The organism is Corynebacterium sp. HMSC076G08 (assembly GCF_001811515.1).
GTDB classification, from domain to species: Bacteria; Actinomycetota; Actinomycetes; order Mycobacteriales; family Mycobacteriaceae; genus Corynebacterium; species Corynebacterium hiratae.
Genome location: NZ_KV805008.1, coordinates 1 through 55,920, shown reverse-complemented (window position 1 = coordinate 55,920; position 55,920 = coordinate 1). Strand labels below are relative to the sequence as shown.

Below are 55,920 nucleotides of genomic sequence, written 5' to 3'. Positions count from 1 at the left end.
GAACTTTCTGGGCCGGTATTGCAGTGTTGTTTATTGTGACTGCCCTCGCACTGGTGGCTTCCTGCGTGGTCTTCCGGGCTCGCCACCATGGCACCGCCCGAATTGTGGACGAGCACCTCTTCCGCGCTCCGGCGGTGGTCGACGCCTAGTAATCGCGAGACGCGAGCCCACCCGGAAGGTTACGCAGCTCGATGCCCATATCCGCTGCCAGATCGGCGTAGCGTAGGACGAAGCCAGCGCTGCGCCCACCGGAGGGGCAGGCAACGTAGACCAGTTCGGAAGAGCACGAAGCGAGCGCACGGCGCACGGCATCATCATCGGTGACGGTATGCCAGGGCAGTGACACCGTGGCATCAGGAAAGCCGGTGTTCTCGGAGATATCGAGGAGGGCGGCGTGGCCGTCGCGAAGCTCAGGCGGAAAGCTGCGCTCTCCGGGCAAGGTGCTGACCAGCGGGCGCGCAGGATCCGGGCCGACTGTGAGCGTGCGGAAACTACCGGGCAGCGCCTCATAGGACGTAACACGGCCACGCAGCTCCTCATGGTGCGGAAGCTTCCCCAACCAGCCCAGCGTCGCGGTGGCCATGAGCCCCGCGATGACGGACGTCGTAGCACCCAGGACCCCAGCCGTGGAGCACTCGAGCGCCTCGCCCTCCGGCGGGGCGGGGAAGAGATCACGCAAGCCCACCCCGCGCCCGTCAGCGCAGTCCTTACCGGAATGCCACAGCGCGGCCTGCCCGCCGTAGCGCAGCACGGTTCCCCAAGCCAGCGGGGTAGAGGTGAGCTCGCAGGCGTCTGCGACGAGGTACTTCGTGTCGAAGGTATCTGAGCCATCGAGGACGAGGTCGGCCTCGGCGCAGAGGTCAAGAACAGTAGAGGAAGTCAGCCGCGCGTTGAGCGCGGTGATTTGCAGCTCGGGGGCAAGCTCGCGGGCGCGCGCGGCGGCTACCTCGGCCTTGGGCTTGCCGACGTCCCCCGCACCAAACAGCACCTGCCTGTGCAGGTTGCTGATATCGACGGTATCGGAATCGATGAGCGTGATGCGCCCGATGCCTGCCGCCGCGAGCTGCTGGAGAGCCGGGCAGCCCAGCCCGCCGGCGCCCACGACGAGCAGGTGCGCCGCGTGGAGCCGCTCCTGCGCCGCGTCACCGAAGCCTGGTAGAAGGCGCTGGCGCGAGGTGCGGGCGAGTTCATCTTTGCTGAGCATGGATCCAGTCAACTGCGTCACGGGCCTAGAGAACTTGGTCGGCCCAGGAGGCTAGGCCCTCGAAGGTGGAGGATGCCTGGGCATGTTCGCGCTGCGGGATACGACCGGCGCTGCGCGCGAGTCGTCCCGCTTCGACGGCGTGGCGCATGGCGGTGGCCATGGCTTCCGGATCTTGGCAGCGGTTGACTGCGCTGGCGAGCAGCACGCCGGAGCAGCCGAGCTCCATGGCGAGGGTGGCATCGGAGGCGGTGCCGATGCCGGCGTCGACAAGCACGGGCACCGAGGCACGTGAGCAGATGAGCTCGAGGTTGTGCGGGTTGAGGATGCCCAGCCCGGTGCCGATGGGGGCGCCCAGCGGCATGACGGCCGCAGCGCCCGCATCCTCGAGGCGCTGGGCGGCCACGGGATCGTCGCTGGTGTAGGCCAGCACGGTGAAACCTTCGGCGCTGAGCAGTTCGGTGGCGTCGAGGGTCTCCACGACATCGGGCAGGAGCGTGTGCTCGTCGGCGATGACTTCTACCTTGACCCAGGATGTCCCCAGCGCCTCGCGGGCCATGCGGGCGGTGAGCACGGCCTCGCGCGCGGTGCGGCAGCCGGCGGTGTTGGGCAACGGAGCGATGCCCAGCCGGCGCAACAGGTCGAAGATGCTCTCACCGTCACGGGTACCAGCGTGGCGGCGCATGGCCACGGTGGTCAGCTCGGTTCCGGAGGCGACGAGCGCGCGCTCCAAGGCCTCATGGCTCGTGGCCCCACCGGTGCCCATGATGAGGTGGGAAGAAAAGGTGGTATCGGCGATGGTGAGCATGTAGTTTCTAGCCTCCCTGAACAGCGGTGAGGACTTCCACGGTCGCGCCTTCGGTGAGTGGGGTGGACTCCCACTGCGAGCGTGGAACGACCTGCTCGGACAGTGCCACGGCGGTGCCGTCGGCGTCGATGCCTTTTTCTTCCAGCAGTTGGGCGACGGTGTCTGCTGCCGTGTCATAGGGCTGACCGTTAAAGATCAGAATCATTGTTGCTCCTTGAGGTGTCGTAGGGGATCACATGCGGTGAGATCGATGCTGGGTTCGGTGCCTTCGATGAGCTCGCGGGTACAGCGCGCGGCCAGAGCCGTCAGCAGAATGCCGTGGCGGAAATAGCCGGTGGAGATGACGAGCTTGTCGCTGACGCGGCCGAGATACGGCAAGTCATCCGGAGTGCCAGGGCGGGCACCCGCGCTGGCCTCGAGGAATTCGCATTCTTCGATGGCGGGGAGGATGCGGATGGCGTCGCGAAGCAGCGCGTAGACACCGCCGGCCTGGGCCGTGGCAAGCGTGTCCTCGCGGGTTGTAGCGCCGACCGCGAGGGTGCCATCGCCGCGGGGGATGAGGTAGATGGGGCGGTCCTCCACGAAACCGCGGACCACGCGGGTGAGCAGCGGCTGGAGCTCGTCCGGTACGCGCAGTCGCAGGATATCTCCGTATACTGGGCGCAGGTGGAGCGGGGAGCGATGGAGCCCAGCCGAGGCTGCCCAGTCGATGTCGCGTGCTCCCAGGCCTGCTGCGAGCACCACATCGTCGGCGTGGAATTGGCCTGCGGGAGTGCTCACGACGCCAGTGGCGGCGTCAATAGACTGCGCTGCCGTACGGAAGAAACGCACACCGAGTGCTTGGGCAGCGCTGATGAGGGCAGCTGTCCACTGGCGGGGGAAGACCTGCGTGTCACCCGGGATGCTGACGGCCCCGGCCAAGCGTGGTGACAGCAACGGTTCGGCGCGCCGGGCTTCGCGCACGGTGATGCGCTCGACCTCCATGCCGTGGAGGGACTGATAATCCGCCAGCTCGGTGAGGTGCTGAGCATCCGCGCGGTCGGCGGCGATGACAAGGGTGCCCTCGGCGCGGTAGCCAGTGGGGACCTCCGTGTGGGCGGCAACCAGATCGATAAGCTCTGGGTACCACGCGCCGGAGGCACGCATCAGCGGGAAGAGAGGATCCTGCTGGTAGACCACCTCGGCGGCAGGGGCGAGCATGCCGCCGGCGAAGTGGGTAGCTCCGGAGGCTGGCGCCGGATCCAGCACCGTGACCTTAAAGCCCCGCGCGGCCAGTTCCACGGCGGTGGCCAGACCGATGACGCCCGCGCCGACGACGATGACTGAGGATTCAGAGCTAGTAGTCATCGCGCACCTTCATCAAAACCGGCAAGCAGCTCGCGGCAGTAGGCTTCCGGGTCCTCGGCGTGCATGATGCCGCGCACGACGGCTAGGCCGGCCACGCCGGTTGCCGCCAGATCGGCGGCATCGTCAGCAGTGACATCACCGATAGCCACGAGCGGTACGCGGGAGAGCTTCACCAACTCCGGGTAGGCGTGAAGTCCCAGCGGCGAGCGGCCGGAGTCCTTCGTTGGGGTCGCGCGGAACGGGCCGCAGCCGATGTAGTCAATGACATCTGCGACGTCATTGGCAGCCTCGACCAACTCGCGGGTGCCGGTGGTCAGACCGATAATCGCATCCGGCCCCAACAACGCGCGGGCGGCGGCCACGGGCAGATCGTCCTGGCCAACATGCACGCCGTGCACCGGCTCGCCGGCGTGGCGTAGGGCGGCGGCGACGTCCACGCGGTCGTCGATAAGCACGCGCGTTTCTGGGTTGGCCTGTGCCACCGCGCGGGCTACCTCTCGACCCAGATGGTAGAGGTCGCGGGCGGAAATCGGCTTGGAGCGCACCTGTACCACCCCGGCACCGCCCCGGGCCGCTGCGGCAGCGATGCGCACGATCTCCGCAGACGTGCCTGCACCTGTGACGAAGTAGCAGCGAAGATCAGGCATGCGTGGTTTCTTCCTCCTGATAGAGCTGAGATCCCTGAGCCTTAAACTCTTCCGACATCTGCTTCTCACCGGCACGGGCAGCGGCCACAACCTCGGGATCGATGGCGTCCTTACCCGGGAAACTTGGCATACCAAGGGAATCGGAGAAGGTATCTCGGATGTCCTGGCTGATGCGCATAGAGCAGAACTTCGGGCCGCACATGGAACAGAAGTGTGCGGTCTTGGCCGGTTCGGCGGGCAGAGTCTCATCGTGATAAGCCTGCGCGGTGTCTGGGTCGAGGGAGAGCGCGAACTGGTCGTGCCAGCGGAACTCAAAGCGAGCCTTGCTCATCGCGTCATCCCAGGCGCGCGCACCTGGGTGGCCCTTGGCCACGTCGGCGGCATGGGCGGCAAGCTTATAGGTGATGACGCCGGTCTTGACGTCATCGCGGTTGGGCAGCCCCAAGTGCTCCTTCGGGGTGACGTAGCACAGCATGGCCGTACCACCCATGGCGATGTGCGCCGCGCCAATGGCGGAGGTGATGTGGTCATAGCCCGGGGCGATATCCGTAACCAGCGGGCCCAGCGTGTAGAAGGGAGCGTCCGAAGCCCAGTCCTGCTCGAGCTCGTTATTTTCCTGAATCATGTTGAGCGGGACGTGGCCCGGGCCTTCCACCATGACCTGGACGTCATACTCCCAGGCGCGCCGGGTGAGCTCACCGATGGTCTTGAGCTCGGCGAACTGGGCGGTGTCGTTGGCATCCGCTAGGGAGCCGGGGCGCAGGCCATCGCCGAGCGAGAATGCGACGTCGTAGCGCGCAAAAATCTCACAGAGTTCGTCGAAGTTTTCATAGAGGAAGGACTCCTTATGGTGCGCCAGGCACCAGCCCGCCATGATGGAGCCGCCGCGGGACACAATGCCGGTAACACGGTTCGTGGTCAACGGCACATAGGGCAGCAGCACGCCGGCGTGCACGGTCATGTAATCCACGCCCTGCTCGCACTGTTCGATGACGGTATCGCGGAAAATCTCCCACGTCAGGTCCTCTGCGACGCCATTAACCTTCTCCAGCGCCTGGTAGATGGGCACGGTGCCGATGGGGACCGGTGAGTTGCGCAGGATCCACTCGCGCGTGGTGTGGATGTCATCACCGGTGGAGAGGTCCATCACGGTATCCGCGCCCCAGCGGGTGGCCCAGCGCAGTTTGGATACTTCCTCCTCAATGGAGGAGGTCACCGCGGAGTTGCCGATGTTGGCGTTGATTTTGGTGAGGAACTTCCGTCCGATGATCATCGGCTCTGATTCCGGGTGGTTCACGTTATTGGGCAGAATGGCGCGGCCACGAGCGATCTCGGAACGCACGAACTCTGGGTCGCAGTGCTCGCGCAGGGCCACGAACTCCATCTCCTTGGTGATGATCCCCTGGCGTGCGTAGTGCATCTGGGTAACGCGCTTGCCTTCCTTCGCACGCAGCGGCTGGCGACGCTCCCCCTTCCACTCCAAGGAAGCCGCACCGCGGCGCTCGGCCGAGCGGCCATCGTCAGCAAGGTTGCGTGCGCGGCCCTCATACTCTTCAACGTCTCCGCGCTCCGCAATCCATTCGGCGCGCAGGGCCGGCAGGCCTACTTCAGGCTCACACTCCGGGCCGCGCGTGCGGTAGATGCGGAAGGGTTCGTTGGGCCCTGTGGGGGAATCATCCAGCTGGATTTCCGTCTCAGGCACCTCGAGGCCCTTCTCCCGGATGGGGGAGTAGGAGTGCTTGGGGTGGATCTCTCCGGAGTCGGAGGACTGGATGGGGTTATGGGTAGCCGTCATGGCTGCTCCTCTCTTCCTTCGCTGGTGCTAACCAGACAGGTTCGAACGGTGCAGGCGCGGTATCAGCGCCACTCTCAGCCCACTTCCCGTGGGCACCCGTGGGGTATCAGTGCGTCACCCACCTTAGAGCCCCCGGTGGGCAGGTGTCAGGCGTTTGGGGCAATTTGTTCTGCGGGGGTGGGGTGTGGAAAGATAGCGATGTTCTGTGTAATAGGCACGAACCGGTCAGCCACCGTGAGGTGGCGCTAGGGTCCTCTGTCTTAAACTGAAAAGGAAAACACCAATGGCAAACCTCATTGACAAGGTTGATGCAGCTTCGCTGCGCGACGATATCCCGTCCTTCCGCCCGGGCGATACCCTTGACGTCAACGTCAAGGTCATCGAGGGCAGCACCGAGCGTACCCAGCTCTTCAAGGGTGTCTGCATCCGCCGTCAGGGCGACGGCATCCGCGAGACCTTCACCGTGCGTAAGGTTTCCTTCGGCATCGGCGTTGAGCGTACCTTCCCGGTTCACTCCCCGAACATTGCCTCCATCGAGGTAGTTCGTCGCGGCCGTGTCCGCCGCGCCAAGCTGTACTACCTGCGCGACCTGCGTGGCAAGAAGGCCCGCATCAAGGAGCGCCGCTAATTTACAGCGCGTCACAGCCCTTCGCCTTATCCTCATCGCGAGGAAAGGTGAAGGGCTTTCTTTTTTGGCTTCATCCTTCTAGCGCGCGCCGCGCGGGGCCCACAAGGCCCGTGAGGATAAGACACATTGCTAGGATTTAGTCCGTGGAAAAAGAAAACGACTTTACTGAAGGTTCCCAGGGCGCTGGGGGAGAGGCGTCGGAAAGCGCGGCATCCCCAACTGAGGACAAGAAGCAGATGCCTTGGTTGCTGGAGACTGTCATCGTGGTGGTCTGTGTGCTCGCGGTCGTTGGAGTTTTCCAGAACTTCGTGGGCCGGCAGTATGTCATCCCGTCCGGCTCCATGGAGCCGACACTGCACGGCTGCGAAGGGTGTAACAACGACCGTATCTTCACCGAGAAGGTTTCCTATTACGGCGACAAGAGCCCGGAGCCTGGTGATGTCGTGGTCTTTAAGGGGACCCCGGACTGGGACAGCAATTGGGTGTCGCCACGCTCCGATAACCCGGTGATCCACCGTATCCAGGATGCCCTGAGCTACGTGTCGCTCACCCCGCCCGACGAGAACACCTTGGTAAAGCGCGTCATTGCCACCGGTGGCCAGACGGTGTCCTGCCAGGAGGGGGATCCGGCAGTCATGGTGGATGGCAAGCCTATTGAGCAGGATTATGTGCAGGATCCGCCAACCTATCGCGTTGATGAGACCACCGGTTCCTACGCCTGCGGCGGCGCGTATTTTGGCCCCGTGACCGTGCCTGAGGGAAATATCTGGGTAATGGGAGATAACCGCACGGCCTCCGCGGACTCGCGTTATCACATGCAGGATGAGTACCAAGGAACTATCCCGCTGGAAAACGTTCGCGGCAAGGTGATGTTCATCTTCTTCCCCTTCAACCGCATCGGTGGAGTCGATGACCCGGACATCCAGTCCTAGAGTTCGCGATGTCCTGTGGGCGCTGGCAGTTACCTTCGTGGCGCTGGCGCTGATTCAGGCCTTCGTGGGCAGGATGTACCTCATCCCGTCCTCCTCCATGGAACCCACACTGCATGGCTGCCCGGGATGTACGAATGACCGCATCGCCGTGCAGAAGGTGAGCTATTACTTCAACGACCCGCGTCCTGGGGAGGTCGTGGTCTTTTCCGGGCCAGACTCGTGGAACACGTCTTTTGAGGTGAAGCGTTCCCGCAACGTGCTCCTGCGCGGCATACAAAACCTTGGTGCCGCCGTGGGGCTCGTGCCGAACGGCGACAATATCTTGGTCAAGCGGGTCATCGCCACCGGTGGGCAGACCGTGTCGTGCCAGGAGGGGGATCCAGCCGTGATGGTGGATGGCAAGCCCACCAACCAGGACTTCGTTCTGAATCCGCCGGAGATACCTGTTGATGAACGCGTGGGCTCGCAGGCCTGCGGTGGCGCCTACTTTGGTCCCGTCACGGTCCCGGAGGGTCACCTGTGGGTCATGGGAGACAATCGCACAAACTCGCTGGATTCGCGCGCGCACCTCGGAGACAAACTGCAGGGCACCGTTCCTGTGGAGAACGTTCGCGGGAAGGTTGCCGCCGTGGTGATGCCGTTCAGCCGCGCCCAGACTATCGATGCTCAACCGGTGTAAACGCTATGCGCCGTCTCAAACAGAAGAGAACCTATGAGGTTGCGCTCTCCAAGGCGGGGCTGGGGCCTGTCGCGGGGGTGGATGAAGCCGGGCGTGGGGCCTGCTGCGGGCCGGTGACGATTGCCGCGTGCATTTTGCCCGATCGCATCATTCCCGGTTTGGAGCGGCTCGATGACTCGAAGAAGCTCACGCCGGCGGCCAGGGAGAAGCTGGAGCCGCTGATCAAACGTCGCGCGCTGGCGTGGTCGGTGGTGCACGTGGGAGCAAAGGACATCGATGCCTTTGGCATCCAGCACGCCAACCTGTCGGGGATGCGCCGCGCGGTGGCACAGCTTAAGGTCCGACCGGGCTATGTGCTGAGCGACGCCCTCTTTGTCCCCGGCCTGCCTACCCCGCAACTGCCGATCATCGGCGGCGATACTGCCGCACGCTGCATCGCTGCGGCAAGCGTTGTGGCCAAGGTGTCTCGTGATCGCTTGATGGATGAGCTCGCGCAGCGCTACCCGGGCTATGCCTTGGAATCGCATAAGGGGTATGGCACCGCCGCACACCAAGAGGCCATCGTGCAGTTGGGAGCGACGCCGGAGCACCGCATGAGTTATCGCAACGTTGCTGGGGCTCATGCGCAATTCCTCGCGCGCGCCTGAAGCCTGAGGCGGGGTGCGGGAACTAAGCTGGTGCTCAATCTGTGACACCGTGATCCCGGTTGATTGTGAGCGAAGGAGAAGCACACCGTGAGCGCTGAGGAACTCGATAACTACGAGGCTGAAGTCGAGCTGTCGCTGTACCGCGAATACCGCGATGTAGTCAGCCAATTCTCCTATGTGGTGGAAACCGAACGCAGGTTTTACCTGGCCAATGCGGTCGAGCTCATTCCGCATACGTCTGGACCGGACGTCTATTACGAGGTCCGCATGTCCGATGCATGGGTATGGGATATGTACCGCTCGGCGCGCTTTGTGCGCTACGTCCGTGTGATCACTTACAAGGACGTCAACATTGAAGAGCTGGACAAGCCGGACTTTGTCCTCCCAGAGTAAAGCTCATGTGCGGGGTGCGGGTGCCAATAAAGTGGTGAGCCCGGACTAGTTATCCACAGATTTGGTGGGGGGAGGCTCAAAGCTCTCGCCAGGGGGATACCGAGTGAGGTGTTCTGGAAGTGCCGTAAGGGGGTGTGCGGCACAGGAATTGTCTTGTGTCGTGCTTGCGGCGTGTTGTGTACACGTTCAATTCCAAGGAGCACCATAATGACAAAAAATCTAGCGACTTCCGTGCATTCACCGAGCGTGGGGCAGACCATCCGCCCTGCGGATGCACTGGGGAAAGCGGGGGAGAAGTTCGCCGCTGACTTTTACCGAGCGCGCGGGGCTCAGGTGATAGCCGCGAACGTCCACTACCGTGTGGGCGAGCTCGACCTCGTTGTGCGCGAGCCTGATGGAACCATCGTCTTCTGTGAAGTTAAAACCCGGGCAACCCGCAACTTTGGCGTCGCTGAAGCGGTAACACCGCGCAAGCTGAAGCGCCTTCGCAAGGCTGCCGCGCAGTGGCTGAGCGCAAGGCGGAGTACTACCCAGCCCTTAAGCAAGGTTCGCTTTGATGTACTCGGGCTCGTGTCCACAGGGGCTGAGAAGGGGGAAACCTTCGACGTGGAGTATTTCCAGGGAGTTGACCATGGCTCTCGGTAGGTGCGACACGATTGCGCTAGATGGCGTGCTGGCCAGGGTGGTCACCGTGGAAGCCAACGTGGGTCCCGGGCTGCCCGGTGTCCATGTGGTGGGACTGGGTGATGCCGCGATTTCGGAGTCGCGGGATCGCATCCGGACCGCGGTGAGCAACTCGCACCTACCGTGGCCGAAAACAAAGGTCGTGGTGTCCATGTCACCAGCATCGTTGCCCAAGGCCGGCGCACATTTCGATCTCCCCATGGCGCTGGCTATCTTAGCGGCAGGCCAGAGCGAGAAAAGTCGGCTCAGCGGGGCGCTCGTGCTCGGCGAGTTGGGACTGGACGGGCAGGTTCGCCCGGTCTCCGGCATCATCCCGGCGATTCTGGCGGCGCGCTCGCAAGGCTATGACACGCTGATCATTCCGGTTGGTAATGCGGCGGAAGCAGCATTGGTTCCCGGCATGCGAGTGCTGGTTGCCGAAACCCTCTGGGATGCTTTCGCTTGGGTATGCGGGAGTGATTGCCTGCCGGACGCGCAGCTGATCACGCACGCTGCGGCGCCCGCGCGCGAACAAGTTGCAGACTTCAGCGAAGTAGCCGGACAGCGGGAAGCCAAGTGGGCAGCAGAGGTTGCCGCGGCTGGCGGCCATCACGTGATGATGGTGGGGCCACCTGGTTCCGGCAAATCAATGATTGCTTCGCGTTTGCCGGGCATCCTTCCGCGCTTGACCACGGAAGAAGCGGTGGAGGCTACCGCGATCCACTCGGTGGCGGGAGCCGTTGGCACCGCGATTTCCCGGGCCCCTTTCATCGCGCCGCACGCTTCGGTCACGAGGGCCGCGCTGATTGGCGGTGGATCGGGGCGCCCGCGGCCAGGTGCGGTGAGTCTGGCGCACCATGGAGTGCTTTTTCTCGACGAGGTCAGCGAGGTTCCGGCGCAAGTACTGGATAGCTTGCGCGCACCGCTGGAAGAAGGACAGGTGCGCCTGACTCGGGCTAGCCGCGAGGTAATTTTTCCCGCCCGCTTTCAACTGGTGTTGGCTGCGAACCCGTGCCGCTGTGGCGCTGAGGAACCGTCACGCTGCGAATGCCGGGCAGCAGACAGGATGAACTACCTATCCAACCTTTCGGGCCCATTGCGCGACCGCCTCGACATCATTGTGTCTTTGTCTGGGCAATCCGCGGTACTGCACCCAGAAGGGGAGGAAACCTCCGCAGACATTGCTCAACGTGTGTCCGCTGCCAGGGAACGGATGAAGGCGCGCTGGGAGGCCGATGGGCTGGGAAGCGTAGTCAATGGCGCCGTGTCCGCCTCCTACTTGCGACGTCATCGCCCAGCAGCGGAGTCGGCCATGATTATGCTTGCTGCCTACTTGGCTGAAGGGGAGCTCAGCCAGCGTGGGGTGGATCGTGTGCTGCGCTTGGCGTGGACGTTGGCGGACCTCGATGGAACCGCCCGTCCTGAGCTTGACCACGTCAGCCGCGCACTCGATCTCCGTGGCGCTGACACGATCGAAAGGCTGGCCGCATGAGCGAACTCAACGTGTCGACCAGCCGTCACACCTGGGCCTACCTCAACCGCGTGGTGGAAGGACCCTCACCAACCCTCCACGGTCTGCTGACCCAATACCCGGCTGAGGAGATAGCGCGAGGAATCTATAAGGGAGAGGACTGGATCGGACCCCTGCGGCAGGCTACGGCATCGCGGCGGGACTGGCTACGACAAGACGAAGACCTCGCCGCCGCAGAGGCGGTCGGAGCCCGGCTCATCACACTCGATGACGCGGAGTGGCCCGGGGAGGAATTTGCCCGTGCCTTTGGGTTCTACCACCAGGGGCTCGTCGATGCCCCGGCGACGTTTGATGACCAAGCAGTCCCGCCCCACAGCCTCTGGGTTCGCGGCGGGAACCTGCGCGAAGCGGTAGCCCAATCCGTTGCCCTGGTGGGCACGCGCGCCGTGAGCCGGTACGGCTGGGAGGTGGGCTCACTTCTGGCTGGTGGCCTCGCAGCGCACCAATGGACCGTGGTGTCCGGTGGGGCAGTGGGGGTTGATACAGCGGTGCACGAGGCAGCTCTCGACGCAGGTGGGCAGACCGTCGCGGTAGCAGCCTGCGGTATCGACATTTCCTACCCGGCGCGCAATGCGCGTCTCTTTGACAGGATCGCCGGGAATGGGTGCATCGTGTCCGAGTTCGCGCCGGGCACACGGCCACAGCGCTTCCGCTTCTTGTCCCGCAACCGCCTCGTGGCGGCGATGACCAGCGGCACCGTGGTGGTGGAAGCCGGGTTTCGTTCTGGTGCGTTAAACACGCTGAACTGGGCGGAGGCCCTGGGCCGGGTTGCCATGGCGGTACCGGGCCCAGTCACGACGTCTGGGTCCTTGGGGTGCCACCAACGCATCCAGGATGGGCGAGCGCAACTGGTGGCCTCAGTCGATGAAATACGCGGACTCGTGGGCAAAGTCGGGGAAGTAGACGCTGCGGGTCAGTATGAACTTGAGTTCCAGCCAACCCCGGTACAACGCTTGTCCCGCAATGAGCTCAAAGTGTATGACTCCACTCCGCCGGAAAGCGCGGAGGAAGGAGCGAGTGCGGAGGATATCGCGGCTGCTGCGGGAATGCGGGTGGCGCTGACCATCCACCTGCTCGTGGCGATGCAAAAGATGGGGGTGATAACGCGCTCGGGCGCGATGTGGCAGCGCACCTGAGTACACTCATGTGACATGAGTGGAGCATGTGGTAACAGTGAGCGGCGCGTGGGTGGCCAGCTGGAGGAAGCGATCGAGGACTTTGCGGATTATCAGCGCATTGTCCGCGGTCGCTCCGAGGCGACCGTCCGTGGCTACTGTTCAGACCTGCGCCTGCTGGCTGCCGACGTCCCGAGTTTCTCGTCATTTACTCTGAACGCCCTTCGCGCATGGCTGGCGGGTGCCGTCGATGAGGGAAAATCTCGCTCCACGCTGGCGCGGCGTACCGCAGCGGTGCGCGCCTTTTCCACGTGGGCCGCGCGTGAGGGGCACCTCGAGACTGATGTCGCCCAGCGCCTGGCTACGCCCAAGGTGGGCAAGCATCTGCCCACTGTGATGTCGCCCGCCGCCGCCGGGGAGCTGATGGGCAATGCCGTTTCCGCCGATGAGATCCATTTCCTGCGTGATAGCGCCATGCTCGAGTTTCTCTATGCCACCGGCGCGCGCGTAGCCGAATTGGTGAGCTTGGACATCGGGGATGTGGATCTTTCCCGCCGCACCGCGCGCGTGACTGGTAAGGGCAATAAGCAGCGCGTCGTTCCCTTCGGGGACGCGGCCCACGACGCGCTGCGCGCCTGGCTGAAGACGGGGCGCCCCGAGCTCGCCGGTGAAACGGAAGCGGTCTTCGTGGGCACGCGCGGACGCCGAATCGATGCGCGCCAGGTCCGCCGCGTCGTCGAACGCGCCGCACAAGTCACGGGCGCGCCGGGGCTCACCCCGCACGGCCTACGCCACTCCGCGGCTACGCATCTGCTCGAGGGCGGGGCCGATTTACGCATCGTGCAAGAGTTGCTCGGCCATTCTTCTCTGCAGACCACGCAGGTCTATACGCACGTTTCTGCCCAGCGCCTTAAGGACGTCTACGCTCGCTCCCACCCGCGGGCTTGAGTCGAATGACGGGCTCGCCGAGGAGATCCAGCGGGTTGATGTAGTCCTCGCGACCTTTAATTGCGCCCCAATGGAGTCCCGGATAGCCATCCACGGACGGCGCGAGCGTGCCGATCACGTCTCCTTCCTGCACTCGGTCACCTTTCTTAACCCGCGCGAACACTGGTTGATAAGTGGTGCGTAGGCCGTTGCCATGAGCAATCGAAAGGGCTGGCTTACCCGCTATGGAGCCTGCGAAGTACACAACGCCGTCGCCAGCGGCACGCACCTTACCGCCGACGGGCAGATCCAGATCGACACCGCGGTGCCCGGCCATCCACCGCTTCTCAGGAGGTTCGAAGCCACGCAAGACACGCGAAGCAACCGGCTCCCCAGTGGTGGGGTCGACGAAGGCGGCGGCGAGGGGGACGTCGGCAAGCGCGGCCCAAACGCATAGCAGGGCAGATAAACAAAGTAGACGGTGACGCATGACCTCAAGCCTGCGCGTGAGCGCGGCTCGAGGGAAGAGCGTGCGGTCGACCTGTGGATAACTCGTTACAGAAGTAACCCATGGTGCGCTAGGGAAAAGTTCGTTAAGCCTGTCAACAATCCAGCGGAGGTGATTCGGTCGCGTCGTTTGGAATCACCGTGTGTGCAGTACTAAGCTAGCCCACAGCAGTCTGTGCTCGGCACCGAATGGTTACCACATGGACTGACTACGCGCGGCGAAGTAGTCGCTTCCTGGGTTAAGGAAGAGACAGTCCGTGGTTGACGTGGTCCCCAGGATAATGGGGTGTTAACCAGGGCCTTCGTTGCTAGGGTGCGGGATAAAACATCGCACAATCTTTGCAAAACCGAAACAACATATAGAAAGCGAGCGAAACATGGCAGTCGTAACCATGCGCGAGCTCCTCGACGCTGGTGTCCACTTCGGTCACCAGACCCGTCGCTGGAACCCGAAGATGAAGCGTTTCATCTTCACCGACCGTAACGGCATCTACATCATCGACCTGCAGCAGACGCTGACCTACATCGATGAGGCCTTCGAGTTCGTGAAGGAGACCGTCGCACACGGCGGCACCATCCTCTTCGTTGGTACCAAGAAGCAGGCTCAGGAAGCCGTTGCTGAAGAAGCTTCCCGCGTTGGTATGCCGTACGTGAACCACCGCTGGCTCGGTGGCATGCTCACCAACTTCCAGACCGTCTCCAAGCGCCTGAAGCGCATGAAGGAGCTGCAGGCTATGGATGCAGCTGAGGACGGCTACAAGGGCCGCACCAAGAAGGAAGTTCTGATGCTGACCCGCGAGCGCACCAAGCTGGAGCGCGTCCTGGGCGGTATCTCCGATATGACCAAGGCTCCGTCCGCACTGTGGATCGTTGACACCAACAAGGAGCACATCGCGGTCAAGGAAGCCCAGAAGCTTAACATCCCGGTTGTTGCCATCCTGGACACCAACTGCGACCCGGATGAGGTCGACTTCCCGATTCCGGGCAACGACGACGCTATCCGCGCCACCAAGCTGCTCTCCGGCATCATCGCCACCGCTGTGGATGAGGGCAAGAAGGCTCGCGAGGAGCGTCAGCTTGCACAGGCCAAGGAGGCTGCCGGCGACACCGCTGAGAAGGACGCCCGCGACGCCGCTGAGGCTGCCGCTGCGTCTGACCCGGCTTCCGCTGAGAAGTCCGAGGACGCCGAGAAGTCCGCAGAGTAATCTGCATACCTGAAGCCCCCGTACCGCGCGGCGCCTACTGTCCGCGGAGATGGGGGCTTTTTCTCACGTGTTTTCCGAAGCTTGCGAAGGCGCGTGACACACCACAGGGGTGAAACACCACGCAGAGGGTTTCCTCCGTTGGGGGAGTGGGAGAAAGCTAACACCCCCTCAACGCGACGTGGTGGTAGCGATTCAGCTACGCTATTTCAACGAATACCGTTTAAATCCAAGGAGGATCGCTCCAACTATGGCGAACTACACTGCTGCAGACGTAAAGGCATTGCGTGAGGCCACCGGCGCCGGCATGCTCGATTGCAAGAAGGCTCTCGACGAGTCCCAGGGTGACTACGACAAGGCCGTTGAGTACCTGCGCATCAAGGGCGCAAAGAACGTGTCCAAGCGCGCTGAGCGTGAGGCAACTGAGGGTCTGATTGCTGTCTCCGGCAACACGATGGTGGAGATCAACTGCGAGACCGACTTCGTGGCCAAGAACGAGGCTTTCAAGTCCTTCGCTGCCAAGATCGCTGAGGCTGCTGGTGAGGCCAAGGTCAACTCCGGTGAGGAACTCAACAACCTGGAGATTGACGGCAAGAAGGTTTCCGAGGTCGTCGACGAAGAGTCCGCAAAGACCGGCGAGAAGCTGCAGGCCCGCCGTGCCGTCACCATTGAGGGTGACAACGTAGCTGTGTACCTGCACCAGCGTTCCGCTGACCTGCCGCCGGCAGTGGGTGTCCTGGTGTCCTACGAGGGCAACGCAGAAGGCGCTCACGCAGTCGCTCTCCAGATCGCAGCTATGAACGCTGAGTACCTCACCCGCGAGGACGTTCCGGCTGAGATCGTTGAGAAGGAGCGCGAGATCGCTGAGGCCACCACCCGTGAGGAGGGCAAGCCGGAGGCTGCCCTGCCGAAGATTGTGGAAGGCCGCCTGAACGGCTTCTACAAGTCCGTGGTCCTGCTGGAGCAGGCAGCACTGTCTGACTCCAAGAAGACCGTTAAGCAGGTCGCAGACGAGGTTGGCACCACCATTACCGGTTTCGTCCGTTACGAGGTCGGCGTCTAAGCGCTTCTGAAGCTTTCGCAGTCATGGCCGCATGTCGTGCGGCGGCTGCCTTCCGTTCCCTCCTCCACTCCTATTCCCTACGCCGTGTGGCCAAAGGAAAGAAGTGGGGGAGGGAGTTCGCTGTTTTAGCCTGCCCCTGAGGGTGGGGCTCGCACGCAGCTGAGTATTAGCAAGCGGCTTCCTATGGTTAAGATGGAACAGAATTATTCAAGCGCTTAACTGAAGCGTCGCCATGCGTGAAGGAGACGATGAAGACCGTGACCAACCCTGAACCGAAGCGAACCGGATACAAGCGAGTCATGCTCAAGCTGGGCGGTGAGATGTTCGGCGGTGGCAAGGTCGGCATCGACCCTGATGTGGTAGAAAACGTCGCCCGCCAAATTGCCGAGGTGGCGCAGCAGGGTACCGAAATCGCCGTCGTTATCGGCGGCGGTAACTTCTTCCGCGGCGCCGAACTTTCCCAGCGCGGCATGGACCGCGCGCGCTCCGACTACATGGGCATGCTCGGCACCGTCATGAACTCCCTGGCGCTGCAGGACTTCCTCAAACAGCAGGGCATCGACTGCCGCGTGCAGACCTCCATCAACATGGCCCAGATCGCTGAGCCCTACCTCCCGCTGCGTGCCGACCGCCACTTGGAAAAGGGCCGCGTCGTCATCTTCGGCGCCGGAATGGGCATGCCGTACTTCTCCACCGATACCACTGCGGCGCAGCGAGCCCTAGAGATCGGCGCGGAAGTCCTCTTCTTGGCCAAGGCAGTCGACGGCGTCTATTCGGCCGACCCCCGGACCAACCCGGATGCCGAACTGTATTCCGAAATCACCCCGCGTGAGGTTATTGAGAAGGGTCTGAAGGTGGCCGATGCTACCGCGTTCAGCCTCTGCATGGACAACAATATGCCGATTTTGGTCTTCAACCTCCTCACCGAGGGCAACATCAAGCGTGCCGTCAACGGCGAGAAGATCGGCACGCTGGTTCAGTCCTAGTACAAATGGGCTGCGACCTGCTAAATTCTTTCCCAGAACTTTTGACTATTTCAAGGGAGTTGTAACCCTCATGATCGACGAGATCCAGCTCGAAGCTGAAGAGCACATGACCGCTTCGGTAGAGCACACCCGTGAGCAGCTGCTCACCATCCGCACCGGCCGCGCCAACCCGTCCATGTTTAACGGCTTGGTCGCTGAGTACTACGGGGTTCCGACCCCTATTACCCAGATGGCCACCATCTCGGTCCCTGAGCCGCGCATGCTGCTCATCAAGCCTTATGAACAGTCCGTGATGAATGAGATTGAGAACGCGATTCGCAACTCGGATCTGGGCGTGAACCCGACGAACGACGGTCAGGTACTGCGCGTGACCATCCCGCAGCTGACCGAGGAGCGCCGCCGTGACATGGTCAAGATGGCCAAGAGCAAGGGCGAGGACGGCAAAATTGCTATCCGCAACATCCGCCGCCGTGCCATGGAGCAGCTGAAGAAGCTGCAGAAGGATGGCGACGCGGGTGAGGACGAGGTTATCGCCGCCGAGAAGGAGATGGAAAAGATTACGTCCGGCTACATCGAGCAGGTGGACCAGCTCGTAGCCAACAAGGAAGAAGAGCTCATGGAGGTCTAGCCTCCGCGCTCACAGAGTTTTGACTTGCCGCCGCGCCAGGCACCGACCAGCACGGCGGTCTTTTCTGTGTAGACCTTGACTTACCCCACGATTGAATGAGGAGCACGCGTGAGCACTGAGCACTCGAGCCGAATGCCCAAACCCAAAAACTCCGCGGGTCGAGACATGCCCGCGGCGATTGCCGTTGGCGTTGGTTTGGGCGCGCTCGTTGTCTTTGCGGTGTGGGCCGGGCCCCTTGTGTGGTACCTCGTCGTAGCCACAGCGCTGGGCCTAGCCATGTGGGAGGTCCTTACCAGGCTGCGGGAGCACTCCTACTACGTCCCGCGGACATTGCTCATCGTCTTGGGACAAGCCATGGTGTGGGTCTCGTGGTTCCTCAATGCTTCTGGCCTCGTCGCGGTTTATGTGGTTGCGGTCTTGGCGCTCATGTTCGGCCGCCTCTTTCACAACGGCAGACATCGCCCCCCGATCAACTATTTGCGCGATATGTCCGTGGGTATTTTCGTTCTCACCTGGATCCCACTTTTTGGCACTTTTGCCGCGATGCTTTCGCGGGTGGAGACCCCCTTCGCCTCGGGGGCGGCGTCGATTGTCGTGTTTATGCTCTGCGTCGTCGCCTCCGACACCGGTGGTTTCATCGCCGGCGTGATGTTTGGATCGCACCCCATGGCCCCCGCGGTGAGCCCCAAGAAGTCGTGGGAGGGCTTTGCCGGCTCGGTAGTTTTCGGCACCCTGACCGGTGCATTGAGTTTCGCGTTCCTGCTGCACCACACTCCATGGGTGGGCGCGCTCATGGGCCTCGGGCTCGTTTTCTGCGCCACCCTCGGTGACTTGGTGGAGTCTCAGTTTAAGCGGGAATTGGGCATCAAGGATATGTCTGCCTTGCTGCCCGGTCACGGCGGCATCATGGACCGCCTGGATGGCATGCTGCCATCCGCGATGGTCACGTGGGTGGCAATGAGCTTCCTGACCACCCTGGCGCCGTAGGTCTTAGCGGCGCGCTTGCTTGCGTACCTGGCGGCGCAACTCGAACATGCGCCAGCCGCCCACCAGGGCCATAATGAGCGCGCCGGCAATGGCGCAGATGAGGTAAGTGACACCGGCGGGGAACTGCACTGACCAGTTAAGGAAGTTCAGCGGTACTTGGTGCTGGTTCTGCAGGATGAAGATGATAAGGACGATGAGCAGCAAGAAGCCCACGATGAGGGCAATCCACGTGCTGGCGGCGAAGGAGCCCTTGACCTTTCCGTCATTTTTATTGTCATAGTCGGTTGCGCGCGGAGCCGGCTCCACCGCACCGCCACCGGAAGTGGTTTCCGCAGACAGGTCGGTCAGAGGCTCGTCGGCCGGAGCGGTGGTGCGGAATTCCTCAGGGGAGTTTTCTGGATTCGTCATGCATCTATTAAATAGGTTGAGATGTCACTTTCGCCACTCCAGCAGAGCTTAGATTGGATAATGTGGCCGAAAACGTGGAAAATGGGCTCTACCATGGCTGAACCACTGAAACTGAATTTCTCTGCTCCGCGCCGCGGGCTACCCCCGAAGCACTTCGCGGACCTGACCGAGGCCGAGCGCATTGAGGCGCTCGCGGAACTTGGCCTGCCTAAGTTCCGGGCAAAGCAGCTGGCCAAGCACTACTACGTCCACCACACCGCCGATGTTTCCGAGATGACGGATATCCCGGCTGCCTCCCGTGAGGCAGTCCAGGAGCGTTTGTTCCCCACGCTCATGCAACCCATCCGGCAGACTTCCACCGACGACGGCGAGACCACCAAGTCCCTGTGGCGTTTGCACGACGGCACGCTGCTGGAGTCCGTGCTCATGCGCTACCCAGGGCGCGCCACCCTGTGTATCTCCTCCCAAGCCGGCTGCGGCATGGCCTGTCCGTTCTGCGCCACCGGCCAGGGCGGGCTGGACCGCAACCTGTCCACTGCGGAAATCGTGGAGCAGTTTAGGCATGCTGCTCGCCTCATGGAAGAGGAAGGCGGGCGCTTAAGCAATGTTGTCTTCATGGGCATGGGCGAGCCGCTGGCCAACTACAAGCGCGTGGTTCATGCGGTGCGCCAGATTACCGGACCTGATCTCAGCGGCTTCGGCCTGTCCCAGCGCAACGTCACTGTATCGACGGTCGGCTTGGCCCCGGCCATCCGCAAGCTCGCGGATGAGGATTTGTCCTGCACCCTCGCAGTGTCCCTGCACACCCCGGACGATGAGCTGCGCGATACTCTCGTGCCTGTCAACAACCGCTGGCCGGTCGAGGAGGTGCTCGACGCCGCCAAGTACTATGCCGATAAGTCTGGCCGCCGCGTCTCCATCGAGTATGCGCTGATCCGCGATAAGAACGATCAGGATTTCCGCGCCGACATGCTGGGCCGGAAGCTCCATGCGGCGCTGGGCTCCAAGGTTCACGTCAACGTCATTCCGCTTAACCCCACGCCGGGTTCCGAGTGGGACGCCGCTCCGAAGGCGCGCCAGGACGAGTTCGTTCGCCGCGTTATCGCGCAGGGCGTGCCGTGCACCGTGCGCGATACCAAGGGCGATGAAATCGCTGCGGCCTGTGGCCAGCTTGCCGCCGACGAGCGCGAGACCGCTTAAGGGCTCTGCTTACAGTTTCCTAACGATAGTTTTTCGGAGAACAAAGCATTAATGGTTCTTGATACCGTTAATGCTTATGACTCATCCTTATCGTGCGGACTTAGCCGCTGATCCGCGCACCCAAGCTCTGGCGGTGCGCGATCTGCGCAAGTCCTTTGGTTCTCAGATCGCTGTCAATAGCCTCAACCTGGATGTTCCACGCGGATCCATCTACGGGATAGTGGGGCCCAACGGTGCGGGCAAGACCACGATGCTGACCATGGCCTGTGGCCTCCAGCGTCCCGATTCAGGCTCCAGCTTCATCGCTGGTCACAATGTGTGGGAGGAGCCCATTCCCGCCAAGCGGGCCATGGGTCTGCTCATGGATGGTGCGCCGGTCTTTGACCGCCTCACGGGCGCTGAGTATCTCCACTACCTCGGTGCTTTGCACAAGCTGGAACGCGCCGAGTCGCTGCGCCGTGCGCAGGAGCTTCTCGACGCCCTCTCCCTCTCCGATGCCGCCGACAAACGCATCGCGGATTATTCCGCCGGCATGACCAAAAAGATCCTCTTGGCCGGCGCTGTCCTGCACAACCCAGAGGTGCTCATCTTGGATGAGCCGCTGGAAGCCGTGGATCCGGTCTCCGGGCGCCTCATCCAGCAGATGCTGCGCGCCTATGCTGCGCGTGGCGGCACGGTTATTTTGTCTTCGCACGTCATGGAGCTTGTTGAGGGTCTATGCGATCACGTTGCGATCATCAACGGCGGCCAAGTCATCACCGCAGGCCACGTTGAGGATGTCCGCCAGGGCCAAAGCCTGAGCGATCTGTTCATCGCGGCCGTTGGGGGACGGGATCTGGACGTCTCGAAGTTTGGGTGGCTGCGCTCCCCGTCGGCAGGTGAGCGCGAATGACGTCCACTCTGTTCAGGCTTCACCGCACCCTGTGGTGGCGCAGTGTCGCCTCCAACCCGTCGACGCTCATCATGGGGCTGATGATGCTTCTCTACGGGGCTATCGGTCTCGTTTCGCTCGCCTTCATGGTGTATTCCGATATCACCACCCCGGGTCACGGTTACCAAGCGCTGACCGTCGGGGTGGCAGGCGGCATGCTCATCTACGTTCTCCTCGCTCTTTTCATGCCGGCGGGGGAGAACCAGTTGAGCCCGACAACCCTGGGAGCTCTTCCTCTGACTCCCCGCGAGGTTCTTCCGGGCCTCTTCCTTTCCAGCTTGTTGACTACCCGCGCCATCATGTCGGTTGTCTTTTCCCTGGTATATGCGATCATCGGCAGCATCTTCCTTATACTGACGGGGCCTGGGTGGGCCGCAGTGCCCTTCGTCGTCGGCATGGTTCTGTCGTGTGTCACGACCATTATCTTCGGCGAATGCCTTGGCCAAGTGGCTTCCGCTATCGCAGATTCCCAGAAATCCCGCACCCAAATCGCGGCGATGGTGGTTATGGGCCTGCTCGTCTTTGGCATGCTGCAGGCGCAGAGCGTCTTGGAGTCTTTGCCGCCGCTAAACACGGTAGGCGCTGTCAGCGCCTGGACCCCGTTTGGCGCAGGGGTGGGGTGGGCGCTCGCGCTTGCCGACGGCCAGCTCATCACCGCCCTAGCCCAACTACTGATCGCGGTGGCCAGCCTTGGCCTGTTGGCATGGGTGTGGTCCCGTCAGATAACCGGCCTCATGCGCAATCCGGGAGCGGGTGGTGACGCAGCCAGCGAGGTGACGGGCAAGGGAGTATCCAAGTTGGAGTTGGGCGCGTGGTCTTATTCCAGTCCGGCGGCGATGGAATATACCCGCGCGTTGCGTTATCTCACCCGTGACAAGCGGCAAACAGGCATGCTGTACATGATGCCTCTGTTTGGCGTGGTGACGCTCTATCAGCTGTGGAAGGGCGAGGACTTCACCGCCTATTTTATGCTGTGCTTCAGCGCAATCGTGCTCTCTTCGCTCTTGGCTAATGATTATGGCTTCGACGGGCCATCGAACTGGGTCCACATGGTGGCGCCGGTTGCCCCGCGCACCATACTTCATGCGCGCCACCTCGCACACGTGACTATTCCTTTGATTGGGTTTGTTCTGCTTGCCGTAGTGGTTCTTGTCTTTGGTGATGACGGCACCTTGGGCATGGTGAGCACAGCTGTGGCCCTAGGAGTATTTATCTCCACGGCGGCGGTGGGCTTGGGCCTTACTGTGCTTAACCCATATCCCTTGTCCGCCCCTGGGCAGAACCGGTGGAATGATAAATCTGGCTATTCCGCTGGTGCTTTTCTCACTGCGTTTGTCGGCATGCTGTTGGTGTGGGTGCCCGCGCTTCCGGGGATCGTGGTTTCTGCCCTCGTTTACGAGCGAGGAGGCTGGCTGCTTTACGTTGCAGTAATGGTTTCGCTGCTGGTTCCGGCGCTGGTTTACGCCGTTGTCTGGCGCTTCGCTGGAAACAGAGCACAAGAGCGAACCCCGGAAATCTACGCGGTGGTCAACCGATACGTGACCTAGGAGTGAAAGAGATAAAACAAAGCTCCCTTTCTGCAGGCCATCCGTGAACTGCAGAAAGGGAGCTTTGCGTAAAGCGAAGAAGCGTTAGTTAGCCACCGGCTTGGCAGCGTGGCGGCCTTCGGTCACATCACGAAGGTGGGCAACGCGAGAAGGCTCGATGTTGAGGGCACGCAGCTCATCATCAGTCAGGGAAGCGTAGACGTTGTGAACGGTCTTCTGCTCGTATGCCCAGTCCGGCTCCTCGTGGCCTACCGGCTTGTTACGGGCGGTCAAGGTGCGCACCTGGGAGAGCTTCGGCTGCAGGGCGTAAATCACCAAACCGAGGGCGATAAGGACTGCCAGAGTGATCAGCCAAATCGTCTCCACGTGGCCCTTGTGGTTACCAAAGTTATAAGCAAGCAGGAAGACGACGGACGTCCAGCCGGCGATCTGTACGCCCGAGCGGCTGATGCGGGACCAACCGAAACCTGCGGACGGGACGTCATCGGTGGATACGCCGTCGAAAACCTGCGATGCCGGCTTGTGGGAAGACACTTGCTCTCCTTTGCGTGTACATGCAGCTCACCCTGGATAGAACTAGTTGAGTCGAGCGAGCGCACGAAAAATGCCAGTTATTCTGTGTAGTAGTTTAAATGATCCTGCCGACAACCGCGATTAAACACCCCCGCCTTTCGCTATCGGAGCACCTATGACTCCGGCTAGTGTGAACAGGGTGAGTACCCAACGCATTCTGATTCTCGGCTCTACTGGCTCGATTGGCACCCAGGCTCTGGACGTTATCGCGGATAATCCAGATAAATTCACAGTCGTGGGTATCGCTGCCGGTGGGTCCAACCCACAGCTCGTTATTGAGCAGGCCCGCGCTCTCAACCTTTCGTTTGACCACGTGGCCGTCGCTAAGCCCGAGGCGGCCCGCACCGTTTCCGAGGCTCTCGGCGGCGCTGTGCTGTCGGGCCCAGACTCCGCAGAACAACTTGTCAAGGCCATCGATGCGGATAAGGTTCTCAACGCACTTGTTGGATCCATGGGCTTGGCCTCCACCATCGCCACCTTGGAGAAGGGCGAGCTGTTGGCGTTGGCGAACAAAGAATCCCTTGTCGCCGGCGGCTCCATCGTCACCCGCTTGGCGGGGGAGGGGCAGATTATTCCGGTGGATTCCGAGCATTCCGCCATGGCGCAGTGCCTGCGTGCGGGCAGCGGTGTGGAGCTCGAGCGCCTCGTTCTTACTGCCTCCGGTGGTCCTTTCCGTGGCTGGACCCGCGAGGAGATGTGGGATGTCACCCCGCAGCAAGCAGCGCAACACCCGACGTGGTCGATGGGGCAGATGAACACCCTGAATTCGGCGACTTTGGTGAATAAGGGCCTTGAGCTCATCGAGGCGACCTTGCTGTTCGACATCCACCCGGACCTTATTGATGTCACCGTTCACCCCCAATCCATCGTGCACTCCATGGCCACCTTCACCGATGGCTGCACGATTGCGCAGTGTTCCCCGCCGTCGATGAAGCTGCCGATCTCGTTGGCGCTGGACTGGCCACACCGAGTACCCGGCGCTCAGCCGGCGTTGGACTTTTCCGCCGCTCATGACTGGCGCTTCGAGCCGCTCGATGACGAAGCCTTCCCAGCCGTTCGCCTTGCCCGCGAGGTAGCCGCTGCCGGCGGCACGCATGCCGCTGTATATAACGCTGCGAACGAGGAGGCAGCAGCGGCTTTCCTGGCGGGTCGCATCCACTTCCCGGAAATTGTTGACGTGGTTAGCCACGTCGTGGGTCAGGCCTCGGAGTTCGCTGGTGTACCCTCTAGCGTCGATGATGTCCTCGCCGTGGAAGGTGAGGCCCGCCGTCGCGCAAATGCGTTGGTGGATTCACTCGCTCGTTAGAAAGCCGTCTACTTTATGGCAAATGTCCTCGGCATAGTCCTCTTCGCCTTGGGGATCGGCATTACCGTTGCCCTGCACGAGGCCGGCCACATGTTCACCGCCCGTGCCTTCGGTATGCGTGTGCGGCGTTACTTCATTGGCTTTGGTCCGCGCGTCGCATCCTTTACGCGCGGCCACACCGAATACGGCCTCGCAGCTCTTCCAGTGGGTGGCTTTTGCGATATCGCGGGCATGACGGCGCAGGATGAGTTCCTCACAGAGGAGGAAGAGCCCTACGCCATGTACAAGAAGCCGGCGTGGCAGCGCGTCATCGTGCTGGCCGGCGGCATCACGGTGAACCTCTTGTTGGGTTTCATTATCCTGCTGCTCATCGCCATGACCACGGGCCTGCCCAACCCAGACGCGGATGTCCGTCCGCGCGTTGGTGAAGTGTCCTGTGCTGTGAACCAGAAGGCTGACGGCACCCTAGATTCCTGCCAAGGGCTGGGCCCAGCTGGTGAGGCGGGCGTGGAGTCCGGGGATATCGTCCTAGCACTCAATGGCGAGACCATGGACTCCTTCGCGCAGCTGCGCGATACGGTCATGAACTATCCCGGCGATACCGTCACCCTCACCGTTGAGCGCGATGGCGAGCCGCGTGACTTCGACATCACACTTGCTACGGTGACTCGACTCAACGCCGAGGGGCAACTGGTGGAGGTCGGCGCCATCGGTATGAGCAACCAGATTATCGATATCAGGGAGACCTACTCCTTCGTTGATGCCTTCCCGGCGACCGCCCGCTACTCGGGCTATGCGCTCAACGCCACGGTCCAAGGAATCGCGCAATTCCCAGCGAAGATCCCGGGCGTGGTGGCCTCCATCTTTGGGCAGGAGCGCGATGTTAACGGACCAATGTCCGTGGTGGGAGCCTCCCGGGTGGGCGGCGAGTTGGTCGAGCGGAGCCTGTGGTCATCCTTCTTCATGATGCTGGCCACCCTCAACTTCTTCCTCGCGCTGTTTAACCTCATCCCACTCCCGCCGTTCGATGGCGGCCATATCGCCGTCATCATTTATGAGAAGATCCGCGACGCCCTGCGCCGCCTCATGGGCAAGGACCCGAAGGGGCCCGCGGATTACACCAAGCTCATGCCGGTGACCTATGTGCTGGCTTTCCTCCTCATGGCGGTGGGTGCTCTCATCATGATTGCGGACGTGGTTAACCCAATTCGGCTGTTTGGCTAGTGATCCACCTGCGGTGCGCGGTGCTAGAGTAGGGGCGTTAAAACCCAATTAGCAAGGAGCACACATGTCGACCCCTATTGGTCTTGGAATCCCCGACGGCCCGCCTCCCACCCTGGCGCCGCGCCGCAAGACGCGTCAGCTCATGGTTGGCCAGGTGGGCGTGGGCTCTGATCACCCGATTTCAGTGCAGTCGATGACCACGACGAAGACGCACGACGTCAACGCCACCCTTCAGCAGATTGCCCAGCTGACCGCATCGGGCTGCGACATCGTTCGCGTTGCCTGCCCGAAGACGGTGGACGCGGAGGCTTTGCCGGCGATTGCCAAGAAGTCTCCGATCCCCGTGATCGCCGACATCCACTTCCAACCCAAGTACATCTTCGCCGCCATCGACGCCGGCTGCGCTGCCGTGCGCGTCAACCCGGGCAACATCAAGGAATTTGATGGTCGCGTGAAGGAAGTCGCCAAGGCGGCGGGCGATGCCGGTATTCCGATTCGCATCGGCGTCAACGCAGGTTCCTTGGACAAGCGCATCATGGAGAAATACGGCAAGGCAACCCCAGAGGCCCTCGTCGAGTCCGCACTGTGGGAAGCTGGCCTCTTTGAGGAGCACGGCTACGGAGACATCGCTATTTCCGTAAAGCACAATGACCCAGTCGTCATGGTAGAGGCCTACCGTCAGCTCGCCGCTCAGTGTGACTACCCGCTGCACCTTGGCGTCACCGAGGCCGGCCCCGCATTCCAGGGCACCATCAAGTCTTCGGTTGCTTTCGGCGCCCTGCTTGCCGAAGGCATCGGCGACACCATCCGCGTGTCCCTCTCGGCGGATCCGGTGGAAGAAATCAAGGTCGGCGACCAGATCCTGCAGTCCCTCAACTTGCGCCCGCGCAAGCTGGAGATTGTCTCCTGCCCGTCCTGTGGCCGCGCACAGGTGGACGTCTACAAGCTGGCCAACGAAGTCACCGAAGGCCTCGACGGCATGGAATTCCCGCTGCGCGTGGCCGTCATGGGCTGCGTGGTGAACGGCCCGGGCGAGGCCCGCGATGCAGATCTCGGTGTGGCCTCTGGCAACGGCAAGGGCCAGATCTTCGTCAAGGGTGAGGTCATCAAGACCGTGCCCGAATCCAAGATCGTGGAAACGCTCATCGAAGAAGCAATGCGCCTGGCAGAAGAACAGGGCCTGGAGGCCGTGGAAGGCGCCAAGGCTGAGGTTCGCGTTACCAAGTAGCACGCCTGCGGTGTGGGGTGGCCGCCGCGCCGCCCCAGGCTGCTACGCTGCCCAAGCATGAAGAGGTTCGTGGCGCTGCTGGGTGCGGTAGGTTTCGCGGCGTCGTCTGTGGTGGGATGTACCCCCAAGCCGGTGTCCGCACGCCCAATTGCAGAAGAGTTTCTCGAGAGCATGGAAACTCGCAACAACGAAGAGCTGGTGCAGCTGATCGACGATGGCTCGACCGCCACGAACACCCTTGACGCCACCTTCGCGGGCCTGCAAGCAGAGGGCCTCGACGTCGAACTGACCGGGGTAGATCAGGAAGAGGCTCAGGCCACCGCGCACTATTCAGTGACGTGGACTCTGCCGCGTAATCGTTCCCTCCGCTATGACACGTCTATGGCCTTGACTCGCAAGGACAAGGACTGGACTGTCCGCTGGCAGCCCAGCATCATTCACCCCGATCTCGGCGCGCACCAGCACCTCGAGCTGCGCTCAGTCGCGCCGAAGCGCGCGGGCGTGGTCTCCTCCGATGGCGTTGAGCTGATGTCACCGGGGCTGCAATACCGCCTTGTTGTCGACACCGACGCTGTTGATGACCCGCGCCCGCTGGCAGCTAAGGTTTCCGGCGCTTTGAGCCAAGCGCATCGGGAGGATGACTCCATTCCGGAGGTTGATTCTGGCGAACTTGCTACAAACCTCGAAGGGATCGATGGTTCCTATTCGGTCACCATGCTCAACGAGGCCCAGGCAGCGAGGCTGCGTCCCGTTCTGGAAAACCAGAAAGGGATTCGCTTCAATGAGGAACCGGCGCTCATCACTCGCGATACCGGCCTGGCACCCGACATCCTCTCCCGTGTACGATCCATGGTTTCTGAAGAAGTCGATGGCAAGAATGGTTGGTCCGTCTCTGTCGTGAACGAACACGGGGCTGCGCTATCCGACGTCGAGTATCACGAGCCCGAAGCGGCTCCGTCCATCAAGGTTTCGCTGGACTATGACGTTCAGCGTGCTGCGCAAGAAGCCATTAATCTGCACCCCGGGTACGAGGCCATGATTGTGGCCATGCGCCCCTCCACGGGCGAAATTCTGGCCGTGGCGCAAACCCCGGAAGCAGATAAGAAGGGCGACATCGCCCTCCAAGGCCAGTTCCCTCCCGGATCGGTCTTCAAGATTATTACGGCCTCGGCGGGCGTCGACAAGCAAGGCCTGTCCACAGATTCCATCGTGCCCTGCCCGGGCACCATGGATCTGTACGGGCGCACCGTGACCAACTACAACGGGTTCTCGCTCGGCTCGGTACCGCTGCGCCAAGCCTTTGCACAATCCTGCAACACCACGTTCGCGCAGATCTCGACCGACCTCCCCAAGGGTGAGCTTCGCGACGTGGGCAAGCAATACGGGCTGGGCATCGACTACGAGGTGCCGGGGCTCTCGACGATTACCGGTTCGATCCCAGAGGGAGAAACCCCGCTTGAACGCACGGAAGCGGGCTATGGCCAGGGCCTTGACCTTGTCTCTCCCTTCGGCATGGCGCTTGTTTCTTCGACGGTAGCGGCTGGCAAGACCCCGACGCCGACTCTCATCGAGACACGGGAGACCAAGGTTTCCGAGGAGGTCTCCGCGCCGAGTGAGGAGACGCTGAATCAGGTACGGGACATGATGCGTCAGGTGGTGGCGAGCGGTACTGCGGCGGGTATGCAAGCACAGGGAACCATTTATGGAAAGACCGGTGAGGCAGAAATCAACGATGGCTCGCACGCGTGGTTTACCGGCTTCCGCGATGACGACATTGCTTTTGCCACACTCGTGGTGTTGGGCGGTGGCTCGACGATTTCCGTCAACATCACTGATAACTTCCTACAGCGTTTGGATGCCCTCCGCGCGGAAGGCCACGGCGAGGTTGCTCCCGCACAAGAGCAGTAGCGCGCGCTCATGAGCGTGCCAATGGTGCTCTTTGTCGGGTGCTGGGGAAGAGGGCTACCATGAGTAGTTATGACTAAGCGCGCGATGCTGAAACAAGAAAAAGATACTCCAATCCGCACGGTACCGAAGGATATCGAACGCCCAGAGTACGTGTGGAAGGATACGGTCCAGGAAGCGCAGGGCGAGCCGTTTGTGCAGACCCCGGAGGTCATTGAGGCTATGCGTGAGGCCTCACGCATAGCGGCCAACGCTCTGCAGGAAGCCGGAAAGGCTGTGGCTCCCGGTGTGACCACGGATGAGATTGACCGCGTTGCGCACGAGTATATGTGCGATCACGGTGCCTACCCGTCGACGCTGGGGTACTTGGGCTTTCCGAAATCCTGCTGCGTGTCCCTCAATGAGATTGTCTGCCACGGCATCCCGGATACCACGGTGATTGAGGATGGCGACATCGTCAATATCGACGTCACTGCCTTCAAGAATGGTGTGCACGGCGATACCAACGCCACCTTCCTCGCCGGCAATGTCTCGGAGGAGCACAAGCTGTTGGTGGAGCGCACGAAGGAAGCGATGATGCGCGGCATCAAGGCGGCGAAGCCCGGCCGTGAGATTAACGTTATTGGTCGCGTTATTGAGTCTTATGCCAATCGTTTCGGCTACAACGTGGTTACCGATTTCACTGGCCACGGTGTAGGCCCCACCTTCCACAACGGCCTCGTCGTGCTGCACTACGACTCTATGACCTACCGCGACATCCTTGAGCCAGGAATGACGCTGACCATCGAGCCGATGATCAACCTGGGCTCGCTGGACTATGAGATTTGGGACAACGGCTGGACCGTCCAGAACACCGATGGCAAGTTCACCGCCCAGTTCGAGCACACCATCGTTATCACCGATGACGGCAACGAGATCCTTACCCTGCCTGGTGAACTCGACTAGCTAAGAGGCGGTAAGGCTCGGTCTTAAGACAGTACCTCTTAAGACGCACAGAGCTGCCCTTGTTGACGAAAGTGCTCCGGATTCTTCAAAGGATCCGGAGCACTTTCGTCAGTTTGGAGGGGGTGCGTGCGCCCGTTGCGCCAGAGGTCGGAGATAGACAAAGCGCCCACCTCCGTAAAAGGAGATGGGCGCTTTCTAAGGCGCTGAGCTAATCAGCGAGTCCGCGTACTAATTAGCGGCGGAAGATCGGGTCCAGCACGTGTGCCGGGATGATGTGGTTGTACACAGCGAAGTTGTACGCAGCGAACAGGGCACCTGCAATGGCGGAGCCGATAGCAGCGTAGGTGCCCTCACGCCAAGCCTTAGCCCAGGTCGGGTTGGTGGTGCCATCAGCGGTGTTCTCGCCGAAGAGGTCGGCGCCGGCGACCTTCTTGTCACCCTCGGTAGCGTCGCCCCACTTGGAGGACAGGGTAGCGTCGCTGTCGTCCTTCTTGACCTTCTCGTTTGCGGAGGACAGCTCGGAGGAGAGGGAGGTTTCCTCGGTGTTCTCAGCAGCGAAAGCAACGGAGGTGCCAGCGAAAGCAACGGAGGCGGCGGTTGCAGCAGCAACAGCGGCGGTGCGGAAGTTACGCATGAAGTTTAAGCCTTTCGGAAAGTGTGTGGGGCGTCTTAGAAGGACGGGCCGTGGACGAAGAAGTTGTAGACCACGCCGATGAGGCCGGCGATGGAAGCGACGGCGCTAGCAACGCCTACGCCGTAGAAGGTCTTGGCCCAGGTCGGCTGGTCGCCGATGGTGGTGCACTCGCCAGCTTCGCCCTCATCGCAGTGCTCAGACTTGGAGGAACCAAAGATGGCACGGCCGTCAGCCTCGGTGCCGATGTTGTCGTCCTCGTCGACGTTGAACCAGCCGCCAACCTTGGAGGACAGGGAGCCCTCAGGCTTGTCGTAAGGCTGACCGCCCTTTGCGTCTTCGACAGCTTCGGTGGTGTTGGAGCCGTCGAAGGTGGCTGCGGTGGCAACGGTGGAGCCGCCGAAGGCAACTGCGAGAGCGGTAGCGCCGGCGAGGGCTGCATTGCGGATACGCATATCAAAATTCCTTAATGTCGTACGTGCAAGGCCTCCTGGCGGAGGAGCCTCGATTCACAGGGATAGGGATGAGTTTGGTATCCCCAAAACACACTGAGCCGACAGAGACCATCGACTCGTTCCGGTGTCTGTATAAAACCTATCCAACGGTCAGCCAAAATGCACGCTAGTTGGAGCGTTCTTTTACGCAAGCGGCAGGGGTACCCCCAAATTGGGTTAAACCCTGAAAGCTGGCTGAGTGATGTTGCGGGCGTTAAGGCGGCCTTGTAATGCCAATAGATAAATAAGGGGAAATTAGTTCAAGGGTAGTGTGAAAAAAATCACTGAACGATCTGTAACGATCACTCTAGCCACTCTAGTCCCAAAACGGCATTTTCGACGACCTCCGGCAACGCCGGGTGGATCCAATACTGTGAACGGGCGAACGTGCGCATGTCGAGGCCGCAGCTCATTGCGGTGATTAACTGTTGTATGAGAGTGGAGGCTTGCGGGCCCATGAGGTGAGCGCCGAGGAGCTGACCGGTCGAGCGGTCGGCCACGAGCTTGCAGACGCCCGTTGAATCCTCCATGGCCCAGCCATAGGCGACATCGCCGAAGTTCTGTACCTTCACTGTGACGTCGTAGCCCTGCTCGCGGGCCTGGGCTTCGGTGAGGCCCACGGTCGCAATCTGCGGGTGGGTGAAGACGGCGGCGGGAACGTGCTCGTGGGGCATGGGCTGAAGATCCTCTGGGTGCAACAGATTGTGCTGCACTGCTCGCTGCTCCGCGTTGGCGACGTGCTTGAGCATGTAGGGCGAGGAGACGTCGCCCAGCGCCCACACGCCCTCACAAGTGGTGCGGCCGTACTCGTCGACCTTGATGCGTCCGTCCTCGTGCATCTCGATCCCACTGGCGGAGAGATCCATCAGGTCGCCGTTAGGCTGGCGGCCGGTGGCGACAAGGATTGCCTCTGCTTCCAGGACGTCACCGTTATCCAAGGTGAGGCGCACACCGTCTGCGGTTTCTTCCACCGCCGTGGCGCTACCGATGCGGACATCGAAACGCTCTCGCAGGATGTCGTTGAAGCGTGAGCGTAGCTCTTCATCGAGGAAGCGGAGGAATGTCTCCGAGCGGTTGACCACGGTTACCTTGGTGCGCAGGCCGTCAAAGACATGGGCGAACTCCATAGCGATGTAGCCACCGCCGACAACGATGAGGCTGCGGGGCTGCTTATCCAGGCGCATGATGTCTTCGTTGGTATGGATCGGGGCAGTTGCGCTGGCATAGGGCTCAGGTAGTACCGGGCGCGAACCGGTAGCGATGACGATGTTGTCGCCAGTGATAATGTCATCGCCCACCTGCAGGGTCTTTGGTCCGATGAACCGCGCGTGTTGGTCAAAGACCGTAATATTTGGGGTCTCCTCGCCGCGGCGGTACTCTTCGCCGCCTTGGGCGATCAGATCAATGCGGTTGTCGAAGACGCGCTTGACAATGCCCTCCCAGTCCACAGCGTCCACGTGGGCGCTGACGCCAAGGCGCGTGGCTTCACGCGCAGCAAGCGCAACGTCGGCCGCATAGACGTACATTTTTGTAGGGATGCAGCCCACGTTGAGGCAGGTACCTCCGAAGGTTCCCTTTTCAATGATGGCGATAGATTTATCGTCAAACTCGGGGGAGGGGATGGAGTTTCCCGACCCGGTGCCAATGATGACGAGATCAAAGTGCTGTGCAGAAGTCATGGCGACCATTCTAAAGGTTCTACAGCCGCGGCTTCTGGAGGTCGAAGAGCGCGCAGCGCGCACACTTATTGAGCACGCTGTTCTGCGTTTATCGGTGCAACGACGCGAAGCCACTCGGCCGCGGAATTCAGCGCGTCCTCCAACGGTTCGGGCCGAGAGAGGAAAAGGTCGTGGCGGCCATCTTTGACGACGTGGAGGGTGTAGCGCGAGCTCAGCTCCTTAGCCCAGCGCTGGCTTTGCCGGACATCGACGACGACATCGGCCGTGTTGGAGGACTCGTTATAGGGCTGATCAAGTTGCGAGCGCGCCGAGGTCATCGTCAGCAGTGGAACTCCAATGGTGATACGCCCGGAATGGATGGCGTCGAAGCCGTGGAAAACAGCAGCGACCCAGCCCAAGTATTTCGCGTGCCCGCCCAGCGGTTTCAAGCGGCGATCAAAATCCCACTCGCCCTGTTCGTGGGAATGGATGGATTCTCCGTAGGTGGTGAGATCCCCGGCGGGTAGTTCGACGCGTGGAGCGATAGCAGCGCCGGCATAAACTATGCGCTTGACCACCTCATAAGCGCCGTCCGACATTCCCATCATGGCCAGCCACGGGCTGTTGAAAACGACACCGGCGATACGGCTGAAACGCGCGGGGTCGTGGCGGCGAAGACGATCAAGCCACAGAGCGATGATGGTGCCGGCGGTGGAGTGTCCCATGATGACGACACGTGGGTTGGGGAGGGCGTCGAGGGCCGCGTTGAGGTCGGCATCGTAATACTGCACATCACTGATGTAGTGCCAGGTTTGTCCCTCCTGGCGGGAGCGACCACATTTGCGCAAATCGACTGCATAGAAGGCGTAGCCGAGCTCATAGAAGTAGCGGGCAACGTGCTCGTGGAAGAAGTAGTCTGTCATGCCGTGGACCCACACTAGGGCGGGGCGATCGTCGTGGGCGTTGGCGGCGGGGCAGTAGCGCACGAGAGTCGCGCAGACATCGCCTTCACCATCGGGATCGGTGCCGAGCTCGAGCGTGGCAGCCTGAAAGTCTGGGCCGAGAAGATCTTCTGACCATTCGAGTTTGTCAAATGTCATGGAGCTCATGATAGGTCGTGCGGTCAGATCCGTCCGGATGGGCGGGGAGCTGAGCTGATATGCCCTGCACCTCAAAAGGGGTGGTGGTTTGGGATTCGGGCATTTATGTTTCGAGGAATGCCTATTTCGCAGGAAGGGGCGTAAGGTGGAATTAATGCTTGACGGATCTTCCTGAGTGGAGGTCTGTATGCCGGCTTGGCCTTAGCATCGTCGAGCGCTTTCTCACCGCGCCCTGCGCACCCACATGCGCAGGGCATTTGACCACATCGAATACATCGACTCTAAGAGGTAATAAGTACAGTGTCCTCCGATAAGAAGACAGCACAAGTAGTAGACGAGGTTGAGGTCGCACTCATTGGTGCAGGTATCATGAGCGCCACCCTCGGCGCCATGCTGCGTGAACTCGAGCCCAGCTGGACTCAGATGGTGTTCGAGCGCTTGGACGGTCCTGCTCTTGAGTCCTCCTCCCCGTGGAATAACGCCGGTACGGGCCACTCTGCACTGTGCGAGTTGAACTACACCCCGGAGAAGAACGGCCGCATTGACGTTTCCAAGGCCCTGAACATCAACGAGAAGTTCCAGGTTTCTCGCCAGTTCTGGTCCCACCAGCTCAATAACGGCATCCTCACTGACCCGAAGGCCTTCATCAACCCGGTTCCACACGTGTCCTTCGCGCAGGGCTCCATTCAGGTGGATTACCTGAAGCGCCGCTTCGACGCGCTGAAGGACAATCACATGTTCCCCAACATGCAGTTCAGTGATGATGACGCCACCTTCCAGGAGAAGCTGCCCCTGATGTCTGAGGGCCGCGATTTCGGCTCCCAGAAGGTGGCCATCTCGTGGACCGATGCCGGTACTGACGTTAACTTTGGCGCCCTGGCTAAGCAGTTCTTCACCGCAGCTAAGGCAGCAGGCACCGAGATCCGCTACGGCCACGAGGTCGTCGATATTAAGCGTGACGGTTCCAAGTGGCGCGTGGTAGCAAAGAACCTGCACACCGGTGATTACGAAGCTGTCCATGCCAAGTTTGTCTTCGTCGGCGCTGGCGGTTACGCGCTCGATCTGCTGCGCAAGGCAGGTGTCCGTGAGGTCTCTGGTTTCGCGGGCTTCCCGGTCTCTGGCCTGTGGCTGCGCTCCAAGAACCCGGAGCTGGTCAAGCAGCACCACGCCAAGGTCTATGGCAAGGCTGCCGTCGGTGCTCCGCCGATGTCCGTGCCGCACCTGGACACCCGTGTCATCGACGGTGAAGAAGGCCTGCTGTTTGGCCCCTACGGTGGCTGGTCCCCGAAGTTCCTGAAGAAGGGCTCCTACCTGGACCTGTTCAAGTCCATCCGTCCCGACAACATCACCTCTTACCTGGGCGTGGCAGCACAGGAGTTTGGTCTGACCAAGTACCTGGTGACCGAGGTCCTCAAGGACTTCGACAAGCGCGTCGAAACCCTCAAGGAATACGTCCCGAGCGCCGATCCGGCCGATTGGGAGACCGTCATCGCTGGCCAGCGCGTCCAGGTCATTAAGCCGGCGGGCGCACCGCAGTTCGGCTCCCTGGAGTTCGGTACCACCCTTATCAACAACCCCGAGGGCAATATCGCCGGCCTGCTCGGCGCTTCCCCGGGTGCCTCCATCACCCCGGCCATCATGGTCGAGCTGCTGGAGCGCTGCTTCGGTGAGCACATGATTCAGTGGGGCGACAAGATTCAGGAGATGATTCCGTCCTACGGCACCAAGCTCTCCAAGGACAAGAAGCTCTACGAGGAGATGTGGGAGTACACGCAGAAGACCCTGCAGCTTGAGTCCAAGTAGTCTCGTTTCGCTTCGCAGGTAACTCTCAGTAACTGGCAGGAAGCGTCCAGTGCATCGGAACGCTTCGCCAAGGAGGATGCTCCATACTTATGTTGTGCGTTTGAGAGAGCGCATGCGAGAGATAGAGAGAACCCCAGCCGCGCGGGGCGGTCGGCCTGAGAAACCGACCGGGAGCGCGGCAGTGAAAGATAGAGACACACCACCGCCCCGAGACTCCGTTTCCTTTCCTACGGAGAACTCGGGGCGGTGGTGTGTTCCCTTCTGTTTTGCACTCTTAGGTGCCGCAGTAGGTGAGATAGCCCTCCGTGCCACCGGGCTGTTCATAGTCCGGTGCGGGGTCGAAGGGGTGGGTCGTGGCCTGGAGAAGGCGGGAGAACTCATCAAGATCGCCCAGCGCGGCTTCGACCAGACGCGGGCGGGGAATCACGCGCGGCACGGTTCGCTCGAGTCGCGCAACGTCGGGGCCACTCGCGCAGTAGGCGTCAACGAACTGCGTGCTCGCGAACGCCTCATAAGCGGCTGCCGGTGTACCTGCCGCGGCGCTGACGAGAGCTCGGTGGGCCTGTGTGAGGTCAGGGCTCGCCTCAGCGAGTGCGGTGCTGTAGTCCTGAATAAGCTCTTCAGGCATCTGCAAACGCTGCAGGGCTTCGACTCGCCGTGCTTTCTCGAAGCGTTCCGCAAAGGAATTGATGGCCTCCTGCGCCCAAGCGAGGGCGGAGTCAGGGGAGTCGTCGAGAAGCGGCAGCAGGGATTCAGCGAGCCGCGCGAGGTTCCATCCCACCATGTCGGGCTGGCGGCCAAAGCGGTAGCGGCCCAGCGTATCGATGGAACTAAACCAGGTATCGGGATCATAGTTTTCCAGGAATGCGCAGGGGCCGTAGTCGATGGTCTCGCCCGATAGCGTGGTGTTATCCGTATTCATCACGCCGTGGATAAAGCCCAGCTGCATCCATCCGGCGACCGTAGCGGCCTGCGCATCCATGGCACGGATGAACAACTCCTGATAGTCGGCACCGGGGTAGTGGCGTTCAATGGTGTAGTCAGCGAGCTGTTCGAGCATTCCGGGCCGCTGGGACTGCGCGGCGAAGTGAAAGGAGCCGACGCGAATGTGGCTTGCGGCTACGCGCACCAGCACGCCCGCCTCCTCCACCACTTGGCGTTGAATGGGGCGGCCGGTGGCAAGGACCGCGAGGGGCCGAGTAGTGGGTACCCCCAGGGCATGCATCGACTCGGAGAAGAGATACTCGCGCAGCATCGAGCGCAGTGTGCCACGACCATCAGAGCCGAAGCGCGAGTACGGTGTGGGTCCCGTCCCCTTGGCGTGCAGATCCCACAGACCTGCCGGGTTATGGGGAGCGGTGGGGCCTGTGACCTCTCCCAGTAGGAGAGCGCGGCCATCACCCATGGATGGGTTGTACTGCCCGAACTGAAAGCCGGCGTAGGCCATGGCGTGGGGAGCGATGGGGCCGCGGCCGAGGAGAAACTCCACGCCTTCGTCGCTGCGCAGCCAGTCTGGGTCGAGCCCGAGCGCAGAAGCCAGCTGTTCATTGAGCACCACGATCCGCGCCGCGGGCTGTTCCTCCCCTCGGGCCTCGGCGACGAGGTGGGGTAGGCGGTGGGCGAACTCAGTGTGCAGCTCGAAGGGAAGGGAAGGTTTAGGCATCGCGGGACTCCAGAGTGCCACGGACGCGCACGTGGGCGTTGCCGCCCACCCAGATGTTCTCGCCGTCGTCATCGATGAAGACTCGACCAGCGCGTCCTACCTGGCCACCTTGGGCCGCGGTGTAGCGAGCAGGAACTGCATTTTTAGCGCGGAGGAATTGGGCAGCCCCGCCGTTGAAGGAACCGGTGACGGGATCCTCGAAGTGCCCGGTAATGGCTCGTACTTCATACGCGGGGGCATCACCACCGGTGAGGCCGACCACGCCGACCTTCACGCCAGGCGTGGGCGTGGGGTTGAGTCCGCGCACAGCCTCGGCGGAATCCAGCTGGATGAGGCGCCATCCGGGGCCGTTGTCTACCCAGCCGGAGTCAACGATGCGGTCGACGTCAACTCCGAGAACTGCAGCTGCGTCGGCTCGTTCGGCATCGCTGAGAGCCCCCTCGCGCACCAAGGGCGGGGTAGCGAAGGCGAAGCGTCCGTCCTCCTGGCGCACGGTGACCAGGCCTACACCGCATTCCTGAATTAAGGTGCCGCTTTTTTCAAGCAGCTCTGCTGCCACCCGGGCGGTGCCCAGTGTGGGGTGGCCGGCGAAAGGAAACTCTTCGTAGGGGGTAAAGATCCTCACGCGGTAGTCTGCGCGTGGATCCGTAGGCGAGCACAGGAACGTCGTCTCAGAGAAATTGGTCCAGTGCGCGATGCGCTGCATCTCTTCGGTGCTCAAGTCATCGGCATCAGCGACCACGGCGAGAGGATTTCCGCTGAACGGACCAGTGGCGAAGACATCTACTTCAAAGAATCGGTGCTGCATGGACCCCAAGCCTAGTCGCACCGGTGGGTGCGGAGGTCTACGCTGGGCTGCATGAGCGAAGCACTCTTTAGCCGCGTCGAGCCCATCCAAACCATGGCTGATGGGACCGTCAAGCAGGTCAACCCCTTCTCCGGAACGGAGGTGTGGACGGTGCCTGGCCGCGGCAACCGCCCGCTCGCGCATCCGGCACAGGACCCGCAACCGCTGGCGACCGATGCTTTCACCCACACCTGCGCCTTTTGCTCAGGCCGCATGCTGGATACCCCGCCGGAAAAATCCCGTATTCTGGCTTCGGGGGAGATTCAGCGCGGCCTCCTTCCTCACGAGCTGGATGAGTCCGTACCAGCCTTTCGCCGCGTGCCCAACCTTTTTGAGATCGTGTCCTATGACTATTGGCACGAGAACTATGGCTTCACCATGGCCCCCGACGTGGCCCGCCACAAGGAGCGCTACGAGTCCGACGAAGCTGGGCGCCTGCATGTGCTCAATGTGGTGCGCACCAAGCTCAAGGCGGCGGGCAAGGATGCCGCGCTGGACGACGACTCTTTGCTCGCCCTCGCCGATGGCTTCTTCGGAGGTGGCCACGACGTCATCATTTCTTCGCGCCACTTTGTGGAGGGTGCGGTCGATGATAGTCAGCTCGCGTCCTCCGGCACGCTGAGCCCCGATGAGCACTTCCTGCTGACAACATTCACTGCGGAATCGACGCGCGAGCTCTACCAGCGCAACCGATATGCCTCTTATGTCGCCGTGTTCCAGAACTGGCTAGCACCGGCGGGCGCATCCTTCGACCACCTGCACAAGCAGCTCGTCGCTATTGACGCCTTAGGTATGGCTGCCCACCAGGAAAACGCGATTCTGCGGGCGCACCCGAATATGTACAACGATTGGGCGGTTGGCTACGCGGCAAAGCGCAACCTCGTTATTGCCGAAAACGACTATGCGGTTCTCTTCGCCGGCTTTGGCCACCGCTATCCCACACTGGAGATCTTCTCCAAGTCGCCGCGCTGTGAGCCCTGGGAGCAGACCCCCGGTGAGGTACGCGGGATGTCGGACCTTATCCACGCAGCGCATGCCGCTGTGGGTCCGGATGTGGCCTGCAATGAAGAGTGGCACCACCGCCCGCCCAGCGTGGATCTGCCGCAGCCGTGGCGTGTGATGATCAAGCTCAGGGTATCGACCCTGGCCGGTTTTGAGGGCGGCACGAAGGTGTACATCAACACCATCGATCCCTGGGGATTGCGCGATCGCATCGTGGATGCCATGTTCCGCCTGCGCGAGCGCGGCAAGATTGCCTCCGGTATCGCGATTGCCACTGAGTGCGAGCTCAAGCGCAACAGCTTGCGCTATAACCCATTGGTTTGAATGGCCCCGCTTCTCCGGAGGCAGATAAATTGATAAATAGATAAATCGGCGAGCGTTGATAAATTGATAAATAGATAAATCAGACCACGAGCACGAGCTCGGTGCCGCGCAATTCGGTGCTCATGCCTGCCTCCTGCGCAATACTGGCCGCATCCTTGAGGGAGGAGACACGCTCACCACTCAGGGCCAGCACGCGTGCGAGCTCCCCTTTGTAGTGCTTGTTGAAGTGAGAGACCACCTTGCGGGAGCCATCCTCTTGCACCGTCTCCACGCGCACGGTGGCGGCGTCCTTGAGCTTGCCCAGTTGCTGGTAGGTGCCCGAGCGCATATCGATGAGGAACTCGTCGGCGTCGACAAGCGCGCGCAGCTCCTCCGTAATGGCCGTACCCCAGCGCGACTTCAGCGTCCGCCCGTCCAGTTTCGTACTACCGGAGAGTCGGTAGTGCGGGATGAGGTCATCGGCTCGCACCAGACCAAATAGTGCATCGCCCACGGCGAGGTAGCTCCGCGCTTCCGGGGGAAGGGTGGGGGCGTCGAGGGCGTCGTACAGCACGCCGGTGAAACGCTCCAGCGCGGGCATGGTCGGGGAGGATGCCAACTCGCGGTTAGACTCGGCTTCCCCGCGCAGCTTCTCAGAGAGTTTGAGCACTTCCAGCGCTTCATCGACGTCGAGGGACGACAATTCTGCAGCGATTTCTTGGCGGATCGGATTCAACGCGGGAAAAGAAAGCTCGTCCCAATTCAGGGCCGCGCCGTTGCCGCCGTGTGCTTTGGTCTCAGAAGGAGGGAGGATGATCAGCATGGCTACATGCTAGCGATGTAAACTGAGCAACCATGATTACACGTCTTTCTGAGCTTTTCCTCCGCACTCTTCGTGAGGATCCGGCTGATGCCGAAGTCCCCAGCCACAAGCTTCTCGTCCGCGCAGGTTATGTGCGCCGTGTCGCGCCGGGTGTGTACACCTGGCTGCCACTGGGGCTGCGCGCCATGCGCAAGATTGAAGACGTAATCCGTCAGGAGATGAACGCCATCGGCGGCCAGGAGATGCTCTTCCCGGCGCTGCTGCCGCGCGAGCCTTACGAGCAGTCGAACCGCTGGACGGAGTACGGCGATAACCTCTTCCGCCTCAAGGATCGTAAGGGCGCTGACATGCTCCTAGGCCCGACCCATGAGGAGATGTTCACCACCGCAGTGAAGGATATGTACTCCTCGTACAAGGATTTCCCGGTCACGCTGTATCAGATCCAGACGAAGTACCGTGATGAGGAGCGCCCGCGCGCCGGCGTGCTGCGCGGCCGCGAGTTCACCATGAAGGATTCCTATTCCTTCGACATGACGGATGAGGGGCTCGATGAGTCCTATGCCCGCCACCGCAAGGCTTACCAGAACATCTTCGATCGCCTAGAGATTGATTACGCGATTTGTAAGGCCACCTCTGGCGCGATGGGTGGCTCGGCCTCTGAGGAGTTCCTCGCCGTGTCTGAGGTAGGCGAAGATACCTTCGTGCGGGCCACCGAGGGCGATTACGCCGCCAACGTGGAGGCCGTGGTCACTCAGGCTCCGGAGGAAATCCCCTTCGACGGCCTGCCGGAGGCACAGGAGCATGAGACTCCGAAATCCGAGACCATCGAAACGCTGGTGGAGTGGGCTAAGAGCGCCGGCATTACTGTCGCCGACCGCGAGGTCACCGCAGCGGACACCCTCAAGTGCATGATGATCAAGGTGGCAGCCCCCGCAGCTACGGAGGAAGAGAAGGAATGGGAGCTCGCGGCCGTCCTCATTCCGGGCGATCGCGAGCTGGATGAAAAGCGCCTGGAGGCTTCGCTTGAACCGGCCGAGTTCGAGCTCGCCAGCGATGAGGATTTCAAGAAGAGCGACTTCCTGGTCAAGGGCTACGTTGGCCCGCGTGCCCTCAACGCTCACGACGTGAAGGTTTATGCCGACCCGCGCGTGGTTTCCGGCACCTCCTGGATTACCGGTGCCGATGCCCCGCAGCGTCACGTCGTCGGTTTGGTGGCTGGCCGTGACTTCACCGTGGATGAGTTTATCGAGGCCGCCGAGGTCAAGGAAGGGGACCCGGCACCGAACGGCCAGGGCACTCTGACGCTGGAGCGCGGTATCGAGTTAGGGCACATCTTCCAGTTGGGCCGCAAGTACACCGAGGCTTTCGACGTCCAGATTCTGGATGAGAACGGCAAGCGCGCCGTGCCGACCATGGGTTCCTATGGCATTGGTGTTACGCGCATGCTCGCGGTGCTGGCGGAGCAGCGCCACGATGAGAAGGGCCTCAACTGGCCGGTGGCTGTGGCCCCGTACCAGGTGCACGTGGCCGTAGCGAACAAGGATGCCGCTGCCCTCGAGGCAGGCCAGAAGCTGGTGGAGGATCTGGACCGTGCGGGCGTGGAGGTGCTTTTCGACGACCGCCCCAAGGTCTCCCCGGGCGTGAAGTTCAAGGATGCAGAGCTTCTGGGAATGCCGTTCATCGCCATCCTGGGCCGTGCCTTTGCTGACGGCATCATCGAGCTGCGCATCCGCGGCGGCGAGACCCGTGAGGTCCCCGCAGACTCCATCGTGGACACCTTAACGGAGCTCATCCGCGGCTAGGTGCGTTAAGCGCGTAGGCTCGCGGGTATGAGTTCCCACAACCCCGCACTGACATATTCAATGGCTGCAGCACTCTCTGCCATGGGAGTGCTGCATTTTGCTAAGCCGAAGCCCTTCGAGTCCATCATCCCGCCACAGCTTCCAGGGTCGGCTCGCTTTTACAACTTCACCTCTGGCGCCTGGGAAGTGGTGACCGGTGCACTCCTGGCGAACCCATCGACGCGGCCTGCAGGCGGCCTTTCAGCCCTAGCTTTGCTCGCTGCCGTGTGGCCGGCGAACTTCTACCAGGCCTACAGGGACTTAGAAAGCGGTAAGGCATCAACCGGCAAGAAGATCTACCATGCGGTGCGTCTGCCGTTGCAGATTCCGGTCATGCGCTATGCCTGGTCGCTGTACGCCGAAAAAACGCCAAACGTCGGTAGCTTAGGAAAATCGAGCTCGCGAGGGAGGAATTAAGCTGCACTGATACGGTGAGATTGGGCGGCTACAGAAATAAGCCAGCTTCGCCATTCAGCATTGGGTGCCGCTTGGTCGGGCACCTCCTGTGAGGCGGCGGAGGCCCATGTCACCGTGTCACTATGCGCGACGTCGTCAAGGAACGCGCGCGCTGAGGCGGCGTCTACGGGCAGCTCACCGGAGGTCGAGGTGTAGGCCGCTGCGGGCTGTGGCACTGGTCCGATTTTGGCTACTGCTTCTTGGAGCGCGAGGACGCGGTTCTCGTGCAGAGCGAGGCGCTCATCAACCAGCTCTTCGACGTCAGGTGTGACATAGGAACGAGCAAAGTCCAAGGCATACACCTGCCGGTATTCCCAGTCCAAGAGTTCGGTGGCGAGGTCAGCGTCATCCTCCGTCAGCTCCGGCACAGCGCCCGGTTCATCGGTGGAGCGGGCCTCCATTGCGATGGCTTGGGCGACGAGCAAGGGCCGAGATTCCGGGGAGACCGCGTCAAGTTGCTCTTCAATCGATGAAGAAGCTGCGGCAAGCACGGCAGCCGCATCAGTGGCCTCGTATGCTTCACCCTCACGATTCACTTCGCAGGAGCGCGGAACGTGTCCTTCCTCGTCGCGGCCGCAGAGGCGCTCAATTTCGGAGTAAAGCTCGTCTGCGTGCTGCGCGCGCAGGGACGCGGCATCGGGATCGAGTTCCTGCAGTGCGTGGGCGTCGGCGCTGGCATCGTGAGCCAGAGAGGTCAACGTAGGGTCCGCGTGGGGGCCAAAATAGTCCACGATCGCGTCGGTGGCTTGGCAGCCGCCCAACCATGGGGCGGCGCAGACAAGGAGGGCGGGCACAACTACTCGGCGGTTCACGCGATAGACCCTACCCGTGTGACCTAGTCTAGAGCGCATGGCATTCCCAACACCCGCACAACTGACCGAAATCCTCCAGCCTGTTGCCGCCGCACGCGGCCTCGACATCGAAGACGTCAAGACCACACGAGCTGGTAAAAAATCCCAGGTCATCATCCGTATCGATGGTGATGAGCGTCCGAGCTCCGATCTCATCGAGGAACTTTCGCAGGAGATTTCCGAGTTTTTTGATGCACAGGAGGAAGCGGGCACTCTTAACTTTGGGGCAGGCTACACCCTAGAGGTGTCGACCCCCGGCGTGGATTTTCCGCTCAGCGCACCACGCCATTGGCGTCGGAACCAAGGAAGGCTGGTCGGCTATGCGTTGAGCGACGAGCCCGGCACCACCCGTGTCGCCAGAATCGGTGCTCTCTCCGCGGACGAAGAATCAGTGGCGCTCATCACGACCGTGAAGAAGGAGGTGCGCTATCAGGTCGAGCGATTGGAAAATGTGAGCCGTGCAGTGGTAGAAATTGAATTTGCTCAACCTTCAGCACAGGAGCTGGAGGCGGCAATGCAGACGTTCGACTTCGCCGAGCAGAACTCGGCAACCCGAGAGGACTAACAAGTGAATATTGATCTAGAGGCACTCCGCACGATTCAGCGCGAGCGAGGCGTCCCGGTGAAGGACCTGCTCGAAGCAATCGCGGGTGCCCTTTTGTATTCCTACCTGGATCACCGTGCTGAGTCCGCTGAGACGAAGGCGGAGGGGACAAAGTCCCGCGTGGATATCGACGCCGATACCGGCGCCGTTGCCGTCATCGTGACGGAAAGCGATCTGGAGACCGGAGAGGTCGTCAGCGAGTACGACGACACCCCGGATAACTTTGGGCGCATCGGCGCCCAGGCTGTCCGCGATGCCATCCTGCGCAAGCTGCGCGAAAACGAAGCGGAGCGGACCTATGATTCCTATTCAGAATTGATCGGCACGGTGGTGTCGGGCGTCGTCCAGCGCGATATCCACGCCAACAAGCGCGGCGTTATCGTGGTGCAATTGGGTACCGAGCACGATTCGCAGGATGCTTTCCTGTTGCCGGCCGAGCAGCTGCCGGGGGAGAAGCTCGAGCACGGTGACCGCGTTAAGGCTTATGTCGTGGGGGTAAACCGCAACGGGGCGAAGGTGCAGATTACGCTGTCGCGTACCCACCCAGAGCTGGTTCGCGGCCTCTTCGAGCTGGAGGTCCCAGAGGTGGCCGACGGTGCAGTAGAGATCGTCGCCATCGCCCGTGAGGCTGGACACCGCTCCAAGATCTCCGTTCGCGGCCACGCCAAGGGCCTCAACGCCAAGGGTGCATGCATCGGCCCGAAGGGTTCCCGCGTCAGCAACGTGATGCGTGAGCTCGGCGGTGAGAAGATTGACATCATCGATCACAACGAAGACCCAGCCGTCTACGTGGGTAATGCTCTCGCCCCGTCGAAGGTCGTGCGCGTAGAAATCCTCGATGAAGAAGCACAGGTAGCCAAGGTAACCGTGCCGGATTACCAGCTCTCGCTCGCTATCGGCAAGGAGGGGCAGAACGCTCGCCTCGCAGCTCGCCTGACCGGATGGAAGATTGATATTCACTCCGATGCCGCTCGTGACTAGCTTTCCCACCAGCCTGCGGTGGGATTAAAGGTTTGGCCCATTTTCGCGTAGACTAGACAACGGCCCACATGCAGGAATGCTGTGGCGTAGTGGTAGTGGTGATTCGACGTAAGGAGTGGGATGTCTCAGGGACAGCGACTCCGCACCTGTATCGCCACGCGTCACAAGCATCCCGACACGGAATTGCTCAGGGTTGTCGCCGATAGGGACGATCCCACAGGAAGCCGTGTTGTTCCGGATCCGCGCCGCCGCCTCCCCGGTAGGGGAGCGTGGATTAGGCCAGATCTGGAGGCAGTAGAGCTGGCGGAGCGAACCCGTGCCTTCAGGCGCGCGCTCCGATTGTCCACAGACGTGGACACAGGTCACGTACGTGAGTACCTCGCTGCTCGGCAGCAGGTGCAGTCGGCGGGCATTAGCCCGTTCGACCCAGAGTTAAAAAGGAAGACCGAACACTGATGAGCGCACAACCATGAAGCAGCATCAGCGATGAAAGTCCATAGCCATTAACTAGGGGTCAAGCCGTATTCCGCGGCCTTGACTCCTAGAAAGATTAAAGAGGAGACAAGTGCCCGGAAAGCTACGTGTACACGAGTTGGCAAAGCAGCTCGGTGTAACCAGCAAGGAACTGCTCGCCACGCTGAAGGAACAAGGCGAGTTCGTCAAGACCGCATCCTCGACCATCGAACCGCCGGTGGTCAAGAAAATGCGCGCACACTATGAAGCTAAGGGCGGCGACGACAAGCCGGCGGAGAAATCCGCGCCGGCAGCCTCCCCGGCTTCTGCTGCCAAGAAGGCGGCAGAGAAGAAGCCAGCAGACAAGAAACCAACGACTGCGGCTAAGCCTGGTCCAAAGCCGGGTGCTACCCCCAAGCCAGGGGCAGCAGCACCGAAGCCGGGCGGCGCTCCGAAGCCTGGCGCTGCCCCCAAACCGGGCGGTGCCCCGAAGCCGGGTGCACAGCGCAAGAATGCTGACAAGCCTGGCGAGCGCGCCGTTACGCCGCGCTCCATGCCGAAGCCTGGCGGCACCCGCCGCGTGGCCAACAACCCGTTCTCCACGGGTGGCTCGAGCGATCGCCCCAGCCCCGGACCGCGTCCGGGCGGTAGCAAGGGGCAGCGCTCCGGCGGCAAGCCTGGTGATAACCGCGGTGGCAAGGGCGGAGCACGTCCGCAGGGTGATGGCAACCGCAGCGGTGGCCGTCGCCCATCGCCGGCCATGATGCCTTCACACCCGAACCCGGCCAGCATGCCGTCGAAGGCGGCAGGCAGCGGCGGTGGTGGTCGTGGCCGTGGTGGTCGCGGCGGCGGTCCCGGTCACGGTGGTCCTGGCCACGGTGGTTTCCGTGGCGGACGCGGCGGTCGCCGCGGTGGTACCGCTGGTGCATTCGGCCGTCCCGGTGGTGCACCGCGTCGCGGTAAGAAGTCGAAGCGTCAGAAGCGCCACGAGTTTGAAGAGCAGCAGAAGCATGAGGTAGGCGGCGTACGCCTGCCTGACGGCGGCGGCAAGGTAGTTCGCCTGCGCCGCGGTGCTTCCCTGGCTGACTTTGCCGAGAAGATCGGTGCGGATCCCGCAGCATTGGTTCAGGCACTGTTCAATCTCGGCGAGATGGTGACGGCTACGGCCTCCGTATCCGAGGACACCCTGCAGCTTTTGGGCTCGGAGATTAACTACGAGGTCCAGGTTGTCTCGCCGGAGGACGAGGACCGCGAGCTGCTCGAGTCCTTCGACCTGCAGTTCGGTGAGGACGAGGGCGGCGAAGAAGCCCTTGAGAAGCGCCCGCCAGTCGTTACCGTGATGGGTCACGTTGACCACGGTAAGACCCGCCTTCTGGACACCATTCGTAAGACCAACGAAGGTGCGGGTGAGGCCGGTGGCATTACCCAGGGCATCGGTGCCTACCAGACCACGGTGAAGCTCGAGGATGGCCCTCGCACCATCACCTTCCTGGATACACCGGGCCACGAGGCGTTTACCGCCATGCGTGCCCGTGGTGCTAAGTCCACCGACTTGGCCATCCTGGTGGTCGCCGCTGATGACGGCGTGATGCCGCAGACGATTGAGGCTATTAACCACGCGAAGGCAGCGGACATCCCAGTCGTTGTCGCGGTCAACAAGATTGATAAGCCGGAAGCTTCCCCGGATAAGATCCGTGGTCAGCTCACTGAGTACGGTCTAGTGCCGGAGGAATACGGCGGCGACACGATGTTCGTGGACATCTCCGCGAAGAACAACATCAACATCGACGAGTTGCTGGAGGCTGTCATCCTGACGGCGGACGCTGCACTCGAGCTCACCGCTAACCCGGATATGGATGCGCAGGGTTCTGCCATCGAGGCTCACCTTGACCGTGGCCGCGGTCCGGTGGCTACCGTCATCATTCAGCGCGGTACGCTGCGCATTGGTGATTCCATCGTGGTTGGCGATGCGCACGGACGTGTGCGTCGTATGCTCGATGAGTTCGGCAATGACGTGGAAGAGGCCGGTCCGTCCCGTCCGGTCCAGGTGCAGGGCCTCAACGGCGTGCCTGGTGCCGGCGACAACCTCTTGGTTGTCGAAGATGACCGCGTCGCTCGCCAGATTGCCGCGCAGCGTGACGCGCGTAAGCGTTCTGCTTTGCAGGCCAAGGCCCGCAAGCGCGTGTCCCTCGAGGATCTGGATGCAGTGCTCAAGGAAACTTCGACGCTCAACCTCATCCTCAAGGGCGACAATGCCGGTTCCGTCGAAGCTCTGGAAGATGCCCTGCTGGACATCGAGGTCGACGACGAGGTTCAGCTCAACATCATCGACCGTGGCGTCGGTGCTGTGACGCAGACCAACGTCAGCCTGGCTGCGGCTTCCGACGCCGTCATCATCGCCTTCAACGTTCGCGCTGAAGGCAAGGCGACGGAGGAAGCGAATGCCGAGGGCGTTGACATCCGCTACTACACCGTGATTTACCGCGCCATTGAAGAGGTTGAGGCAGCTCTCAAGGGCATGCTCAAGCCCATCTACGAGGAGCGGGATACCGGTGCGGCGGAGATCCGCGCGCTGTTCAAGTCCTCCGCCGTCGGCACCATTGCCGGTTGTATGGTCACCGAGGGCAAGGTCAAGCGCAACGGCAAGGTTCGCCTCGTGCGCGACGGAAACGTCATCGTCTCCGATGCCAAGATCGAGTCCCTGCGCCATGAGAAGGATGACGCAAACGAGATCAACGCCGGCTACGAGTGCGGTATGGTCCTGTCCTACCCGGACATCCAGGTAGGCGATATCATCCAGGCCTACGAGGAAGTCGAGGTCCCGCGCGACTAATCACATCTGAGCTCTCCGCTCACTAAGAGCGCTCAGATAACAAAGCCCAGCCAGGAAAGTTTCCTGGCTGGGCTTTAATCATTTCGGCCGAAAGGTGCAGAATCGGTATCCTAGACTAGTTGCCAGTACCCGTACGCAAAGGAGCTTCACCATGGTTGATCACGCACGCGCCGCGCGCATGGCAAAGCGCATTCAGACAATCGTTGCTAGCGCTATTGAACGCCAGATTAAGGATCGTCGCCTTGAGCTTGTGACTATCACGGATGCCCGCGTTACGGGTGACCTGCACGATGCCACCGTGTACTACACGGTGCGCGGCGCGGATATCGAATCCGAGCCGGATTATGATCAGGCTGCCGAGGCTCTCACGCGAGCTAAGGGGCAGTTGCGCAAGATCGTGGGCGACGAACTGTCGGTTCGCTTTACACCGACGCTGTCCTTTGAACTTGACACTGTCCCCGAGGCGTCCGCTCACATGGAGGATTTGCTCGCCCGCGCCCGTGCCCGCGATGCGGAGTTGGCCAAGTTGAAGGAAGGCGCGCAGCCGGCTGGTGATGCGAATCCGTACAAGACCTCGGATAAGGAAGAGGACTAAGTGTCACGAACCAACTACGAAGCCGCAGTTGATGCTCTGGTGCAGGCCAGCAGTATTTGCATTATCACGCACTTGCGCCCAGACGCCGATGCTGTCGGCTCTGCGGCGGCCCTCACCTTGGCGCTGCGCCAGCGCGGGAAGCAGACCCGCACCGTGATCGGGCAGCGCCGCGATATTTCCGCCAACCTATTCTCCATTCCTACCGTGGACGAGATTGAGTTGGTGGATGAGCTTCCGCAGGGCTACGACCTTTATGTCACTGTGGACTGTGGCTCGATAGAACGGACAGGTTCGGTAGCGCAGGGGCTCGAGAAAATGGCCGCCGTCGGCCGCGTCCTATGTATCGATCACCATGCTTCTAACGACGGCTTTGGTGCCATCAACGTGGTGGATCCAGTGTGTGAGTCCACCACGGTGGTTCTGCTCGATATCCTGGATAGGCTTTCCATCCAGATCGATCGCGTCATCGCGCACTGCCTGTACGCGGGCCTTGTTACCGATACCGGTAACTTCCGGTGGGGCCGCCCAGCGATGCATGATATCGCTGCGCGCCTGATGCTCTATGGGCTCGACACCAAGCAGATTGCGCTGGAACTCATGGACTCCAGCACGGCCGATGACCTGCAGATGATCGGACGTGTGCTCTCAGGCCTCAGAATTGAGGAAGCAGGGGAGCACCGCCTGGCGGTTCTCTTCGTGCCGCATGAGGAAGTCGCGTCTCATGCCGATTCCGCCATTGAGTCTTTTGTCGACTATGTCCGCGCATTGAAGGGCACTGACATTGGAGTGGTCTTCAAGGAACAGGCGCCCAATGTGTGGGCAGTATCTTTGCGTTCCTCTGCGGTCAACTGCGCCGAAGTGGCCCTCACCTTCGGCGGCGGTGGGCATGTTCCGGCTGCTGGCTATACCGCGCACGGAACGCCCGAGGAGGTTATCGCGCAGCTGGTAGGTGCGTTGTCCTAAATGGCTTCCGAGCAACCAGTCAAGGTTTCTGCCGCGGAGGTTTTCCGCCTCGCTGTGCCCGCTCTGGGCGTTCTCGCGGCGATGCCGCTTTATTTGCTCCTGGATACCGCGGTGGTGGGCCGGCTTGGAGCGGAGGATTTGGCCTCGCTGGGAGCTGCGGCCACGCTACATTCCGTGGTCACGACCCAGCTGACCTTCTTGTCTTATGGCACGACCGCGCGAGCCTCTCGTTTATTCGGTGCGGGTAAGCGGGAAGAGGCTGTGGCGGAGGGCGTGCAAGCAACGTGGGTTGCCGTGGGCGTGGGGTTGGTGCTCGCTATCATCATGTGGCTCTTTGCCGGCGTCTTTGCGCTGTGGTTGACTGGCAATCCAGATACGGCGCGGGGGACAGCACAGTGGCTGCGAATCGCGGCCGTCGCTATTCCTTTTACCCTCATCAACATGGCTGGCAACGGCTGGATGCGCGGTGTTCAAAACACCCGCAAGCCTCTCTACTTCACCCTTGCAGGTATGGTTCCTGGCGCCATCGCGGTGCCTATTTTCGTGCACTTCTGGGGTCTGCCGGGCTCAGCTCTGGCCACGGTGCTGGGCATGGGGATCATCGCGGCGTTCTTCGTGGCGGAGCTGCGCCGCGAGCATGCCGGTTCGTGGGAGGTCCGCTGGAGCGTTGTGCGTCGGCAGCTCGTGTTGGGGCGTGACCTCATCGTGCGTTCGTTGAGTTTCCAAGTGGCATTTTTGTCGGCGGCAGCGGTGGCCTCGCGTATCGGAACTGCCCAGTTGGCTGCGCATCAAATCATGATGCAGATGTGGAACTTCCTGTCCCTCGTTCTGGATTCCCTCGCTATCGCTGCCCAAGCATTGACCGGCGCGGCATTGGGGGCAGGGTCAGCGCGCTATGCCCGCACGGTGGGAACCAAGGTGACGCTCTACTCGACGTCTTTCTCCCTCGCGCTCGCAGCGGTACTAGGCCTCGGCGCCGGTGTCATTCCGCAGATTTTTACTACGAGCCCGGAGGTCCTCGAGGTCATTTCCGGCCCGTGGTGGGTTATGACTTTCCTCGTCATTATTGGCGGCGTCGTTTTCGCCCTAGACGGCGTTCTCCTAGGCGCTGGGGACGCAGCCTTCCTCCGCACGCTCACCCTCGCATCGGTGCTCTTGGGCTTCCTCCCCGGTGTCTGGTTGGCCCTGGTTTTCGGCACCGGCCTGACCGGGGTGTGGGGCGGAATCGCCGCGTTCATCCTCATCCGCATGGTGGGCGTGGTGTGGCGCTTCTACTCAATGCGGTGGGCGCAGGTCTAGCCCTGTGGTAAAAGTAGAGAGAATGTTTGTGTGAAGGAGGCGCTATGACCACGTTGTGGGCTGTCTCCGATCTCCACGCGGCGGTGCGAGTCAACGGGGACCGTATCGAGGAACTCGTTCCGCCGAATCCGAATGACTGGTTGATTGTGGCGGGCGATGTGGCCGAGCGCATTGACCTTGTCATCAACACCTTGGCGCGGCTGAAAAACCGCTACGCCACCGTGATCTGGGTGCCCGGCAATCACGAGCTCTTCTCCCGCGGCCAGGACGCGTATCAGGGACGTGAAAAATACGATCGGCTCGTGGAAGGCTGCCGGGAGATTGGCGTGGTTACCCCAGAAGACCCTTTCCCGGTTTTTGGAGGGGTTACTGTCGTCCCGCTTTTTACGCTGTATGACTACAGTTTTCGTCCGCCGGGAACGACGGTAGAGCAGGCGCTTGCGAGCGCGAAGCAGAAGCAGATCATCATGACTGATGAATTTGCTATCGCCCCGTTCGTCGATGTGCGCGCGTGGTGCTGGGACCGCTTGGCGTATTCCATCAAGCGCCTATCACGGGTTGAGGGCGAGACCGTCCTGATCAATCACTGGCCACTGGTGCAGGAGCCAACCTTGTACCTGCGCTGGCCCGAGGTGGCGTTGTGGTGTGGAACCCGCCACACGCGTTCCTGGCCGCGGCGCTACAACGCCAAGGCGGTCATCTACGGTCACCTCCATATGCCTAACCGAGCCAACATTGATGGAGTAGACCACATTGAGGTGTCTCTGGGCTATCCGCGTGAGTGGCAAGCGCACGGGCATCTCCAGCCGTGGCCATATCCGGTGCTGAGTATCGATGAGAAGACAGGGAGGGCAGAGCATGCTTGAGCCTTCCCTCTTCCCGGAGTCAGCGCGCTATTGCTATGTGCGTACAGACGAGTCGATGACCGATCTGCTCAATTACAACCACCTATCCCCGGAGGAGCGCTCCGTGGTCTCCCAAGCCGTGGACGTGCGTAAGTCCGAATTTGGGGATGCACGCTGGTGTGCCCACCAAGCCTTGAAGGAGCTCAACTACACCGACAATGAGCCGATTCTGCGCGGCGAGCGAGGCATGCCGCTGTGGCCGGAGGGCTATACCGGATCGATGACGCACACCGAAGGCCTGCGTGCAGCGGTAGCAGCGCCAACCACCCACGTGCGCTCGATGGGGCTGGATGCCGAACCCGCGGAGCCTTTGCCGGAGCATGTGCTGACGATGATCGCTCGGCCGGGGGAGATGCCGCAGCTGGCTCAGTTACAAGCGGCGGGTATTTCCTGCCCGGACCGCCTGTTGTTCTGTGCCAAGGAGGCCACCTACAAGACCTGGTTTCCCATGACCCGGCGGTGGCTTGATTTTGACCAAGCGGAAATTGACCTGCGCCTAGACGGAACGCTCGTCTCTTACCTCTTGGCACGGCCGACTCCAGTGCCGTTTATTACGGGGCACTGGATCATCCGGGATGGCTATGTCATCGTTTCTGCTGCCGTTCCAGCGCTCAATTTTGACAGGTAAACCGGGTCACTAAAGCGTCGAGGGCCGCGCGACGAAAACCGTGGCTAAGCGCTTTCCTTTCTCCTTGACCAGGGCAATTGACCGTCCCTGCGGATCGACGGCCGCGTACGTGCCTTTCAGCCCACGCGGCTCCAGCCATTTGCCCATAGCCAGAGCCTGGGCCTCATCATCGGTGACTTCTAAAACCGGATAGCTGCGAGTGAGAGCCTCATCGAGACTCAGGGACAGCGTCGGGGAGTCCTCGAGAGCAGAGAGGGGGAGGGCGTCGTCAAGCGTGAAAGGGCCCACCTCCGTGCGGCGCAGCGCGGTAAGGTGCCCGCCGACGCCGAGGGCTTCACCCAGATCCCGAGCCAGCGAGCGGATGTAGGTTCCCGAAGAACACGCGACCGACACGTCTAAATCTACGAATTCGCCGCAGCGCCGCGTATCGAGGATATCGAAGCGGCTGACCGTTACTGGGCGCGCGGGGATCTCAACCTCTTCGCCTGCCCGCACCCTTTCGTGCGCGCGTTTACCATCGATCTTGATAGCGGAGACCGCTGCCGGCCGCTGCAGAATATCGCCGGTCAGCGCAGCAACCTCGTGCGCAATGGCAGAATCTTCCACACTGGTTGCCGGTTTGCCCCACGTAGCTTCACCTTCCGCATCGTCGGTGTGGGTAGCCATGCCGAGGCGAATCGTGGCGTCGTAGGCCTTGGTGGAGGCCACCATGTGCGCGAGGAACTTGGTGCCACGTTCGAGGCCTACAACGAGCACTCCCGTGGCCATCGGATCAAGCGTGCCCGCGTGGCCCACCTTGCGGGTGCGGAAGAAGCGGCGGAGTTTTCCCACGACGTCGTGCGAGGTCATGCCGGCGGGTTTGTCGACGACCACGAGGCCGGAACGTTCGAGCGGATCAGTCATGCCCTGCAGTCTAGGGCACCGGCCGCAGTGGGATAGCATGGTGCCCGTGGATATTTGGTACGGAATCGATAGCATCCCCGCTGACCTTGGCCCGACCTCGGTGACGATTGGTGTCTTCGACGGCCTGCACCGCGGTCACCAACAGTTGGTCACAAAGGCCGTCGAGCATGCGCGCACGCATGGCCAACGGCCAATCATGGTGACCTTTGATCCGCACCCAGTCTCCGTGTTTTTGCCGGAGCGCGCGCCGCTCTCCGTGATTACTTTTGAGCGCCGCATGCAGTTGGCGGAAGAGATGGGCATCGAGGCCGTGCTCGTCATCGACTTCACCGAAGAACTCCGGGGCGTCGAGCCGCGCGAGTACGTGGCGGATCTCCTGGTGGGGCGTTTGAACACAGAGCACGTCGTGGTGGGGGAGAACTTCACCTTCGGCGCAGGCGCGTCCGGCACCGCGGAGGCGCTAGCGAAATTCGGTGCCGAATTCGGGTTCGACGTTGACATCGTGCCTTTGCTTGACGACGAGGGCGAGCGCATCTGCTCCACCAACATCCGCGCCGCTCTTGCTAAGGGCGATATTGCGCGCGCCAATTGGGCGCTGGGACGCCACTTTACGGTGACCGGGCCCGTTGTGCGCGGTGCAGGACGCGGCGGAAAGGAGCTTGGTTTCCCGACCGCCAACCAGTATTTCCCGGAATCCGTCGCCATCCCGGCCGATGGCGTCTACGCGGGCTGGTTCGTGGTTGAACCCACCGGCGCTCCACTCGAAGGCGACATGGAGCCCGGCGTTCCTTATCCAGCCGCTATCTCGGTGGGTACGAACCCCACCTTCGGCGACGAGGAGCGCTCTGTGGAGTCCTTCGTGCTGGACCGTGACGCAGACTTGTACGGGCACGAGGCCACCGTGCACTTTGTCGACCACGTGCGAGACATGGAGAAATTCAACTCCGTGGAGGAACTCCTGACGGCTATGGAGCGAGACGTTGCTCGAGTTCGTGAGATTCTGGCACGCGAGGCCTAAATGAAGATCATCCTCGACCTCGACACCGGAATCGACGATGCCCTCGCTCTCGCCTATGCCGTAGCGCACCCTGATCTCGAGTTGATCGGGGTCACCGGCACCTATGGCAATGTGCCGGTGGCGCTGGGCGTGCGTAACTCGCTGGCGTTGCTGGAGCTTCTCGACGCCGAGGATGTCCCCGTCTTCATTGGGCCGACACGCCTGGGCTTTAACGTTGCCCCCATTTCAGCGTTCATCCATGGCCGCAATGGACTTGGGGAAGTGCTTCTGCCTCCGCCGCGCCGCAAGGCATATGAGGATGCAGTGGGCTTTCTTATCCGTTCGGTCCGTGAGCATGGTGAGGATCTGGTGATTGTGCCGACGGGACCGTCGACAAGCATCGCAGCTGCTATGCGTGAAGACCCGGACTTCGCCCGCAACGCCCGCATCGTCATGATGGGCGGCGCGCTGACCGTGCCCGGGAACGTCACGCCCTATGCCGAGGCCAATGTCTTCCAAGACCCGCAGGCTACGGACTATGTCTTCCGGCATGCTCGCGATCTCACCATGGTGGGGCTCGACGTCACGTTGCGCACGTTGCTCACCAGGGAGCACACGAAGCAATGGCGCGGTACACCCACTGGTCGTATTTATGCGGATATCGTGGACTACTACATCCGCGCCTACAGGACGACCTCGCCGCACCTTGGCGGTTGTGGGCTCCACGATCCTTTGGCGGTGGCCGTGGCAGCGGATCCCTCGCTGGTTACATGCCTAGATCTCAACCTGCGGTGTGAGGAGAACGGGCGCACTATTGGGGACCCGGAACGACTGGATAACCCCACCGCCCGTGTCGCCGTTGCAGTGGATGATGCGCGCTTCGTTGATGATTTGATGTCGAAGCTGGGAAGCCTCTATACTTCTACTTCGGCTTGCTGACTGCGGTCCACAGTAGTCACGGGCAGCGCCTCACGGCGCATCATTTCATGTGGACTGAAATACAATAGGAGATTTTCCATGGCTTTGAGCACCGAGAAGAAGGCTGAAATCCTCAAGGAGTACGGCCTGCACGAGACCGACACCGGCTCCCCGGAGGCACAGGTTGCCCTGCTGACCACCCGCATCAACAACCTGACCGAGCACCTCAAGGATCACAAGCACGATCACCACTCCCGCCGTGGTCTGCTACTCATGGTTGGTCGCCGTCGTGGCCTGCTGAAGTACCTGGCCGCTAACGACGTTGACCGTTACCGCGACCTGATTTCTCGCCTGGGTCTGCGCCGCTAAGCGCTTAACTTTTGGCTTAAGGGACATTTCGTGTGGATTTGCGGCGT

Annotated in this window: 57 protein-coding genes and 1 riboswitch (1 of these 58 only partly in view); of the genes, 39 read left to right on the top strand and 18 right to left on the bottom strand. The window is 61.6% G+C overall.

Annotated features, from left to right (window positions below; translation table 11 throughout):
• A protein-coding gene (locus HMPREF2806_RS00885) for a YhgE/Pip domain-containing protein (protein ID WP_070515664.1) crosses the window boundary here: on the top strand, positions 1-149 show its 3' end. Its footprint begins 2,017 nt before the window's first position; the window shows 149 of its 2,166 coding nt (coding positions 2,018-2,166); its start codon lies beyond the left edge, outside the window; it ends in the stop codon at positions 147-149.
• On the opposite strand, the gene HMPREF2806_RS00880 is transcribed toward HMPREF2806_RS00885, so the two are convergent.
• The 6 genes from HMPREF2806_RS00880 to thiC form a co-directional block, all read right to left on the bottom strand.
• A complete protein-coding gene (locus tag HMPREF2806_RS00880; protein WP_046648039.1) occupies positions 146-1,204 on the bottom strand; it encodes a ThiF family adenylyltransferase in 1,059 nt (352 codons plus the stop codon). The genes HMPREF2806_RS00885 and HMPREF2806_RS00880 overlap by 4 nt on opposite strands.
• Before the next feature lie 25 nt (positions 1,205-1,229).
• On the bottom strand, positions 1,230-2,009 hold the full coding sequence (locus HMPREF2806_RS00875; RefSeq protein WP_046648040.1) for a thiazole synthase: 780 nt from the start codon (positions 2,007-2,009) through the stop codon (positions 1,230-1,232).
• A 7-nt stretch (positions 2,010-2,016) separates the two neighbouring features.
• A complete protein-coding gene (gene thiS / locus HMPREF2806_RS00870) occupies positions 2,017-2,214 on the bottom strand; it encodes a sulfur carrier protein ThiS (protein WP_046648041.1) in 198 nt (65 codons plus the stop codon).
• A complete protein-coding gene (gene thiO, locus HMPREF2806_RS00865) occupies positions 2,211-3,356 on the bottom strand; it encodes a glycine oxidase ThiO (RefSeq protein WP_049155378.1) in 1,146 nt (381 codons plus the stop codon). The genes thiS and thiO overlap by 4 nt, the downstream gene beginning before the upstream one ends.
• Entirely contained in the window at positions 3,353-4,003 is a 651-nt protein-coding gene (locus tag HMPREF2806_RS00860) for a thiamine phosphate synthase (protein WP_049155381.1), read from the bottom strand. Before HMPREF2806_RS00860 ends, thiO begins: the two co-directional genes overlap by 4 nt.
• Complete coding sequence (gene thiC / locus HMPREF2806_RS00855; protein WP_070515662.1) at positions 3,996-5,798, bottom strand: phosphomethylpyrimidine synthase ThiC; 1,803 nt, start codon at positions 5,796-5,798, stop codon at positions 3,996-3,998. Before thiC ends, HMPREF2806_RS00860 begins: the two co-directional genes overlap by 8 nt.
• Positions 5,794-5,908, bottom strand: a riboswitch (TPP riboswitch). It overlaps the preceding gene by 5 nt.
• Positions 5,909-6,081: 173 nt before the next feature.
• On the opposite strand from thiC, the gene rplS reads away from it, so the two are divergent.
• The 9 genes from rplS to HMPREF2806_RS00810 all read left to right on the top strand — a co-directional run bounded on the left by rplS (position 6,082) and on the right by HMPREF2806_RS00810 (position 13,334).
• Complete coding sequence (rplS, locus tag HMPREF2806_RS00850; RefSeq protein ID WP_046648044.1) at positions 6,082-6,426, top strand: 50S ribosomal protein L19; 345 nt, start codon at positions 6,082-6,084, stop codon at positions 6,424-6,426.
• 236 nt (positions 6,427-6,662) lie between these two features.
• Entirely contained in the window at positions 6,663-7,358 is a 696-nt protein-coding gene (gene lepB, locus HMPREF2806_RS00845) for a signal peptidase I (RefSeq protein WP_158396197.1), read from the top strand.
• Positions 7,336-8,037, top strand: coding sequence for a signal peptidase I (gene lepB / locus HMPREF2806_RS00840; protein ID WP_070515661.1), 702 nt, complete (start codon positions 7,336-7,338; stop codon positions 8,035-8,037). Before lepB (HMPREF2806_RS00845) ends, lepB (HMPREF2806_RS00840) begins: the two co-directional genes overlap by 23 nt.
• A gap of 5 nt (positions 8,038-8,042) precedes the next feature.
• Positions 8,043-8,684, top strand: coding sequence for a ribonuclease HII (locus tag HMPREF2806_RS00835; protein WP_046648047.1), 642 nt, complete (start codon positions 8,043-8,045; stop codon positions 8,682-8,684).
• An 87-nt stretch (positions 8,685-8,771) separates the two neighbouring features.
• Positions 8,772-9,077, top strand: coding sequence for a DUF2469 domain-containing protein (locus HMPREF2806_RS00830; RefSeq protein WP_005528899.1), 306 nt, complete (start codon positions 8,772-8,774; stop codon positions 9,075-9,077).
• 207 nt (positions 9,078-9,284) lie between these two features.
• Entirely contained in the window at positions 9,285-9,722 is a 438-nt protein-coding gene (locus HMPREF2806_RS00825; protein ID WP_049155384.1) for a YraN family protein, read from the top strand.
• Complete coding sequence (locus tag HMPREF2806_RS00820; RefSeq protein WP_049155386.1) at positions 9,709-11,232, top strand: YifB family Mg chelatase-like AAA ATPase; 1,524 nt, start codon at positions 9,709-9,711, stop codon at positions 11,230-11,232. The genes HMPREF2806_RS00825 and HMPREF2806_RS00820 overlap by 14 nt, the downstream gene beginning before the upstream one ends.
• The gene (gene dprA / locus HMPREF2806_RS00815; protein ID WP_049155388.1) at positions 11,229-12,407 is read left to right on the top strand and encodes a DNA-processing protein DprA; all 1,179 of its coding nucleotides are present in this window, start codon (positions 11,229-11,231) and stop codon (positions 12,405-12,407) included. Before HMPREF2806_RS00820 ends, dprA begins: the two co-directional genes overlap by 4 nt.
• A gap of 15 nt (positions 12,408-12,422) precedes the next feature.
• The gene (locus tag HMPREF2806_RS00810; RefSeq protein WP_049155390.1) at positions 12,423-13,334 is read left to right on the top strand and encodes a tyrosine recombinase XerC; all 912 of its coding nucleotides are present in this window, start codon (positions 12,423-12,425) and stop codon (positions 13,332-13,334) included.
• Here HMPREF2806_RS00810 and HMPREF2806_RS00805 read toward each other — a convergent pair.
• Entirely contained in the window at positions 13,297-13,803 is a 507-nt protein-coding gene (locus HMPREF2806_RS00805; protein WP_070515659.1) for a M23 family metallopeptidase, read from the bottom strand. The two genes, HMPREF2806_RS00810 and HMPREF2806_RS00805, sit on opposite strands and share 38 nt — an antisense overlap.
• 394 nt (positions 13,804-14,197) lie before the next feature.
• Here HMPREF2806_RS00805 and rpsB point away from each other — a divergent pair, with 394 nt between their 5' ends.
• From rpsB to HMPREF2806_RS00780, 5 genes are all read left to right on the top strand, one after another.
• Positions 14,198-15,025, top strand: a complete 828-nt coding sequence (gene rpsB, locus HMPREF2806_RS00800) for a 30S ribosomal protein S2 (protein ID WP_010190382.1) — start codon at positions 14,198-14,200, stop codon at positions 15,023-15,025.
• Between the two features lie 247 nt (positions 15,026-15,272).
• On the top strand, positions 15,273-16,085 hold the full coding sequence (tsf, locus tag HMPREF2806_RS00795) for a translation elongation factor Ts (RefSeq protein WP_070515657.1): 813 nt from the start codon (positions 15,273-15,275) through the stop codon (positions 16,083-16,085).
• 248 nt (positions 16,086-16,333) lie between these two features.
• On the top strand, positions 16,334-17,071 hold the full coding sequence (gene pyrH, locus HMPREF2806_RS00790) for a UMP kinase (protein WP_046648054.1): 738 nt from the start codon (positions 16,334-16,336) through the stop codon (positions 17,069-17,071).
• Positions 17,072-17,141: 70 nt separating this feature from the next.
• The gene (gene frr, locus HMPREF2806_RS00785) at positions 17,142-17,699 is read left to right on the top strand and encodes a ribosome recycling factor (protein ID WP_046648055.1); all 558 of its coding nucleotides are present in this window, start codon (positions 17,142-17,144) and stop codon (positions 17,697-17,699) included.
• A gap of 132 nt (positions 17,700-17,831) precedes the next feature.
• Entirely contained in the window at positions 17,832-18,686 is an 855-nt protein-coding gene (locus HMPREF2806_RS00780) for a phosphatidate cytidylyltransferase (RefSeq protein ID WP_175973262.1), read from the top strand.
• Between the two features lie 3 nt (positions 18,687-18,689).
• On the opposite strand, the gene HMPREF2806_RS00775 is transcribed toward HMPREF2806_RS00780, so the two are convergent.
• Positions 18,690-19,094, bottom strand: coding sequence for a LapA family protein (locus tag HMPREF2806_RS00775; RefSeq protein WP_046648056.1), 405 nt, complete (start codon positions 19,092-19,094; stop codon positions 18,690-18,692).
• 93 nt (positions 19,095-19,187) lie between these two features.
• On the opposite strand from HMPREF2806_RS00775, the gene rlmN reads away from it, so the two are divergent.
• From rlmN to HMPREF2806_RS00760, 3 genes are all read left to right on the top strand, one after another.
• Positions 19,188-20,294 carry a dual-specificity RNA methyltransferase RlmN gene (gene rlmN / locus HMPREF2806_RS00770; RefSeq protein WP_046648137.1) on the top strand — a complete coding sequence of 369 codons (1,107 nt, stop codon included), beginning with the start codon at positions 19,188-19,190 and terminating at the stop codon, positions 20,292-20,294.
• 70 nt (positions 20,295-20,364) lie between these two features.
• A complete protein-coding gene (locus HMPREF2806_RS00765; protein WP_070515655.1) occupies positions 20,365-21,186 on the top strand; it encodes an ABC transporter ATP-binding protein in 822 nt (273 codons plus the stop codon).
• Positions 21,183-22,772 (top strand): ABC transporter permease, encoded by a 1,590-nt coding sequence (locus HMPREF2806_RS00760; RefSeq protein ID WP_070515652.1) that lies wholly within the window; start codon positions 21,183-21,185, stop codon positions 22,770-22,772. Before HMPREF2806_RS00765 ends, HMPREF2806_RS00760 begins: the two co-directional genes overlap by 4 nt.
• 84 nt (positions 22,773-22,856) lie before the next feature.
• Here HMPREF2806_RS00760 and HMPREF2806_RS00755 read toward each other — a convergent pair whose 3' ends face one another.
• Positions 22,857-23,306 (bottom strand): DUF2631 domain-containing protein, encoded by a 450-nt coding sequence (locus HMPREF2806_RS00755; protein WP_070515651.1) that lies wholly within the window; start codon positions 23,304-23,306, stop codon positions 22,857-22,859.
• A gap of 154 nt (positions 23,307-23,460) precedes the next feature.
• On the opposite strand from HMPREF2806_RS00755, the gene dxr reads away from it, so the two are divergent.
• The 5 genes from dxr (at position 23,461) to map (ending at position 29,953) form a co-directional block, all read left to right on the top strand.
• Entirely contained in the window at positions 23,461-24,651 is a 1,191-nt protein-coding gene (gene dxr, locus HMPREF2806_RS00750; protein ID WP_070515649.1) for a 1-deoxy-D-xylulose-5-phosphate reductoisomerase, read from the top strand.
• 15 nt (positions 24,652-24,666) lie between these two features.
• The gene (locus HMPREF2806_RS00745) at positions 24,667-25,875 is read left to right on the top strand and encodes a M50 family metallopeptidase (protein ID WP_070515647.1); all 1,209 of its coding nucleotides are present in this window, start codon (positions 24,667-24,669) and stop codon (positions 25,873-25,875) included.
• A gap of 64 nt (positions 25,876-25,939) precedes the next feature.
• Complete coding sequence (gene ispG / locus HMPREF2806_RS00740; protein ID WP_046648061.1) at positions 25,940-27,103, top strand: flavodoxin-dependent (E)-4-hydroxy-3-methylbut-2-enyl-diphosphate synthase; 1,164 nt, start codon at positions 25,940-25,942, stop codon at positions 27,101-27,103.
• Between the two features lie 57 nt (positions 27,104-27,160).
• Positions 27,161-29,011, top strand: coding sequence for a penicillin-binding transpeptidase domain-containing protein (locus HMPREF2806_RS00735; RefSeq protein WP_049155402.1), 1,851 nt, complete (start codon positions 27,161-27,163; stop codon positions 29,009-29,011).
• A 69-nt stretch (positions 29,012-29,080) separates the two neighbouring features.
• Positions 29,081-29,953 carry a type I methionyl aminopeptidase gene (map, locus tag HMPREF2806_RS00730; protein ID WP_046648064.1) on the top strand — a complete coding sequence of 291 codons (873 nt, stop codon included), beginning with the start codon at positions 29,081-29,083 and terminating at the stop codon, positions 29,951-29,953.
• A gap of 232 nt (positions 29,954-30,185) precedes the next feature.
• Here the strand turns inward: map and HMPREF2806_RS00725 are convergent, their stop codons facing one another.
• From HMPREF2806_RS00725 to HMPREF2806_RS00710, 4 genes are all read right to left on the bottom strand, one after another.
• A complete protein-coding gene (locus HMPREF2806_RS00725) occupies positions 30,186-30,587 on the bottom strand; it encodes a hypothetical protein (protein WP_070515645.1) in 402 nt (133 codons plus the stop codon).
• Between the two features lie 35 nt (positions 30,588-30,622).
• Entirely contained in the window at positions 30,623-31,039 is a 417-nt protein-coding gene (locus HMPREF2806_RS00720) for a hypothetical protein (RefSeq protein WP_049155406.1), read from the bottom strand.
• A 341-nt stretch (positions 31,040-31,380) separates the two neighbouring features.
• Positions 31,381-32,766: a mycothione reductase gene (gene mtr, locus HMPREF2806_RS00715; RefSeq protein WP_046648067.1), complete on the bottom strand. Its 1,386-nt coding sequence runs from the start codon at positions 32,764-32,766 to the stop codon at positions 31,381-31,383.
• A 56-nt stretch (positions 32,767-32,822) separates the two neighbouring features.
• On the bottom strand, positions 32,823-33,836 hold the full coding sequence (locus HMPREF2806_RS00710; RefSeq protein WP_070515800.1) for an alpha/beta hydrolase: 1,014 nt from the start codon (positions 33,834-33,836) through the stop codon (positions 32,823-32,825).
• Between the two features lie 300 nt (positions 33,837-34,136).
• Here HMPREF2806_RS00710 and mqo point away from each other — a divergent pair, with 300 nt between their 5' ends.
• Positions 34,137-35,639: a malate dehydrogenase (quinone) gene (gene mqo / locus HMPREF2806_RS00705; RefSeq protein WP_070515644.1), complete on the top strand. Its 1,503-nt coding sequence runs from the start codon at positions 34,137-34,139 to the stop codon at positions 35,637-35,639.
• Between the two features lie 274 nt (positions 35,640-35,913).
• On the opposite strand, the gene HMPREF2806_RS00700 is transcribed toward mqo, so the two are convergent.
• Together HMPREF2806_RS00700 and HMPREF2806_RS00695 are read right to left on the bottom strand one after the other, a co-directional pair.
• On the bottom strand, positions 35,914-37,302 hold the full coding sequence (locus tag HMPREF2806_RS00700; RefSeq protein ID WP_070515642.1) for a protein adenylyltransferase SelO family protein: 1,389 nt from the start codon (positions 37,300-37,302) through the stop codon (positions 35,914-35,916).
• Positions 37,295-38,110, bottom strand: a complete 816-nt coding sequence (locus tag HMPREF2806_RS00695; RefSeq protein WP_046648070.1) for a PhzF family phenazine biosynthesis protein — start codon at positions 38,108-38,110, stop codon at positions 37,295-37,297. Before HMPREF2806_RS00695 ends, HMPREF2806_RS00700 begins: the two co-directional genes overlap by 8 nt.
• A 51-nt stretch (positions 38,111-38,161) precedes the next feature.
• Here HMPREF2806_RS00695 and HMPREF2806_RS00690 point away from each other — a divergent pair, with 51 nt between their 5' ends.
• Entirely contained in the window at positions 38,162-39,475 is a 1,314-nt protein-coding gene (locus HMPREF2806_RS00690; RefSeq protein WP_198531300.1) for a DUF4921 family protein, read from the top strand.
• Positions 39,476-39,554: 79 nt separating this feature from the next.
• On the opposite strand, the gene yaaA is transcribed toward HMPREF2806_RS00690, so the two are convergent.
• Positions 39,555-40,277, bottom strand: coding sequence for a peroxide stress protein YaaA (gene yaaA / locus HMPREF2806_RS00685; RefSeq protein ID WP_070515640.1), 723 nt, complete (start codon positions 40,275-40,277; stop codon positions 39,555-39,557).
• Positions 40,278-40,309: 32 nt separating this feature from the next.
• Here yaaA and HMPREF2806_RS00680 point away from each other — a divergent pair, with 32 nt between their 5' ends.
• Positions 40,310-42,079 (top strand): proline--tRNA ligase, encoded by a 1,770-nt coding sequence (locus tag HMPREF2806_RS00680; RefSeq protein ID WP_070515639.1) that lies wholly within the window; start codon positions 40,310-40,312, stop codon positions 42,077-42,079.
• Positions 42,080-42,106: 27 nt separating this feature from the next.
• On the top strand, positions 42,107-42,535 hold the full coding sequence (locus HMPREF2806_RS00675) for a DoxX family protein (RefSeq protein ID WP_070515637.1): 429 nt from the start codon (positions 42,107-42,109) through the stop codon (positions 42,533-42,535).
• Here the strand turns inward: HMPREF2806_RS00675 and HMPREF2806_RS00670 are convergent.
• The gene (locus HMPREF2806_RS00670) at positions 42,532-43,386 is read right to left on the bottom strand and encodes a hypothetical protein (protein ID WP_070515635.1); all 855 of its coding nucleotides are present in this window, start codon (positions 43,384-43,386) and stop codon (positions 42,532-42,534) included. The two genes, HMPREF2806_RS00675 and HMPREF2806_RS00670, sit on opposite strands and share 4 nt — an antisense overlap.
• A gap of 37 nt (positions 43,387-43,423) precedes the next feature.
• On the opposite strand from HMPREF2806_RS00670, the gene rimP reads away from it, so the two are divergent.
• The 9 genes from rimP to HMPREF2806_RS00625 all read left to right on the top strand — a co-directional run bounded on the left by rimP (position 43,424) and on the right by HMPREF2806_RS00625 (position 52,686).
• Positions 43,424-43,990 carry a ribosome maturation factor RimP gene (gene rimP, locus HMPREF2806_RS00665; RefSeq protein WP_070515633.1) on the top strand — a complete coding sequence of 189 codons (567 nt, stop codon included), beginning with the start codon at positions 43,424-43,426 and terminating at the stop codon, positions 43,988-43,990.
• Positions 43,991-43,993: 3 nt separating this feature from the next.
• Positions 43,994-45,010, top strand: a complete 1,017-nt coding sequence (gene nusA, locus HMPREF2806_RS00660; RefSeq protein ID WP_070515631.1) for a transcription termination factor NusA — start codon at positions 43,994-43,996, stop codon at positions 45,008-45,010.
• Between the two features lie 120 nt (positions 45,011-45,130).
• Positions 45,131-45,466 (top strand): YlxR family protein, encoded by a 336-nt coding sequence (locus tag HMPREF2806_RS00655; RefSeq protein ID WP_070512677.1) that lies wholly within the window; start codon positions 45,131-45,133, stop codon positions 45,464-45,466.
• A gap of 109 nt (positions 45,467-45,575) precedes the next feature.
• Positions 45,576-48,296, top strand: coding sequence for a translation initiation factor IF-2 (infB, locus tag HMPREF2806_RS00650; RefSeq protein ID WP_070515629.1), 2,721 nt, complete (start codon positions 45,576-45,578; stop codon positions 48,294-48,296).
• Between the two features lie 151 nt (positions 48,297-48,447).
• Positions 48,448-48,891, top strand: a complete 444-nt coding sequence (gene rbfA, locus HMPREF2806_RS00645) for a 30S ribosome-binding factor RbfA (RefSeq protein WP_046648080.1) — start codon at positions 48,448-48,450, stop codon at positions 48,889-48,891.
• A complete protein-coding gene (locus tag HMPREF2806_RS00640; RefSeq protein WP_046648081.1) occupies positions 48,892-49,854 on the top strand; it encodes a DHH family phosphoesterase in 963 nt (320 codons plus the stop codon). It abuts the gene before it with no gap.
• Entirely contained in the window at positions 49,855-51,153 is a 1,299-nt protein-coding gene (locus tag HMPREF2806_RS00635) for an MATE family efflux transporter (protein ID WP_046648083.1), read from the top strand.
• A gap of 44 nt (positions 51,154-51,197) precedes the next feature.
• Positions 51,198-52,019 (top strand): metallophosphoesterase family protein, encoded by an 822-nt coding sequence (locus HMPREF2806_RS00630; RefSeq protein ID WP_049155431.1) that lies wholly within the window; start codon positions 51,198-51,200, stop codon positions 52,017-52,019.
• Positions 52,012-52,686: a 4'-phosphopantetheinyl transferase family protein gene (locus tag HMPREF2806_RS00625; RefSeq protein WP_046648085.1), complete on the top strand. Its 675-nt coding sequence runs from the start codon at positions 52,012-52,014 to the stop codon at positions 52,684-52,686. Before HMPREF2806_RS00630 ends, HMPREF2806_RS00625 begins: the two co-directional genes overlap by 8 nt.
• Before the next feature lie 9 nt (positions 52,687-52,695).
• On the opposite strand, the gene truB is transcribed toward HMPREF2806_RS00625, so the two are convergent.
• Positions 52,696-53,589: a tRNA pseudouridine(55) synthase TruB gene (gene truB / locus HMPREF2806_RS00620; RefSeq protein WP_070515627.1), complete on the bottom strand. Its 894-nt coding sequence runs from the start codon at positions 53,587-53,589 to the stop codon at positions 52,696-52,698.
• 37 nt (positions 53,590-53,626) lie between these two features.
• On the opposite strand from truB, the gene HMPREF2806_RS13270 reads away from it, so the two are divergent.
• From HMPREF2806_RS13270 to rpsO, 3 genes are all read left to right on the top strand, one after another.
• Entirely contained in the window at positions 53,627-54,607 is a 981-nt protein-coding gene (locus tag HMPREF2806_RS13270) for a bifunctional riboflavin kinase/FAD synthetase (protein ID WP_070515625.1), read from the top strand.
• The gene (locus tag HMPREF2806_RS13265; RefSeq protein ID WP_070515623.1) at positions 54,608-55,525 is read left to right on the top strand and encodes a nucleoside hydrolase; all 918 of its coding nucleotides are present in this window, start codon (positions 54,608-54,610) and stop codon (positions 55,523-55,525) included. It begins immediately after the preceding gene.
• 78 nt (positions 55,526-55,603) lie between these two features.
• Positions 55,604-55,873, top strand: coding sequence for a 30S ribosomal protein S15 (gene rpsO / locus HMPREF2806_RS00605; protein ID WP_046648089.1), 270 nt, complete (start codon positions 55,604-55,606; stop codon positions 55,871-55,873).
• Positions 55,874-55,920: the final 47 nt, after the last annotated feature.

Coding starts and splice junctions, on each gene's coding strand:
- HMPREF2806_RS00880 (WP_046648039.1), bottom strand. CDS start 1,204: ATGCTCAGCAAAGATGAACTCGCCCGCACCTCGCGCCAGCGCCTTCTA.
- HMPREF2806_RS00875 (WP_046648040.1), bottom strand. CDS start 2,009: ATGCTCACCATCGCCGATACCACCTTTTCTTCCCACCTCATCATGGGC.
- thiS (WP_046648041.1), bottom strand. CDS start 2,214: ATGATTCTGATCTTTAACGGTCAGCCCTATGACACGGCAGCAGACACC.
- thiO (WP_049155378.1), bottom strand. CDS start 3,356: ATGACTACTAGCTCTGAATCCTCAGTCATCGTCGTCGGCGCGGGCGTC.
- HMPREF2806_RS00860 (WP_049155381.1), bottom strand. CDS start 4,003: ATGCCTGATCTTCGCTGCTACTTCGTCACAGGTGCAGGCACGTCTGCG.
- thiC (WP_070515662.1), bottom strand. CDS start 5,798: ATGACGGCTACCCATAACCCCATCCAGTCCTCCGACTCCGGAGAGATC.
- rplS (WP_046648044.1), top strand. CDS start 6,082: ATGGCAAACCTCATTGACAAGGTTGATGCAGCTTCGCTGCGCGACGAT.
- lepB (WP_158396197.1), top strand. CDS start 6,663: ATGCCTTGGTTGCTGGAGACTGTCATCGTGGTGGTCTGTGTGCTCGCG.
- lepB (WP_070515661.1), top strand. CDS start 7,336: ATGACCCGGACATCCAGTCCTAGAGTTCGCGATGTCCTGTGGGCGCTG.
- HMPREF2806_RS00835 (WP_046648047.1), top strand. CDS start 8,043: ATGCGCCGTCTCAAACAGAAGAGAACCTATGAGGTTGCGCTCTCCAAG.
- HMPREF2806_RS00825 (WP_049155384.1), top strand. CDS start 9,285: ATGACAAAAAATCTAGCGACTTCCGTGCATTCACCGAGCGTGGGGCAG.
- HMPREF2806_RS00820 (WP_049155386.1), top strand. CDS start 9,709: ATGGCTCTCGGTAGGTGCGACACGATTGCGCTAGATGGCGTGCTGGCC.
- dprA (WP_049155388.1), top strand. CDS start 11,229: ATGAGCGAACTCAACGTGTCGACCAGCCGTCACACCTGGGCCTACCTC.
- HMPREF2806_RS00810 (WP_049155390.1), top strand. CDS start 12,423: ATGAGTGGAGCATGTGGTAACAGTGAGCGGCGCGTGGGTGGCCAGCTG.
- HMPREF2806_RS00805 (WP_070515659.1), bottom strand. CDS start 13,803: ATGCGTCACCGTCTACTTTGTTTATCTGCCCTGCTATGCGTTTGGGCC.
- rpsB (WP_010190382.1), top strand. CDS start 14,198: ATGGCAGTCGTAACCATGCGCGAGCTCCTCGACGCTGGTGTCCACTTC.
- tsf (WP_070515657.1), top strand. CDS start 15,273: ATGGCGAACTACACTGCTGCAGACGTAAAGGCATTGCGTGAGGCCACC.
- pyrH (WP_046648054.1), top strand. CDS start 16,334: ATGAAGACCGTGACCAACCCTGAACCGAAGCGAACCGGATACAAGCGA.
- frr (WP_046648055.1), top strand. CDS start 17,142: ATGATCGACGAGATCCAGCTCGAAGCTGAAGAGCACATGACCGCTTCG.
- HMPREF2806_RS00780 (WP_175973262.1), top strand. CDS start 17,832: ATGCCCAAACCCAAAAACTCCGCGGGTCGAGACATGCCCGCGGCGATT.
- HMPREF2806_RS00775 (WP_046648056.1), bottom strand. CDS start 19,094: ATGACGAATCCAGAAAACTCCCCTGAGGAATTCCGCACCACCGCTCCG.
- rlmN (WP_046648137.1), top strand. CDS start 19,188: ATGGCTGAACCACTGAAACTGAATTTCTCTGCTCCGCGCCGCGGGCTA.
- HMPREF2806_RS00765 (WP_070515655.1), top strand. CDS start 20,365: ATGCTTATGACTCATCCTTATCGTGCGGACTTAGCCGCTGATCCGCGC.
- HMPREF2806_RS00760 (WP_070515652.1), top strand. CDS start 21,183: ATGACGTCCACTCTGTTCAGGCTTCACCGCACCCTGTGGTGGCGCAGT.
- dxr (WP_070515649.1), top strand. CDS start 23,461: ATGACTCCGGCTAGTGTGAACAGGGTGAGTACCCAACGCATTCTGATT.
- HMPREF2806_RS00745 (WP_070515647.1), top strand. CDS start 24,667: ATGGCAAATGTCCTCGGCATAGTCCTCTTCGCCTTGGGGATCGGCATT.
- ispG (WP_046648061.1), top strand. CDS start 25,940: ATGTCGACCCCTATTGGTCTTGGAATCCCCGACGGCCCGCCTCCCACC.
- HMPREF2806_RS00735 (WP_049155402.1), top strand. CDS start 27,161: ATGAAGAGGTTCGTGGCGCTGCTGGGTGCGGTAGGTTTCGCGGCGTCG.
- map (WP_046648064.1), top strand. CDS start 29,081: ATGACTAAGCGCGCGATGCTGAAACAAGAAAAAGATACTCCAATCCGC.
- HMPREF2806_RS00725 (WP_070515645.1), bottom strand. CDS start 30,587: ATGCGTAACTTCCGCACCGCCGCTGTTGCTGCTGCAACCGCCGCCTCC.
- HMPREF2806_RS00720 (WP_049155406.1), bottom strand. CDS start 31,039: ATGCGTATCCGCAATGCAGCCCTCGCCGGCGCTACCGCTCTCGCAGTT.
- mtr (WP_046648067.1), bottom strand. CDS start 32,766: ATGGTCGCCATGACTTCTGCACAGCACTTTGATCTCGTCATCATTGGC.
- HMPREF2806_RS00710 (WP_070515800.1), bottom strand. CDS start 33,836: ATGACATTTGACAAACTCGAATGGTCAGAAGATCTTCTCGGCCCAGAC.
- HMPREF2806_RS00700 (WP_070515642.1), bottom strand. CDS start 37,302: ATGCCTAAACCTTCCCTTCCCTTCGAGCTGCACACTGAGTTCGCCCAC.
- HMPREF2806_RS00695 (WP_046648070.1), bottom strand. CDS start 38,110: ATGCAGCACCGATTCTTTGAAGTAGATGTCTTCGCCACTGGTCCGTTC.
- HMPREF2806_RS00690 (WP_198531300.1), top strand. CDS start 38,162: ATGAGCGAAGCACTCTTTAGCCGCGTCGAGCCCATCCAAACCATGGCT.
- yaaA (WP_070515640.1), bottom strand. CDS start 40,277: ATGCTGATCATCCTCCCTCCTTCTGAGACCAAAGCACACGGCGGCAAC.
- HMPREF2806_RS00680 (WP_070515639.1), top strand. CDS start 40,310: ATGATTACACGTCTTTCTGAGCTTTTCCTCCGCACTCTTCGTGAGGAT.
- HMPREF2806_RS00675 (WP_070515637.1), top strand. CDS start 42,107: ATGAGTTCCCACAACCCCGCACTGACATATTCAATGGCTGCAGCACTC.
- rimP (WP_070515633.1), top strand. CDS start 43,424: ATGGCATTCCCAACACCCGCACAACTGACCGAAATCCTCCAGCCTGTT.
- HMPREF2806_RS00655 (WP_070512677.1), top strand. CDS start 45,131: ATGTCTCAGGGACAGCGACTCCGCACCTGTATCGCCACGCGTCACAAG.
- rbfA (WP_046648080.1), top strand. CDS start 48,448: ATGGTTGATCACGCACGCGCCGCGCGCATGGCAAAGCGCATTCAGACA.
- HMPREF2806_RS00635 (WP_046648083.1), top strand. CDS start 49,855: ATGGCTTCCGAGCAACCAGTCAAGGTTTCTGCCGCGGAGGTTTTCCGC.
- HMPREF2806_RS00630 (WP_049155431.1), top strand. CDS start 51,198: ATGACCACGTTGTGGGCTGTCTCCGATCTCCACGCGGCGGTGCGAGTC.
- HMPREF2806_RS00625 (WP_046648085.1), top strand. CDS start 52,012: ATGCTTGAGCCTTCCCTCTTCCCGGAGTCAGCGCGCTATTGCTATGTG.
- truB (WP_070515627.1), bottom strand. CDS start 53,589: ATGACTGATCCGCTCGAACGTTCCGGCCTCGTGGTCGTCGACAAACCC.
- HMPREF2806_RS13270 (WP_070515625.1), top strand. CDS start 53,627: ATGGTGCCCGTGGATATTTGGTACGGAATCGATAGCATCCCCGCTGAC.
- HMPREF2806_RS13265 (WP_070515623.1), top strand. CDS start 54,608: ATGAAGATCATCCTCGACCTCGACACCGGAATCGACGATGCCCTCGCT.
- rpsO (WP_046648089.1), top strand. CDS start 55,604: ATGGCTTTGAGCACCGAGAAGAAGGCTGAAATCCTCAAGGAGTACGGC.